This window comes from Sphingomonas sp. BLHR8 (assembly GCF_056821725.1).
In genome coordinates, this window is the sequence record NZ_JBPDIM010000001.1 from 1184478 (window position 1) to 1241384 (window position 56907).

General features: G+C 68.2%; 52 protein-coding genes and 2 tRNA genes (2 of these 54 running past the window's edge). 27 read left to right on the top strand and 27 right to left on the bottom strand.

Translation table 11 applies throughout. The features are described 5' to 3' along the window. From folK to ACRYJK_RS05890, 3 genes are all read left to right on the top strand, one after another. Positions 1-429, top strand: the 3' portion of a protein-coding gene (folK, locus tag ACRYJK_RS05880) for a 2-amino-4-hydroxy-6-hydroxymethyldihydropteridine diphosphokinase (RefSeq protein WP_482666611.1). 78 nt of this gene lie to the left of the window's left edge; the window shows 429 of its 507 coding nt (coding positions 79-507); the start codon falls outside the window, past its left edge; it ends in the stop codon at positions 427-429. Positions 430-468: 39 nt separating this feature from the next. Further along, a tRNA-Lys gene (locus tag ACRYJK_RS05885) sits at positions 469-544 on the top strand. A 114-nt stretch (positions 545-658) separates the two neighbouring features. Then, on the top strand, positions 659-1060 hold the full coding sequence (locus ACRYJK_RS05890; protein WP_482666612.1) for a BLUF domain-containing protein: 402 nt from the start codon (positions 659-661) through the stop codon (positions 1058-1060). 6 nt (positions 1061-1066) lie between these two features. On the opposite strand, the gene ACRYJK_RS05895 is transcribed toward ACRYJK_RS05890, so the two are convergent. The 3 genes from ACRYJK_RS05895 to ACRYJK_RS05905 form a co-directional block, all read right to left on the bottom strand. Next, positions 1067-2200 carry a CaiB/BaiF CoA transferase family protein gene (locus ACRYJK_RS05895; protein WP_482666613.1) on the bottom strand — a complete coding sequence of 378 codons (1134 nt, stop codon included), beginning with the start codon at positions 2198-2200 and terminating at the stop codon, positions 1067-1069. Between the two features lie 61 nt (positions 2201-2261). Next, positions 2262-3464: an exo-beta-N-acetylmuramidase NamZ family protein gene (locus tag ACRYJK_RS05900; protein ID WP_482666614.1), complete on the bottom strand. Its 1203-nt coding sequence runs from the start codon at positions 3462-3464 to the stop codon at positions 2262-2264. After that, a complete protein-coding gene (locus tag ACRYJK_RS05905) occupies positions 3461-3988 on the bottom strand; it encodes a DOMON-like domain-containing protein (protein WP_482666615.1) in 528 nt (175 codons plus the stop codon). The genes ACRYJK_RS05900 and ACRYJK_RS05905 overlap by 4 nt, the downstream gene beginning before the upstream one ends. 53 nt (positions 3989-4041) lie before the next feature. Between ACRYJK_RS05905 and tyrS the strand changes: the two genes are divergently transcribed. Next, on the top strand, positions 4042-5289 hold the full coding sequence (gene tyrS / locus ACRYJK_RS05910) for a tyrosine--tRNA ligase (RefSeq protein WP_482666616.1): 1248 nt from the start codon (positions 4042-4044) through the stop codon (positions 5287-5289). A gap of 189 nt (positions 5290-5478) precedes the next feature. Then, positions 5479-5811: a PilZ domain-containing protein gene (locus ACRYJK_RS05915; protein WP_482666617.1), complete on the top strand. Its 333-nt coding sequence runs from the start codon at positions 5479-5481 to the stop codon at positions 5809-5811. On the opposite strand, the gene recG is transcribed toward ACRYJK_RS05915, so the two are convergent. Then, positions 5808-7871 (bottom strand): ATP-dependent DNA helicase RecG, encoded by a 2064-nt coding sequence (recG, locus tag ACRYJK_RS05920; protein ID WP_482666618.1) that lies wholly within the window; start codon positions 7869-7871, stop codon positions 5808-5810. The genes ACRYJK_RS05915 and recG overlap by 4 nt on opposite strands. A 119-nt stretch (positions 7872-7990) precedes the next feature. Between recG and ACRYJK_RS05925 the strand changes: the two genes are divergently transcribed. Together ACRYJK_RS05925 and mfd are read left to right on the top strand one after the other, a co-directional pair. After that, on the top strand, positions 7991-8281 hold the full coding sequence (locus ACRYJK_RS05925) for an FAD assembly factor SdhE (RefSeq protein ID WP_482666619.1): 291 nt from the start codon (positions 7991-7993) through the stop codon (positions 8279-8281). Next, positions 8278-11745, top strand: coding sequence for a transcription-repair coupling factor (mfd, locus tag ACRYJK_RS05930; protein ID WP_482666620.1), 3468 nt, complete (start codon positions 8278-8280; stop codon positions 11743-11745). The genes ACRYJK_RS05925 and mfd overlap by 4 nt, the downstream gene beginning before the upstream one ends. On the opposite strand, the gene ACRYJK_RS05935 is transcribed toward mfd, so the two are convergent. After that, positions 11742-12977, bottom strand: coding sequence for a GGDEF domain-containing phosphodiesterase (locus ACRYJK_RS05935; RefSeq protein WP_482666621.1), 1236 nt, complete (start codon positions 12975-12977; stop codon positions 11742-11744). The two genes, mfd and ACRYJK_RS05935, sit on opposite strands and share 4 nt — an antisense overlap. Before the next feature lie 100 nt (positions 12978-13077). Between ACRYJK_RS05935 and ACRYJK_RS05940 the strand changes: the two genes are divergently transcribed. The 4 genes from ACRYJK_RS05940 (at position 13078) to purL (ending at position 16667) form a co-directional block, all read left to right on the top strand. Further along, positions 13078-13881 carry an NAD kinase gene (locus ACRYJK_RS05940; protein ID WP_482666622.1) on the top strand — a complete coding sequence of 268 codons (804 nt, stop codon included), beginning with the start codon at positions 13078-13080 and terminating at the stop codon, positions 13879-13881. Positions 13882-13960: 79 nt separating this feature from the next. Beyond that, positions 13961-14035, top strand: a tRNA-Asn gene (locus tag ACRYJK_RS05945). Positions 14036-14104: 69 nt separating this feature from the next. Continuing rightward, positions 14105-14368, top strand: coding sequence for a DksA/TraR family C4-type zinc finger protein (locus ACRYJK_RS05950; RefSeq protein ID WP_482666623.1), 264 nt, complete (start codon positions 14105-14107; stop codon positions 14366-14368). Between the two features lie 49 nt (positions 14369-14417). Continuing rightward, the gene (gene purL, locus ACRYJK_RS05955; protein WP_482666624.1) at positions 14418-16667 is read left to right on the top strand and encodes a phosphoribosylformylglycinamidine synthase subunit PurL; all 2250 of its coding nucleotides are present in this window, start codon (positions 14418-14420) and stop codon (positions 16665-16667) included. A gap of 119 nt (positions 16668-16786) precedes the next feature. Here purL and ACRYJK_RS05960 read toward each other — a convergent pair whose 3' ends face one another. The 3 genes from ACRYJK_RS05960 to ACRYJK_RS05970 form a co-directional block, all read right to left on the bottom strand. Then, a complete protein-coding gene (locus ACRYJK_RS05960) occupies positions 16787-17098 on the bottom strand; it encodes a hypothetical protein (protein WP_482666625.1) in 312 nt (103 codons plus the stop codon). A 100-nt stretch (positions 17099-17198) separates the two neighbouring features. Continuing rightward, complete coding sequence (locus ACRYJK_RS05965) at positions 17199-17432, bottom strand: hypothetical protein (protein WP_482666626.1); 234 nt, start codon at positions 17430-17432, stop codon at positions 17199-17201. A gap of 94 nt (positions 17433-17526) precedes the next feature. Then, positions 17527-17886, bottom strand: coding sequence for a hypothetical protein (locus ACRYJK_RS05970; protein ID WP_482666627.1), 360 nt, complete (start codon positions 17884-17886; stop codon positions 17527-17529). 261 nt (positions 17887-18147) lie between these two features. Here ACRYJK_RS05970 and ACRYJK_RS05975 point away from each other — a divergent pair, with 261 nt between their 5' ends. From ACRYJK_RS05975 to ACRYJK_RS06000, 6 genes are all read left to right on the top strand, one after another. Further along, positions 18148-19140, top strand: a complete 993-nt coding sequence (locus tag ACRYJK_RS05975; protein ID WP_482667408.1) for an ArsR/SmtB family transcription factor — start codon at positions 18148-18150, stop codon at positions 19138-19140. A gap of 8 nt (positions 19141-19148) precedes the next feature. Beyond that, positions 19149-20093: a methylenetetrahydrofolate reductase [NAD(P)H] gene (metF, locus tag ACRYJK_RS05980; protein WP_482667409.1), complete on the top strand. Its 945-nt coding sequence runs from the start codon at positions 19149-19151 to the stop codon at positions 20091-20093. After that, entirely contained in the window at positions 20090-21136 is a 1047-nt protein-coding gene (locus tag ACRYJK_RS05985) for a homocysteine S-methyltransferase family protein (RefSeq protein ID WP_482666628.1), read from the top strand. Before metF ends, ACRYJK_RS05985 begins: the two co-directional genes overlap by 4 nt. Before the next feature lie 156 nt (positions 21137-21292). Beyond that, entirely contained in the window at positions 21293-23992 is a 2700-nt protein-coding gene (gene metH, locus ACRYJK_RS05990) for a methionine synthase (protein ID WP_482666629.1), read from the top strand. 28 nt (positions 23993-24020) lie between these two features. Further along, a complete protein-coding gene (locus tag ACRYJK_RS05995) occupies positions 24021-24938 on the top strand; it encodes a right-handed parallel beta-helix repeat-containing protein (RefSeq protein WP_482666630.1) in 918 nt (305 codons plus the stop codon). Between the two features lie 55 nt (positions 24939-24993). Continuing rightward, on the top strand, positions 24994-25809 hold the full coding sequence (locus tag ACRYJK_RS06000) for a Coq4 family protein (protein WP_482666631.1): 816 nt from the start codon (positions 24994-24996) through the stop codon (positions 25807-25809). 58 nt (positions 25810-25867) lie between these two features. Here the strand turns inward: ACRYJK_RS06000 and ACRYJK_RS06005 are convergent, their stop codons facing one another. From ACRYJK_RS06005 to groES, 4 genes are all read right to left on the bottom strand, one after another. Continuing rightward, positions 25868-27241, bottom strand: a complete 1374-nt coding sequence (locus ACRYJK_RS06005) for a DEAD/DEAH box helicase (RefSeq protein ID WP_482666632.1) — start codon at positions 27239-27241, stop codon at positions 25868-25870. A 220-nt stretch (positions 27242-27461) separates the two neighbouring features. Continuing rightward, positions 27462-28409 (bottom strand): sensor histidine kinase, encoded by a 948-nt coding sequence (locus tag ACRYJK_RS06010; RefSeq protein ID WP_482666633.1) that lies wholly within the window; start codon positions 28407-28409, stop codon positions 27462-27464. A 184-nt stretch (positions 28410-28593) separates the two neighbouring features. Beyond that, positions 28594-30231, bottom strand: a complete 1638-nt coding sequence (groL, locus tag ACRYJK_RS06015) for a chaperonin GroEL (RefSeq protein ID WP_482666634.1) — start codon at positions 30229-30231, stop codon at positions 28594-28596. 42 nt (positions 30232-30273) lie between these two features. Beyond that, entirely contained in the window at positions 30274-30561 is a 288-nt protein-coding gene (gene groES, locus ACRYJK_RS06020; protein WP_482666635.1) for a co-chaperone GroES, read from the bottom strand. 155 nt (positions 30562-30716) lie between these two features. Between groES and sppA the strand changes: the two genes are divergently transcribed. Beyond that, a complete protein-coding gene (gene sppA, locus ACRYJK_RS06025) occupies positions 30717-32690 on the top strand; it encodes a signal peptide peptidase SppA (protein WP_482666636.1) in 1974 nt (657 codons plus the stop codon). A gap of 4 nt (positions 32691-32694) precedes the next feature. Here sppA and ACRYJK_RS06030 read toward each other — a convergent pair whose 3' ends face one another. After that, the gene (locus ACRYJK_RS06030; protein ID WP_482666637.1) at positions 32695-33396 is read right to left on the bottom strand and encodes a trimeric intracellular cation channel family protein; all 702 of its coding nucleotides are present in this window, start codon (positions 33394-33396) and stop codon (positions 32695-32697) included. A 99-nt stretch (positions 33397-33495) separates the two neighbouring features. On the opposite strand from ACRYJK_RS06030, the gene ACRYJK_RS06035 reads away from it, so the two are divergent. Continuing rightward, complete coding sequence (locus ACRYJK_RS06035; RefSeq protein WP_482666638.1) at positions 33496-34125, top strand: YoaK family protein; 630 nt, start codon at positions 33496-33498, stop codon at positions 34123-34125. Here ACRYJK_RS06035 and ACRYJK_RS06040 read toward each other — a convergent pair. From ACRYJK_RS06040 to ACRYJK_RS06070, 7 genes are all read right to left on the bottom strand, one after another. Further along, entirely contained in the window at positions 34091-34435 is a 345-nt protein-coding gene (locus ACRYJK_RS06040; RefSeq protein ID WP_482666639.1) for a Rap1a/Tai family immunity protein, read from the bottom strand. The two genes, ACRYJK_RS06035 and ACRYJK_RS06040, sit on opposite strands and share 35 nt — an antisense overlap. 137 nt (positions 34436-34572) lie before the next feature. Further along, complete coding sequence (gene lpdA, locus ACRYJK_RS06045; protein WP_482666640.1) at positions 34573-35976, bottom strand: dihydrolipoyl dehydrogenase; 1404 nt, start codon at positions 35974-35976, stop codon at positions 34573-34575. Positions 35977-36095: 119 nt separating this feature from the next. Continuing rightward, positions 36096-37571, bottom strand: coding sequence for an Asp-tRNA(Asn)/Glu-tRNA(Gln) amidotransferase subunit GatB (gene gatB, locus ACRYJK_RS06050; RefSeq protein WP_482666641.1), 1476 nt, complete (start codon positions 37569-37571; stop codon positions 36096-36098). After that, complete coding sequence (locus tag ACRYJK_RS06055) at positions 37568-37966, bottom strand: hypothetical protein (protein ID WP_482666642.1); 399 nt, start codon at positions 37964-37966, stop codon at positions 37568-37570. The genes gatB and ACRYJK_RS06055 overlap by 4 nt, the downstream gene beginning before the upstream one ends. 11 nt (positions 37967-37977) lie before the next feature. Next, the gene (gene gatA, locus ACRYJK_RS06060) at positions 37978-39468 is read right to left on the bottom strand and encodes an Asp-tRNA(Asn)/Glu-tRNA(Gln) amidotransferase subunit GatA (protein ID WP_482666643.1); all 1491 of its coding nucleotides are present in this window, start codon (positions 39466-39468) and stop codon (positions 37978-37980) included. Beyond that, complete coding sequence (gene gatC, locus ACRYJK_RS06065; protein ID WP_482666644.1) at positions 39468-39755, bottom strand: Asp-tRNA(Asn)/Glu-tRNA(Gln) amidotransferase subunit GatC; 288 nt, start codon at positions 39753-39755, stop codon at positions 39468-39470. The genes gatA and gatC overlap by 1 nt, the downstream gene beginning before the upstream one ends. 32 nt (positions 39756-39787) lie before the next feature. Then, on the bottom strand, positions 39788-41644 hold the full coding sequence (locus ACRYJK_RS06070) for a hypothetical protein (RefSeq protein ID WP_482666645.1): 1857 nt from the start codon (positions 41642-41644) through the stop codon (positions 39788-39790). A 91-nt stretch (positions 41645-41735) separates the two neighbouring features. Between ACRYJK_RS06070 and ACRYJK_RS06075 the strand changes: the two genes are divergently transcribed. Both ACRYJK_RS06075 and ruvX read left to right on the top strand, forming a co-directional pair. Continuing rightward, a complete protein-coding gene (locus tag ACRYJK_RS06075) occupies positions 41736-42896 on the top strand; it encodes a DUF3089 domain-containing protein (protein ID WP_482666646.1) in 1161 nt (386 codons plus the stop codon). Next, positions 42893-43360, top strand: coding sequence for a Holliday junction resolvase RuvX (gene ruvX / locus ACRYJK_RS06080; RefSeq protein ID WP_482666647.1), 468 nt, complete (start codon positions 42893-42895; stop codon positions 43358-43360). The genes ACRYJK_RS06075 and ruvX overlap by 4 nt, the downstream gene beginning before the upstream one ends. Here the strand turns inward: ruvX and ACRYJK_RS06085 are convergent. After that, positions 43357-45168, bottom strand: coding sequence for a vWA domain-containing protein (locus ACRYJK_RS06085; RefSeq protein ID WP_482666648.1), 1812 nt, complete (start codon positions 45166-45168; stop codon positions 43357-43359). The two genes, ruvX and ACRYJK_RS06085, sit on opposite strands and share 4 nt — an antisense overlap. A gap of 155 nt (positions 45169-45323) precedes the next feature. Here ACRYJK_RS06085 and ACRYJK_RS06090 point away from each other — a divergent pair, with 155 nt between their 5' ends. Both ACRYJK_RS06090 and ACRYJK_RS06095 read left to right on the top strand, forming a co-directional pair. Continuing rightward, positions 45324-46316, top strand: coding sequence for an aspartate carbamoyltransferase catalytic subunit (locus ACRYJK_RS06090; RefSeq protein WP_482666649.1), 993 nt, complete (start codon positions 45324-45326; stop codon positions 46314-46316). After that, entirely contained in the window at positions 46313-47539 is a 1227-nt protein-coding gene (locus tag ACRYJK_RS06095) for a dihydroorotase (protein ID WP_482666650.1), read from the top strand. The genes ACRYJK_RS06090 and ACRYJK_RS06095 overlap by 4 nt, the downstream gene beginning before the upstream one ends. Before the next feature lie 129 nt (positions 47540-47668). On the opposite strand, the gene def is transcribed toward ACRYJK_RS06095, so the two are convergent. Both def and recR read right to left on the bottom strand, forming a co-directional pair. Then, positions 47669-48202: a peptide deformylase gene (gene def, locus ACRYJK_RS06100; RefSeq protein ID WP_482666651.1), complete on the bottom strand. Its 534-nt coding sequence runs from the start codon at positions 48200-48202 to the stop codon at positions 47669-47671. A 32-nt stretch (positions 48203-48234) separates the two neighbouring features. Then, a complete protein-coding gene (gene recR / locus ACRYJK_RS06105) occupies positions 48235-48831 on the bottom strand; it encodes a recombination mediator RecR (protein WP_482666652.1) in 597 nt (198 codons plus the stop codon). A 249-nt stretch (positions 48832-49080) separates the two neighbouring features. On the opposite strand from recR, the gene fmt reads away from it, so the two are divergent. Together fmt and truA are read left to right on the top strand one after the other, a co-directional pair. Continuing rightward, positions 49081-50001 carry a methionyl-tRNA formyltransferase gene (gene fmt / locus ACRYJK_RS06110; RefSeq protein WP_482666653.1) on the top strand — a complete coding sequence of 307 codons (921 nt, stop codon included), beginning with the start codon at positions 49081-49083 and terminating at the stop codon, positions 49999-50001. Beyond that, positions 50001-50738 carry a tRNA pseudouridine(38-40) synthase TruA gene (truA, locus tag ACRYJK_RS06115; RefSeq protein WP_482666654.1) on the top strand — a complete coding sequence of 246 codons (738 nt, stop codon included), beginning with the start codon at positions 50001-50003 and terminating at the stop codon, positions 50736-50738. The genes fmt and truA overlap by 1 nt, the downstream gene beginning before the upstream one ends. Before the next feature lie 12 nt (positions 50739-50750). On the opposite strand, the gene ACRYJK_RS06120 is transcribed toward truA, so the two are convergent. The 4 genes from ACRYJK_RS06120 to ACRYJK_RS06135 are packed head-to-tail and all read right to left on the bottom strand — an operon-like array spanning position 50751 to position 55902. Further along, on the bottom strand, positions 50751-51464 hold the full coding sequence (locus tag ACRYJK_RS06120; protein ID WP_482666655.1) for an NnrU family protein: 714 nt from the start codon (positions 51462-51464) through the stop codon (positions 50751-50753). 27 nt (positions 51465-51491) lie between these two features. After that, positions 51492-52808 carry an amidohydrolase family protein gene (locus ACRYJK_RS06125; protein WP_482666656.1) on the bottom strand — a complete coding sequence of 439 codons (1317 nt, stop codon included), beginning with the start codon at positions 52806-52808 and terminating at the stop codon, positions 51492-51494. Then, on the bottom strand, positions 52805-54205 hold the full coding sequence (locus ACRYJK_RS06130; protein WP_482666657.1) for an amidohydrolase: 1401 nt from the start codon (positions 54203-54205) through the stop codon (positions 52805-52807). The genes ACRYJK_RS06125 and ACRYJK_RS06130 overlap by 4 nt, the downstream gene beginning before the upstream one ends. A gap of 8 nt (positions 54206-54213) precedes the next feature. Continuing rightward, positions 54214-55902, bottom strand: a complete 1689-nt coding sequence (locus ACRYJK_RS06135) for a peptide MFS transporter (protein ID WP_482667410.1) — start codon at positions 55900-55902, stop codon at positions 54214-54216. Positions 55903-56078: 176 nt separating this feature from the next. On the opposite strand from ACRYJK_RS06135, the gene ACRYJK_RS06140 reads away from it, so the two are divergent. Beyond that, entirely contained in the window at positions 56079-56678 is a 600-nt protein-coding gene (locus ACRYJK_RS06140) for a nitroreductase family protein (RefSeq protein ID WP_482666658.1), read from the top strand. Positions 56679-56709: 31 nt separating this feature from the next. After that, positions 56710-56907 carry the 5' portion of a GntR family transcriptional regulator gene (locus ACRYJK_RS06145; protein WP_482666659.1) on the top strand. It continues 150 nt past the right edge of the window, so the window shows 198 of its 348 coding nt (coding positions 1-198); its start codon is at positions 56710-56712; its stop codon lies beyond the right edge, outside the window.

Genomic DNA, 56907 nt, shown 5'->3' on the forward strand with positions numbered 1-56907 from the left:
CCACCCGAGGTGTTGCGCGCGGCCGCGGGGGCGATGGTCTCACGCGGATTAGAGGTCGAGCGCCTGTCGCAGATCATCGCCAGCGCGCCGCTCGGCCCTGCGGAGCGCCGCTTTGCCAATGCCGCCGCGCTCATCCGCTCCCCCCTCGCCCCGCCCGACCTGCTCGCGCTGCTCAAACACATCGAGCACGATTTCGGTCGACGCGCCGGCCGACGCTGGGGCGACCGCGTGCTCGATCTCGACATCTTGTGGTGGAGCGGCGGAACGTGGCGCTCGCGCGCGCTCGCCATCCCGCACCGCGAACTGGCTCGGCGGAGTTTCGCGCTTGCGCCGCTCAACCAAATCGCGCCTCGCGCAAGACTCCACGCAGCCTTCCAGGTCACTCACTTCCACCACCGGCTCGCAACGCGCCGACCGCGCCGCGGTTGACTTGGACCACGATGGCCCTAACGGACGCGGCAGCGGTGCGGGCCCTTAGCTCAGTCGGTAGAGCAACTGACTTTTAATCAGTAGGTCGCTGGTTCGAACCCAGCAGGGCTCACCATCCGTACGCGGCGACGCTTGAGTCTGCGTCACTCGCTTTTCCAATGCATTTGACGGCATGCTCTGCTAGATTGAATCCGCGCCCGCGGGTTGGCGCCTCCGGATGTCTGTTGTCATGAGCCACGAATTGCCATTGCGCGCCCTTGCTTACCGAAGCCGGGCGGTTACTCCGATGACGCCGAGCGATCTCGAAATGATTGCGCTTTCATCCCGCCGCAACAATGCGCTCGATGGCGTCACCGGGCTGCTGCTCTCCGACGGCATCGACATCGTGCAGGTGGTCGAGGGCGTGCCGGAAGCGATCGAAGACCTCTTGGGTCGGCTCCGCTCCGATCCCCGCCATCAGGATCTGGAGGTCGTTTATGACCGCCCCGCCGAACGCCGCGCCTTTCCCGATTGGAACATGCGCCTCGACCTGCGGCCACCGGGCGGCGTCACGCCGCAGCTGTTTGCGGAAATGATCCCGGCGAGCGAACGCAAGGAGCTGCTCGACGCGCTGTTCGCCGTCTTCGCCTGAACGCGCTCAGACGATCACACCGGCGGCTCTAAGCGACGCGACCTCTTCGCCGGCCATACCCATGTCGGCAAGGATCGCGTCCCCGTCGGCGCCCGCACGCGGCGCTGCACGCGGATGATCCGCAGCCGTCACGGAATAGCGCGGGGCCGGGGCGGGCATGACCGTGCCGTCGACCTCGATAAAGGTGTCTCGCGCGACATTGTGCGGGTGCAATGGCGCCTCGGCCAGCGACAGCACCGGCGCGACGCACGCGTCGCTCCCGTCGAACAGCGCCGCCCATTCATCGCGCGGCCGCGTCGCGAACAGTGTGGCGAGCTTTGCCTTCAGATTGGGCCAGCCCGCCGCGTCGTCCTGCGCGTCGAAGTCGGGATCGGCGTCGAGCCCGGTCTTCTCGCGCAGCAAAGCGTAGAATTGCGGCTCGATCGCGCCGACCGCGATGAATTTTCCGTCGGCGCAGGCGTAGGTGTCGTAATAGGGCGCGCCCCCGTCGAGGCGATTGACGCCCGCGCGATCGGACCAGAACCCCATTGCGTGGAAGCCCCAGGTCATCCCTGCGAGCAGCGCCGACCCGTCGGTCATGGCCGCATCGACCACCTGCCCTTCGCCGCCCCGCGCGACGTGCAGCAGCGCGGCGAGCATCCCGTAGGCGAGCATCATCCCGCCCCCGCCGAAATCGCCGAGATAATTGACCGGCGGCACCGGCCGCTCGCCTTCGCGACCGATGGTGTGGAGGACGCCCGACAGCGCGATATAGTTGATGTCGTGGCCCGCCATGTGGTGCCACGGCCCGCTCTGTCCCCAGCCGGTCATCCGCCCGTAAACGAGCTTTTCATTGTCGCCGAGCAGCACCTCTGGCCCAAGCCCCAACCGCTCCATCACCCCTGGGCGATAGCCTTCGATGAGACCGTCGGCGCGGGCCGCGATGCGCCGTGCCAGCGCCACCCCTTCGGGCCGCTTCATATCGACGGCGATCGACCGCCGGTTGCGGGACAGCGGGTCCTTGGGATGAAACATCCCGCCGGACGGACGATCGATGCGGATGATCTCCGCGCCATGGTCTGCGAGCATCATGGCTGCGAACGGGCCGGGGCCGATGCCCGCAAACTCGACGATGCGAAGGCCGTGGAGAGGTCCGGGCATTGCGTGACTCCGTGATGAGGCGGACGGTCTGTGCCGCGGCGCAACCTCGGTCAAGCCGACATCAATAGATCAGATGCGCTCGCCGCTCCTCCGCCCAAGCGGCCTCGTCGGCGGTGGTCAGCGCGTCCAGGTCCGCCGGCGTCGCGCCCGCATCGTCGACCCATTCGCGCAGCAGGGGTGAGCCGTTGATGACGTCGATAGCGAGCTTGTCGAACTCATATTCGTAGGGGAAGTCGCGCCACAGCGGGTAGTCGGGGGCGAACTCGCGGATCGCCTTGAATGCCAGCGCCTGCAGCCGCCACGGCCGGAACGCGGCATGGTCGTACCACGGACCCTCGGCGTGGATCATCACCCCGCGGTTATGCGTCCCCTGATGCTTGTGGAAGGTCGGCTCGAAATGCACCTCGCGCAAGCGGCATCCCGCCAGCCATTCGGGCGCGAGCCGCTCCATCGCCTGCATGATCGCAACCGGATCAATGTCGGGCGCGCCAAACAGTTCGAGCGGCCGCGTCGTGCCGCGCCCTTCGCTGAGCGTCGTGCCTTCGAGCATCACCGTCCCGGCATAGGCGCGCGCCATGTTGAGGTTGGCGGCGTTGGGGCTGGGGTTGATCCACACCCGCTCGGTCGGCCAGCCGAACCCCGGCGCATCGTCGGGCGCCCAGCCGGTCATCGTCACCACCTCATATTCGACGTCGAGGCGGCTGGTGGCGATAAACCAGCGCCCCATCTCCCCCAGCGTCATGCCGTGCCGCATCGGCATCGGCCCCGCGCCGACGAAGCTCTCCCAACCGAGGCGCAGCGTCAGCCCCTCGATCGGGCGACCCGCAGGATTGGGGCGATCGAGCACCACCACCCGCTTGCCATGCTTTGCCGCCGCTTCGAGCACGTAAAGCAGCGTCGTCACGAACGTATAGATGCGGCAGCCGAGGTCCTGGAGGTCGACCAGCAGCACGTCGAACGTGTCCATCGACTGGCCGGTCGGACGGCGATGCTCGCCATAAAGGCTGAACACCGGGATGTTGTGGCGCGGGTCGGTGAAATCGTCCGACTCGACCATATTGTCCTGCTTGTCGCCGCGCAGGCCGTGCTGCGGGCCGAACGCCGCGGTGACTTTGACCCCCGCCGCTACTAGCGCATCGAGTGCGTGGGTGAGGTCGGCGGTGACCGAAGCCGGGTGCGCCAGCAGCGCGACCCGCTGTCCTGCGAGCGATCGGCGCAGCTCCGGCTCCACAAGCAGGCGATCGAGCCCAAACGCAACGCTCATGCGCCCTCCCCTTCGGCCAGCGTCAGCGCGAACCCAGCGCGGTCGTGAAAGTCGGGGCGGCCGCCGACATGTTCGAGCGCGAAATAGTGCAGCCGCCCATCGTTCCGCTCGATCACCGCGGCAAGGCCGACCTGCCAATCATCCGCCATTCCTGGCAGACGCGTCGCGAAGCCATATTCGGCGTGGGTGTTGCCCCGCGCCGCGGAAAAGGCGGTGCCGATCACCGAATACTCGCGCATCCCCGCGCGATAGTCGTCGAACTGGTACGCGGCCCACGCGCCCGAAGGCGAGCGGTTGAGCTCGACATAGCCGCTCGCGTTGACCGGCGCGACAAACGCTTCGAAGCACGTCGTGCGCCACAGCTCGTCGGCACGGCCGCTGGCGGCGGGGGGCCAGACGATCGTGTCGACCGCCCCCTCCACCCGCCAGCGCAGCGCGATCGCGCCCCCGGCGCCGCGTTCGGCAAGGGCGCTGACGATCAGGTCGTCACAAGGGGCGGACGGGTGCGCGGTGAGCCTCAACATCGCGCCGCCCTGCCCAAAGCAGCGCCGCTTTGGCAAGCGCCGCGCGCGCTGTTATGCGCCGCCCCATCATGACCAGTGCCTACACGTCCGACCTCCTCCGCCTGCTCGACGCGCGCGGCTATATTCATCAGGCGACCGATGCGGAGGCGCTCGATGCGCTGGCGGGGCGTGAAGTCGTGACGGGCTATGTCGGCTTTGACGCGACTGCGCCGTCGCTGCACGTCGGCAATCTCGTCTCGATCATGCTGCTGCGCCGGCTTCAGCAGGCAGGGCACAAACCCGTGGTGCTGATGGGCGGCGGCACCACGCGCATCGGCGACCCGACGGGCAAGGACGAAGTGCGCAAGATGCTCGACGTCGACAGCATCAACGTGAACATTGCCTCGATCCGTACGGCGTTCGAGCATTTTCTGACGTTCGGCGATGGCCCGACCGACGCGGTACTGGTCAACAATCAGGACTGGCTGGGCGAGCTCGGCTATATCGAGATGCTGGAGCTTGTCGGGCGGCACTTCACCGTCAACCGCATGCTCAGTTTCGATTCGGTCAAGCTCCGCCTCGAGCGCGAGCAGCCGATGACCTTCCTCGAATTCAACTACATGATCCTGCAGGGTTACGACTTCCGCCACTTGCGGCAGGCGCATGGGGTGCGGCTGCAGATGGGCGGCTCCGATCAATGGGGTAACATCGTCAACGGGGTCGAATTGAACCGCCGGATGGATGGCGCGGAGGTGTTCGGGCTGACGACGCCGCTCATCACCACCGCCGACGGCGCCAAGATGGGCAAGAGCGTATCGGGCGCGGTGTGGCTCAACGAAGCAATGCTGCCCGCCTATGATTACTGGCAGTTCTGGCGCAACGCTGACGACCGTGACGTCGGCCGCTTCCTGCGGCTGTTTACCGACCTGCCGCTCGACGAAATCGCGCGGCTGGAGGCGCTGGAGGGGGCGGAAATCAACGCCGCCAAGATCGTGCTCGCCGATGCCGCCACCGCCTTGTGCCGCGGCGAGGCGGCGGCGCAAGCGGCACGCGCCACGGCGACGAGCGCCTTCGCCGGCGGCGGGGGCGATGCCCTCCCCCGGACCACCGCGCCTGCAGATGGGATCACCCTCGCGGCGGCGCTGCGCGAACTGGGCTTCGTCGCCTCTGGCAATGAGGCTAAGCGCAAGCTCGCCGAGGGAGCAGTCCGGGTGGACGGTGAGGTCGTGCGCGATGCGATGCAGCGGCTGACCCCGGGTGCGGAGCCGCTGCGCATCCAGCTTGGCGCCAAACGCCACGGGCTGGTCGAACGGGAAGGCTGAGGCTGCGTCCTACCTTCGACGGCGAGGTCAGCCGTGAATGCTGAAACGAGTTCAGCATGACGGGGGGCGGGAGGGCCTAAGCCCACACTATCACCAGCTCCGTCACCCTGAACCTGTTTCAGGGTCCACCACCGCCTTTTACGAACAAGTAAGGGTTCGCCCCTCAAACTGATGGGGCGGAGGACCAGTATGATCCCGATCGGGAGCGCGACCTATCTCGGCGTTGACCAGCGTACCTCGCCGCGCACCGACGTCTATGCGCGCGTGGCGGTGTGCCTGCCCTGCGCGCGCATGGTCATGGCGACGATCGTGAATATCTCCGCGGACGGTGTGCTGCTGCGCTACGATGCACCGCTCGAGGTGGGCGGAAGATGCCAGTTGTCGCTGCCGGTGCTCGGTAAGACGCACGCGGTCGTAATCTGGTCGATGGGCGGGCGCAGCGGACTGAACTTCCTCGAACAGGTGCCCGAGCGCGACTATCTGCCGCTGCTGCGCGCCTTGGGCGCGCGGCTCGACGACTAACCCCCGCGCAGCATCGCCACCCCGGCGTCGCGCTCGAAAAGGTAGAGCAGCACTCGCGCCGCCTCACCCCGCGGTCCGTCGAGCCCGCCTTCATGATCTAGCAGCATCCGCGCATCGTCCCGCGCGACCTCGATCAGCCGATCGACTTGCTCGGGCGAGGCGAGCGCGAACGCCGCCTCCCCCGATTGACGCGTGCCGAGCAATTCGCCCGCGCCGCGCAGCTTCAAATCCTCCTCCGCGATGCGGAAGCCGTCGTCGCTGTCGCGCAGCAGCGCGAGCCGCGCCCTGGCGGTGTCGCTGATCGTCCCGGCGCGCAGCAGGATGCATGTCGATGCGCCCGTCCCCCGCCCCACCCGCCCGCGCAGCTGGTGGAGCTGGGCGAGGCCGAAACGCTCGGCGTTCTCGATGACGATCAGCGTCGCCTCGGGGACGTCGACGCCGACCTCGATCACCGTCGTCGCCACCAGCAATGCCACCCGCCCCGCCTGAAAATCCGCCATGACGACGTCGCGCTCAGGCCCCTTCATTCGCCCGTGGACGAGCCCGACCTTTTCCCCGAAGCGCAGCTTCAGCGCCGCCGCGCGCGCTTCGGCGGAGGTGGCGTTCGCCTCCTCATTCTCCTCGACCAGCGGGCACACCCAATAGGCGCGCTGGCCACTGGCGAGATGCCGCCCGACCGCTTCCACCAGCGTCTCCAGTCGGTCGGCGGACATTACCCGCGTATCGATCGGCGTGCGCCCCGGCGGGCGCTCGTCGAGCCGGCTCTGGTCCATTTCGCCATAGGCAGCGAGCGTCAGCGTGCGCGGAATCGGCGTGGCGGTCATCGCCAGGACGTGCGGCGCCACCCTGCCCTTGCGCGCCAGCATCAACCGCTGCGCCACGCCGAACTTGTGCTGTTCATCGACGATCACCACCCCGAGGTCGCGGTAGTCCACGGTCTCCTGAAAGATCGCGTGCGTGCCGACGAGGATGTCGATGCTGCCATCGGCGAGGCCCATCAGCGTCGCGGTGCGCGCGCGGCCCTTGTCCCGCCCGGTCAGGAGCGCGACCTCCACCCCAGTCCCCGCCGCCATGCGTCGCAGCGTCTCATGATGCTGGCGCGCGAGGATCTCGGTCGGCGCGAGGAAGGCGCCCTGCGTCCCTGCCTCCACCGCCGCCAGCAGCGCCATCAGCGCGACCAGCGTCTTGCCCGAGCCGACATCGCCTTGCAGCAGCCGCAGCATGGGTGAGGCCTGCGCCATGTCGCCGTCGATTTCGGCAATGGCGCGGCGCTGCGCTCCGGTCAGCGCGAACGGCAAGTTGAGCCGCCGCCGCAGCCGCCCGTCGCCGACGATCGGCCGGCCCCGCCGCGCGCGGCTTGCCGCCTTCACCAGAAGGATCGCGAGTTGCCCGGCGAACAGCTCGTCATAGGCGAGCCGGTCGCGCGCCGCGCTGTCCTGTGGTTCGGCATGCGCGCGAGTGAGCGCCGCCCTCCATGCCGGCCAGCCGCGCGCGGTGAGCACGCTCGGCGTGATCCATTCGGTGAGTTCTGGCACCTCCGCCAGCGCCTCGCCTACCAGCGCACCCATGCGCGGGTTGGTGATGCCTTCGGTCAGCGGGTAGATGCTCTCACGCAGCCGCGCGGCCATTGTGTCCTTGGGTTCGAGCACCTGATCGGGGCGCACGATCTGCCGCATGTCCCCCCACTGGTCGAGCCGCCCACACACCAGCCGCGGCTCGCCCAACGGCATCGCCTTTTTCGCCATGGCCGTTGCGCGCCCGAACCACACCACCGCAACATGATCGCCCGCGCTGTCGTAGGCGTCGACGCGGAACGGCGCGCGCGGGGAGGAGGGCGGGCGGTACTGGCGCGCAGTCAGCTCGATCACCACCCCCTGCCCGATCGCGGCGTCGTCGAGCCGCGTGATCCGCTGCCGGTCGATCCGCCCGGTCGGCAGATGAAACAGGAGGTCGCGCGTCCGCGTGATATCTAGCCGTTCGAGCGCCTTGGCGAGCTGCGGCCCCACCCCCCGCCGCGACGCGACATCGGCGAACAGCATGTTGAGGATCGACGGGCGCATGACTATGTCGCCGCATAAGGGCGTCCCCGCCCCCACGCCAGCGCCATGCCGAGAGGGCCGGTTTCGCCGTGCCCTCCTCTTGCCGTTGCACCAAGCCGCTGCCGCCCGAGGACGCTTCCGTGATCGAGATCGACCCCAACGACCCCCATTCGCTGCGCCGCCGCCGCATCCACTGGCGCGCGCACCATCGAGGCTTGCGCGAAGCGGATATGCTGGTCGGCGGCTGGTGGGACCGTAACGGCGCGAGCCTAGATGCTGCCGGGCTCGACTGGTTCGAGGAGTTGCTGGAGGAACAGGATGTCGACATCCTCGCCTGGGCGATGCGCCGCGAACCTCTGCCCGATCGCTACGCGGGCCCCTGTGCCGACAGCTTCCTCGCCGCCGATTATGTGAGCCTGCCGCCGCGATGAGCGACGCCATCGCCCGCATCGCTTCGGCCACGCGCCCGCTGACGCTCGCTCGCGCGGCGGCGGGGTTCACGCCGCTGCTCGCCGCCGACCTCGCACGTTCGGCATGGGGCGGACGCGGCGTGCGCGCGGTGTGGATCGCGAGCGACGAGGCGGCGATGCACGCGCTCGCCGACGCCGCGCAATGGTTCGCGCCCGAGCTTGAGATCGTTCGCTTCCCGGCTTGGGACTGCCTGCCCTACGACCGCGCCGGGCCGAGCCTGCGCGCCTCGTCCGACCGCCTCGCCGCGCTGGCGGCGTTGCAGGCGACGCTCACCGGTCCGCAGCTGCTCGTCACCACCGTCAACGCCGCGACGCAGCGCACGCTGACGCCGTTCCGCGTCCGCCAGCTGGCGGCGAAGCTTGCCCCCGGCACGCGCATCGACCGCGATGCGCTGGCGACGATGCTCACCGCCAATGGCTATGTCCGCGTCGATACCGTGGCGGATCACGGCGAATATGCAGTGCGCGGGGGGATCGTCGACCTCTACCCTGCGGGCGAGACCCATGGCTACCGGCTCGACTTCTTCGGCGACGAGATCGAGACGCTGCGCCGCTTCGATCCCGCCGACCAGCGCAGCGCCGGTTCGGCCGAAGCGCTGACCCTGCTGCCCGCCGCAGAGACGCTGCTGGATGAGGAGTCGATCCGCCGCTTCCGGACCCGCTACCGCGACCGCTTCGGCGCCACCGCGACCGGCGACCCGCTCTATCAAGCGGTGTCGGAGGGGCGCCGCCTCGCCGGGGTCGACCATTGGCTGCCGCTGGTCGAGGACCGCCTCGAAACGCTGTTCGACCATCTCGGCGAGAGCGCGCTGATCGTCCGCGATCAGGGCAGCGTCGCCGCCGCCGCGTCGCGCTTCGAGGCGATTGCCGATTACCACCAGAACCGTGTGGAGGCGGAGCGCAGCTCCCCCGGCGCCTACCGCCCGCTGCCGCCCGACGCGCTGTATCTCACCGAGGCGGAGTGGTCGGGCCTGCTCGACACCCGCGTCGCGCATTACGCGACCGCGTTCGACGAGCCGCCCGCCGCCAACGTCATCGACCTCGCCACCCGCCCGGCGCGCGACTTTCTGCCGGAGCGATCGGCGGGGGCGAACGTCTATGACGCACTCGTCACGCACGTGCGCGCGCAGAGCCAGCAACGCCACCTCCTCGCCTGCTACTCCGAAGGTTCGCGTGATCGGCTGCTGACGCTGATCCGCGATCACGGATTGGACGCGGTGGCAAGCGCCGATGGCTGGCAGGACGCCATCGCCACCGCCGCCTCCGCGCTGACCGCTGTGGTGCTGCCGCTCGACCACGGCTTTGCCACCGACGATATCGAGATTCTGTCCGAACAGGATGTGCTCGGCGACCGCCTCGTCCGCCGCCAGCGCCGCAAGAAGAGCGCCGACGCCTTCCTTGCGGAGATGGCGACGCTCTCGGTCGGCGACCTCGTCGTCCACCGCGACCACGGCATTGGCCGCTATGAGGGGCTGACTTCGATCCCCGTCGGCACCAACCCGCACGATTGCGTGTGGCTGACCTATGCCGGCGGCGACAAGCTGTTCGTGCCGGTCGAAAATCTTGACGTGCTGACCCGTTATGGCGGGGAGAGCGACGGGGTGCCGCTCGACCGTCTCGGCGGCGAAGCGTGGCAGCGGCGCAAGTCGCGCATGAAAGAGCGCATCCGCGAGATCGCGGGCGAACTGCTCGCCACCGCCGCCTTGCGTGCGCTGCGCCCGGCGGATGTCGCGGTCGCCGACGGCACGCTCAACGAATTCGTCGACCGCTTCCCCTACACCGAGACCGACGACCAGGACCGCGCCATCGCCGACGTGCTGAGCGACCTCGCCGCGGGTCGGCCGATGGACCGGCTCGTCTGCGGCGACGTCGGGTTCGGCAAGACCGAGGTCGCGCTGCGCGCCGCCTTCGTCGCGGCGATGGCGGGGATGCAGGTCGCGGTCGTCTGTCCGACAACCCTGCTCGCGCGGCAGCATTTCACAAACTTCGCCGAACGTTTCAAAGGCTTCCCGATCGAGATCGGCCGCCTCTCCCGCCTCGTCCCCGCGGCGGAGGCCAAAGCGACCAAGGAGGGGCTCGCCAACGGTAAGATCGACATCGTCGTCGGCACCCACGCCCTTCTCGCCAAGGGGATCGAGTTCAAGCGCCTCGGCCTCGTCATCGTCGATGAGGAGCAGCGTTTCGGCGTCACCCACAAGGAGCGGCTGAAGTCGCTCAAGACCGACGTCCACGTCCTCACGCTCACCGCCACGCCGATTCCGCGCACGCTGCAGATGGCGATGTCGGGCCTGCGTGAGCTGTCGGTCATCAAGACCCCGCCGGTCGATCGCCTCGCGGTGCGCACCTATGTCGCGCCGTGGGACCCGGTGGTCATCCGCGAGGCGTTGATGCGAGAGCATCATCGCGGCGGGCAGAGCTTCCTCGTCACCCCCAAGATCGCCGACCTCCCCGACATCGAGGAATATCTGCGCCGCGAGGTGCCCGAGATCCGCTACGTCATCGCCCACGGCCAAATGGCGGCGGGTGAGGTTGAGGAGCGGATGAGCGCCTTCTACGATCGCCGCTACGACCTGCTCGTGTCGACCACGATCGTCGAAAGCGGGCTCGACATCCCCAACGCCAACACGCTCATCGTCCACCGCGCCGACCGCTTCGGGCTCGCCCAGCTCTACCAGCTGCGCGGCCGGGTGGGGCGCGCCAAGACGCGCGCCTACGCCTATCTCACCACCCCGCCCGAGCGGCTGATGACCGAGACGGCGGAGAAGCGGCTCAAGATCCTGAGCGACCTCGACAGCCTTGGCGCCGGGTTCCAGCTGGCGAGCCACGACCTCGACATTCGCGGTGCAGGCAATCTCGTCGGCGACGAACAGTCGGGCCACATCCGCGAGGTCGGGTTCGAACTCTACCAGTCCATGCTGGAGGAGGCGATCCTCGAGGCGCGGGCGGTCGGGTCGGGCGCGGCCAAGCCGCTCGAAGCCTTTTCTCCTGTGCTGACCATCGATGCACCGATCCTGTTGCCGGAGGACTATATCCCCGACCTCCCCGTGCGCATGGGCCTCTACCGCCGCCTCAACGAGCTCGAGGACCGCGCCGCAATCGACGCCTTTGCGGCGGAGATGATCGACCGTTTCGGCCCCCTCCCCCAGCCGACGCAGAACCTGCTGATGCTGATGGAGATCAAGCTTAACGCCACGCGCGCACGGATCGGCAAGCTCGACGTCGGGCCGAAGGGCGCGCTCGTCGCGTTCCACAACGACGCGCCGCCCAACGTCGAAGGCCTGCTCGCCTACGCCGAGCGGCTGCAGGGCACCGCGAAGCTCCGCCCCGACGGCAAACTCGCCATCGCGCGCGCCTGGCCGACGGCGGAGGCCCGGCTCAACGGCGCGCTGCAACTGTCCAAGGGGCTCGCGAAGATCGCCGGCTAGGCGCCGACCCACTCCGCCGCGAAAGTCGCGAAGGCCGCCGGCGTCAACGGCTCGGCGCGGAGGTAGCCCTGATAGGCATAAGCGCCCATTGCGGCGATGCGCTCCAGCTGCTCCTCGCTCTCGACGCCCTCGACAAGCACCTTCACGTCGAGCGATCCCGCGAGGTCGAGCACGCCCTGAAGCACCGCCCGGTCGCGCGCGCCGCTTTCGGCGTCGGCAGCGAAGTCGCTGTCGATCTTGATCATGTCGACGGGCAACTGTCGCAGCCACGCAAACCCTGAATGCGCGGTGCCGAAATCATCCAGGGCGACATGGACGCCAGCTGCGCGCAAGGTTCCAAGGGTCGTACGAGCCGTCTCCATACTGATCAGCGCTGCGGACTCGACCACCTCCACCCCCAGGCGGGGCGGATCGACCCTTGCGGCCGTCGCGAAGTTGAGCAGCTCGGTCGCCAGACGCGGATCCGCCAGGTCGCGGGAGGTGAGATTGAGGTGCACACGCACCCCATCCAGCGATCGCGGCCAGCGCGCCATCGCGTCCATGGCTGAGCGCCACACTCGCGCGCTCAACTCCCGCTCGACGCCTGCGCGGGCCGCCGCCGCAAACAACGCCGCGCCGCCAATCTCGCCCAGTCGTGGATGATTGAAATATGCGAGCGCCTCCGCGCCGGTGAGCCGGTCCCCGGCAACCCGGAACTGCGGCTGTAGGCGCACCGCCAGACCGTCCCCGCGCAACACCGCGTCGAGGTCGATGGCGCGCATCGACCCCGCGCGGCTCGACAGACGCTGCGCGATGCGGGCGACGTCTTGCTCCACGGAAACCGGACGGACGGTGCCGATCGCCATGCGCAGCAATGGCCGATGCAAGGTATCGACGGTTTCGGGGAGCAAGTCGCTCGCCCCCAGCAGGATCTCCCGCAGCTCCACCCGTAGCCGCGCGAGCGGAACGCTTTGCGGCGGCATCATCGCGAACCGCGCGCCCCCGACCCGGTACAGCGTGGCGCGCGCGCCAAATTCGGCGCGCATCAAACGTTGCAGCCGACGTGCCAGCGTCTTGAGCAGCGCGTCGCCCGCCTGTTCCCCGGCGACGTCATTGTACCGCATGAGCCGGCCGAGCTCGACCAGGCCGAGCGGGCGGCCATCGTCGGGCGCCCTCGCAAGCGCTGCGAGCATCGCGTCGCGTCCCAACAAACGGGTCAGCGCGTCCCGGTTCTGGCCGTTGGGTTCTGCCATGCCCGCCGTCCCTGCCCTTGCAGCCGACGTGGCGCAAGTGCTTGCCAGTCAAGGATCATCGCGGCACAGCGAAGGCCGCGTCCGACCGCTAGCGAGATCGATGTTGAGCAACGAAGCGACCTTCGCATCGACCGGCCTGCCCCGCGTCGCGCTCGTTCATTCCGAAACGGTGGAGGCGCGCAAGGCGGCAGCGGTTCTGCGCGACGAGTATGATTTCGTGGAGCCCGGCGACGCGCAACTGATCATCGCGCTCGGCGGCGACGGCTTCATGCTGCAGACGCTTCACGCCATGCTCGATCAGGCGCGCACCCTGCCCGTGTTCGGCATGAACCGCGGCACCGTCGGGTTTCTGATGAACGAATATCGGGTCGAGGGGCTGATCGAGCGGCTTCAACGCGCGATTTCATTTACCGTCGCCCCGCTCAAGGCGACGATCACCAGTTGCGCCGGAGAGGTGCATCGCCTCCCCGCGATCAACGAACTGTCGCTCCTGCGCGAAACGCGTCAGACGGCGAAGCTGGAATTGCTGGTGGACGGTCGTGTCATGCTCGATGAACTGTCCGGTGACGGTGTGCTCGTCGCAACGCCGGCGGGGTCGACCGCGTATAATCTTTCCGCCAACGGTCCGATCCTGCCGCTCGGATCGCGGATGCTCGCGGTCACGCCGATCAGCCCGTTTCGCCCCCGCCGCTGGCGCGGTGCCATCGTGCCCGACGACGTCTGCATCGTCATTCGCGTGCGCGAGGCGGTAAAGCGCCCGGTGAGCGCGGTTGCCGACCAGCGCGAGGTACGGGACGTGAAGCAGGTCGAGGTCGAGGTCGACCGGACGCGCTCGCTCACACTGCTGTTCGACCCCGAACACGCCCTCGACGAGCGCATCGCTCGGGAGCAGTTCATCGGCTGAAACGGGGTTGCAATATCGGTCCGGCCGCGCCAAGAGCGCTCCCGCGTGCGGGGCACCCCTTGCGCCACAGGTTGGCCGTTCCTCGGTAGCTCAGCGGTAGAGCAATCGACTGTTAATCGATTGGTCGCAGGTTCGAATCCTGCCCGAGGAGCCAGCCTTTCCCCCTCCTCCATGATCGGTAGATCTTCTCGGAGCCGAAGAACGGCCCGCGCGTTCATTCGGCATGGCTGGTGGATGGGCCCGCGACGGCGCGGTGCAGGATCAGATCGACGATACCGTAAGCGACGCCGTGCTGGCTGCGCGCGCTGCCATGCCTTCGGGCGATAGCGCGCAGGAATGCGACCTGTGCGGCGCCGATATCCCCGAGGGTCGCCGTAAGGCGCTGCCCGGTGTCCGCACCTGCGTCGCCTGCCAGTCGGAGCGCGACAAGATCCGCCGTCTCAGCAGCATTAATCGCCGCGGGAGCAAAGACAGTCAGCTGCGCTGACGCGCGCTCACCCTAGCCTCGCCCCGACCGGCTCGCTAAAGCCCGGCGCATGTCCGACCATAGCCCCCGCCAGCCTGCCGTCACCCCACAAATGGTCGCCGACCACGGCCTTTCACCGGAAGAATATGATCGTGTGCCCGCCGCGTTGGGGCGGGAACCCAATCTTACCGAACTCGGCATATTCTCGGTCATGTGGTCAGAGCACTGCTCGTACAAAAGCTCGCGTATCCACCTGAAGAAGCTGCCGACAGAGGCGCCGTGGGTGATTTGCGGGCCGGGCGAAAATGCAGGCGTCATCGACATCGGCGACGGCGACGCGGCGATCTTCAAGATGGAGAGCCACAACCACCCTAGCTACATCGAACCCTATCAGGGTGCGGCGACGGGGGTCGGCGGCATCCTGCGCGACGTTTTCACCATGGGCGCGCGGCCGGTCGCGAACATGAACGCGCTGCGCTTCGGCCGGCCCGATCACCCCAAGATGCGACACCTCATCTCGGGCGTGGTCGCGGGGATCGGCGGCTACGGCAACTGCGTCGGCGTGCCCACGGTCGGCGGAGAGGTGAACTTCCACCCCGCCTATGACGGTAACATCCTCGTCAACGCGATGACGGTCGGCGTCGCGCGGACGGACAAGATTTTCTACTCCGCCGCGACCGGCATCGGCAATCCGATCGTCTATGTCGGCTCCAAGACCGGGCGCGACGGCATTCACGGCGCAACCATGGCCAGCGCCGATTTCGAGGAGGGCGACGAGGACAAGCGCCCCACGGTGCAGGTCGGCGACCCATTCACCGAAAAGCTGCTGATCGAAGCGTGTCTCGAGCTGATGGCGACGGACGCGATCGTCGCTATCCAGGACATGGGCGCGGCCGGGCTCACCAGCTCGTCGGTCGAGATGGCTTCGAAGGGCGGCGCGGGCATCCGGCTCGACATGGACAAGGTGCCCTGCCGCGAAACCGGCATGACGCCCTACGAAATGATGCTCTCCGAAAGCCAGGAGCGCATGCTGATGGTCCTGAAGCCCGGCCGCGAGGGCGAGGCGGAGGCGATCTTCCGCAAATGGGAACTCGACTTCGCGGTCATCGGCGAAGTCACCGACACCGGCCGTATGGAGCTCGTCTGGCGCGGTGAGACGGTCGCCGACATTCCCCTCGGCCCGCTCGCCGACGAAGCGCCGCTGTACGACCGGCCGCACGTTCCGACGCCCAAGCCCGCCCCGCTCAGCAACGTACCGACGAGCGGCGACCCCGCGGCGGACCTGCTGGCGCTGATGGGCTCGCCCGACCTCGCCTCGCGGCGCTGGATTTGGGAGCAGTATGATAACAAGGTCGGCGGCGACACGGTCATGCCGCCTGGTGGCGACGCGGCGCTGGTGCGCGTCGCCAGAGCTGACGGTGCGCCGGGCGACAAGGCGCTCGCCATCACCACCGACTGCAACCCGCGCTATTGCTTCGCCGACCCGGTGGAGGGCGGCAAGCAGGCGGTGGCGGAGGCGTGGCGCAACCTCACCGCGGTCGGCGCGACGCCTCTCGCGATCACCAACTGCCTCAATTTCGCGAACCCGCAGCGCCCCGACGTCATGGGCCAGATCGTCGGCTGCCTCGATGGCATGGGTGAGGCCTGCCGCGCGCTCGACTTCCCCGTCGTCAGCGGCAACGTCAGCCTCTACAACGAAAGCAAGGCGACCGGCGGTGGCTCCGCGATCCTGCCGACGCCCGCGATCGGCGGGGTCGGGCTGATCGACGACTGGCGCAGCGCCGTCGGCCTCGCCCTGGAGGACGGCTGGGACCTGTTTCTGATCGGCGGCGGTGGCGACCACCTCGGTCAGAGCCAGTGGTTGCGCGTGATGCACGGCCGCGAGGAAGGCCCCCCGCCCCCTGTCGATCTCGCCACCGAACGCAAGGTCGGCGATGCCGTGCGCGCGCTGATCCGCGAGAGGCTGGTGCGCGCGGTGCACGACCTCTCCGACGGCGGCCTTGCCGTGGCGGCGGCGGAGATGGCGCTGGCCGGCAACGTCGGTGTGCGGCTGTGGGCTCCCGAAACGCGCGATCTCGGCGAGGCCGGCGAGGCCGGCTGGTGGTTCGGCGAAGACCAGGCGCGCTACCTCGTCGCGGTCGACAATGGCGACCCGCTGGTGCGCCGCCTCGCCGAGCTTCAGGTGCCCCACCGCCTTGTCGGCGCGGCGATGGGCGATGACGTCGTGCTGGGCAGCGCCAGCGTCACGCTCGAGCGGCTGCGCGAGGCGCACGAGGGCTTTCTGCCCGCGCTGATGGGGCGCGATTCCGCTTTGGCCTAGCCGCTGGTTCAGGCAGACTGCCTGTCAGACGGACCGACCGTTTCTCGACAACGAAAAAGGGCGCGCCTCCGATCGAAAGCGCGCCCTTCGTGCGACTTGAACGTCGCTCTGGCGAGCGGTCAGTCCTTCATTTCGGCGCCGGCAGCCTGCATGGCACGGCCCGCCTTCGCAGTCGCTTCGCCGGTAGCGTCGGCCGCGGCGTCGCCGGCGCGGTTGGCAGCAGCGGCGGCGTTTTCGGTGGCGTTTTCAGCGTGACGCCCAGCATCGCGCGCGGCGTCGGCGGTCGCCTCGGCAGCATTCTCGACGTTCGCGGCGGTGTCGGCCGCGGCGCCTTCGACTGCGGTTTCGGCGGCGTTCTCGGTACGCTGCGAGCAAGCCGAAAGCGCGAGCGCGGCGGCGGCTGCAACGGTCAGGGTCAGGGTCGACTTCATTACCATTACTCCAACGATGATCCGAAGCAGTCCACGAACGGCCGCAGCCTTCGGGAGCTTCTCGGCGGGTTGTAACAATCCCGCGAGGGGCTGCAAGCCTTCACCGGCTCATTTGTTCCCGTTGAAGCCGTTCGGCGACCATGGTTTCGTGCGCGCGGGCGGCCTCTGCGCTCGGTGACGGCGGGCGTGCGTCGATCCGGGCCGCCGCACGGTCGAGCTGTTCGGCCTCGGCTGTGTTGAGCCCGCCGCCCGCATTGTCGTCGGGCGCCGGCGCGCAGCCAGCGATCAGCATCGCCAGGCCCGCCGAGAACACGACCGTCACGGTGCGTGACATGACGACCACTCCCAAAACGAATGGGGCCGGCACCCCTACGGATGCCGACCCCATCGCAATCGATCCAGCATCGGACCGACCAAAGATCAGAAGATTACTTCTTTTCTTCGGTGGTGACGGTGGTGCTGGTGCCGGTCGCCGGGTTGGTCGCGCTCGTGGTCGAGGTCGAACCGGTGGCGCCAGTCGTCGTCGACGTGGTCGCCGGCGTGGTCATGGTGCCGGTGGTCGCCGTGCCGGTGGTGTCGGTGGTCGCCGTGCCGGTGGTGTCGGTGCCGGTCGTCGCCGGAGCGTTCATGTCGGTCGAACCGGTGGTCGAGGTCATCGTACCATCGGTCGCGGCCGGCGTGCTGGTGGTGGTGGTGTCAGTGGTCGTCGTGGTTTCGGCGGCCGGCTGCGAGCAAGCAGCAAGCGCGAGACCCGAGGCGGCGACGATCGAGAATGCAATTTTCTTCATGAGGAAACCCCTCTAGCAAAACTTGGCTGGTCTCTCCCCGGCAATCCGGTTCGCGCCGCCAACGGGTGAGCCAATATTCTTTACCTGAACCTCACGCAACGGATTTTGTCGTCGTTTCGTGCGCTGCTAGCGACGCCCAAGTGTGACCAGTCGAAAACTCAAGCGATTTGGTGGACTTTTCTCGTCGGCTGGACGTTTGACAGCATATAAAGCAATCTTTATATCCGTCGCGTGCCTGAGCCCACCCGCCCCGTCGAACAAATTCGTGCGGACGCGCTTGCCGTCTCAGACGATTCGCCGGATCGAGCGCGCCTTTGGGCCGACCTATTCGGGGCCCTGCACGACGCCAGTCGCCTGCGCATCCTGACCCTTGTCGGCCGCGGGGAGCTGGCGGTGGGTGAACTCGCGGTGCTGCTCGAACAGAGCCAGCCCCGCATCTCCCGGCACGTGCGCATTCTTGAAGAGGCCGGGCTCGTCGAACGGCGGCGTGAGGGGAGCTGGGTGTTTGTTCGCCCGACCCAGACCCGCGCCAGCGATGCGCTGCGGCGGTTGTTCGCCGATCTGCCGGTGCATCCCGACGACGCTGCCGTCCTTGCCGCCGATCGAGCTCGGCTCGGGGCGATCCAGGCAGAACGTGCCGCCGCGGCAGCCCGCTACTTCGCCAACCACGCGGAGACCTGGGACGCCATCCGCTCGCTACAGGTTGCAGAGGCCGAGGTGGAAGCCGCAGTGCTCGGCATGTTGCGCAACCGGCGGCTTGGTCAGCTTGTCGATCTCGGCACCGGAACCGGCCGCATGGCGGCGATCCTGCGCGGTCAGGCGAGCAGCGTCATCGCCATCGACCGCAGCCCCGAGATGTTGCGGGTCGCACGATCGCGACTTTCGGGTGACGGAGATGCCGAGGTCGAGTTCGTGCTCGGCGATCTGCGCGCGTTGCCGCTGGCCGATGGCAGCGTCGACAGCATCGTCATGCACCAGGTGCTGCACTTCCTCGATGAACCTGGCGCCGCCATCACAGAGGCCGCGCGGGTGCTGCGCGGGCGCGGGCACCTGTTGATCGTCGATTTCGCACCGCATGACCGTGAGGAATTGCGACGCGATGCGGCGCATGTCCGCCTCGGCTTTTCGGACGGCCAGATCCGCGGCTGGTTCGCGAGCGCGGGGCTGGTGATGGAAAAGATCGAGGAGCTCGGTGGCGGCGTCCTGACCGTCAAACTCTGGCTCGCGCGTCGGCGCAGCGAGGATAATCTGTGATGAGTGATATGATCGTGCCCACCCCGATCAGCGAAGCGCGCCGCGCGGCGGCATCGCCGATGTTCGCCGGGCTATCCGGCGACGTAAGGGTCAGCTTCGAATTCTTTCCGCCAAAGACCGAGGCGATGCAGGCGACGCTGTGGAAGTCGATCGAGACGCTGACCCCGCTCGACCCGGCGTTCGTGTCGGTCACCTACGGGGCGGGCGGCACCACGCGCGAGCGGACCCACGCCACGGTCGCGCGGATCGCGCGCGAAACGCGCATTCCCGTCGCGGCACATCTCACCTGCGTCGAGGCGAGCCGGGACGAGATCGCGGACGTGGCGCGCGCTTATTGGGACGCGGGCGTGCGCCACATCGTCGCGTTGCGGGGCGATCCGAGCGAAGCGGGGTCGCGCTTCGCGCCACATAGCGACGGCTATGCCAGCGCGGCGGAGCTGGTCGCAGGACTGCGCACCATCGCGCCGTTCGAGATTTCGGTTGCGGCCTATCCCGAATGTCACCCTGAGGCCGCGTCGCTGGCGGACGATATCGACAATCTGAAACGCAAGATCGACGCCGGCGCCACCCGCGCGATCACGCAATTCTTTCATGAGCCCGACACCTTCTTCCGCTTTCGCGACGCCGCGGCGGCGGCTGGGATCGACGCGCCCATCGTACCGGGGATCATGCCGGTGATGAGCTTCGCCGCGATCAAGCGGATGTCGACGATGTGCGGCACGCATCTCCCTGACTGGATGGAGACGCTGTTCGCCGGTCTCGACGACAAACCCGACGCGCGTCAGCTGGTCGCGGGCACCATCGCCGCGGAGCTGTGCCGGCGACTTTATGCGGGCGGCGTGCGCGAGTTTCACTTCTACACGCTCAACCGCGCCGAACTGGCCTATGCCATCTGCCACTTGCTGGGGGTGCGCCCCAAGGGCGAGGCGCAAGCCGTGGAGGCTGCGGCGTGAGCGCGCGGGCGGCGCTCGAGGCCGCAGCACGCGAGCGTATCCTCATCACTGATGGCGCGTTCGGCACGGAGATTCAGCGGCTCGGGCTTGTCGAAGCCGACTATCGCGGCGCGCTGACGCTCGGGCATGACCAGCAGGGCAACAATGATATGCTCGCGGTGACCAAACCCGAGGTGCCGCGGAGCATCACCCGCGCCTATCTCGACGCCGGGTCGGATATCGTTTCGACCAATACTTTCAGCGCCAACCGCATCAGCCAGGCCGACTACGGCGCCGAGGCGCTGGTGGCGGAGATCAACATCGCCTCCGCTCGCATCGCGCGGGAGGAGGCGGACGCGGCGCAGGCGCGCGACGGGCGCCGTCGCTTCGTCGCGGGCGCGGTCGGGCCGACCAACAAAACGCTGTCGCTGTCCCCGGACGTCAACGACCCCGGCTACCGCGAGATCGATTTTGACGAGCTCGTTTCGGTCTATCGCAAACAGTGCGATGCCCTGATCGCGGGCGGCGTCGACTTCATCCTCATCGAGACGGTGTTCGATACATTGAACGCCAAGGCGGGCGTCGTCGCCGCGCAGCAGGCGGAGGCAGCTTCGGGGCGCGAGGTGCCGCTGATGCTGTCGATGACCATCACCGACCTCGCCGGGCGCAACCTCTCGGGCCACACGGTCGAGGCGTTCTGGTACGCCGTGCGCCACGCGCGGCCGGTCACGGTGGGCCTCAACTGCTCGTTCGGTGCGGCGCAGCTGCGCCCGCACGTGCGCACGCTGTCGCAGATCGCCGACACGCTGCTGATGGTCTACCCGAACGCGGGCCTCCCAAACGAACTTGGCCAGTATGACGAGACGCCGGCGGAGACCGCCGGCCTCGTCGCCGAGTGGGCGCAGGGCGGGCAGGTTAACATCCTCGGCGGCTGCTGCGGCTCAACGCCCGCGCACATCGCGGCGATCGCTCGCGCGGTGACGGGCGTCGCGCCGAGAGTCGTGCCCGAGTTGCCCGTCGCGACGCGGCTCGCCGGGTTGGAGGCGTTCACGATGGCGGCCTGATCGATCCTCCCCGATCGCGAGGAGGGGGACTAGCCGCAGGCTGGTGGAGGGGGCTCTCCGCCAGACGCGACGATAGTGTTCAACGGAGAGCCCCCTCCACCACCCCGTTTTCGCGGGGCGGTCCCCCTCCCCGAAGCGGGGAGGATCAGGAAAAGCATGACCACCACCGCCTCCACCGCCCGCTTCGTCAACGTCGGCGAGCGCACCAACGTCACCGGATCGGCGGCGTTCAAGAAGCTGATCCTCGCTGGCGACTATGCGAAGGCGGTCGATGTCGCGCGCAGCCAGGTGGAGAACGGCGCGCAGATCATCGACGTCAACATGGATGAAGGGCTGCTCGACGCCGAACTCGCCATGACGACCTTCCTCAAGCTGATCGCTGCAGAACCCGACATCGCGCGAGTGCCGGTGATGATCGACAGCTCGAAATGGAGCGTAATCGAAGCGGGGCTCAAATGCGTGCCCGGCAAGCCGATCGTCAATTCGATCAGCATGAAGGAGGGCGAAGAGCAGTTCCTCGAACAGGCGCGGCTTGCGCGGCGCTACGGTGCGGCGGTCGTCGTCATGGCGTTCGACGAGGTCGGGCAGGCCGACACCGCGCAGCGCAAGGTCGAAATCTGCGAACGCGCCTACAAGCTGCTCGCCGCCGACGGATTTCCGCCCGAAGACATCATCTTCGACCCCAATGTGTTTGCGGTGGCGACGGGGATCGAAGAGCACAACCGCTACGCATTGGACTTCATTGAGGCGACGCGCGAGATCAAGGCGCGCTGTCCGCACGTGCACATCTCGGGCGGGCTCTCCAACCTGTCGTTCAGCTTTCGCGGCAACGAGCCGGTGCGCCGCGCGATGCACAGCGTGTTCCTCTACCACGCCATCCCCGCGGGCATGGACATGGCCATCGTCAACGCTGGGCAGCTCGACGTCTACGACACCATCGACCCTGAGCTCAGGCAAGCGTGCGAGGACGTCATCCTCGACGCGCACCCCGACGCGACCGAGCGGCTGATCACCCTTGCCGAACGCTTCCGCGGCACCGACGTCGCGGCGGAAAAGGCGGCGGAGGAATGGCGCGGCTGGCCGGTCGCACGCCGGCTCGAACATGCGCTGGTCAAGGGCATCGACGCCCACATCGTCGACGATACCGAGGAGGCGCGGCAGATCGCCCCGCGCCCGATCGAGGTCATCGAAGGTCCGCTGATGGACGGGATGAACATCGTCGGCGACCTGTTCGGGTCGGGCAAGATGTTCCTGCCGCAGGTCGTCAAGTCTGCGCGCGTGATGAAGAAGGCGGTTGCGCACCTCATCCCCTTCATCGAAGCCGAGAAGGAGGAAGGCGCGCGCGCCAAGGGCCGCATCGTCATGGCGACGGTGAAGGGCGACGTGCACGACATCGGCAAGAACATCGTCGGCGTGGTGCTGCAGTGTAACGGTTACGAGGTGATCGATTTGGGCGTGATGGTGCCCTGGTCGAAGATCCTCGACACCGCGCGCGAGGTGGATGCCGACATCATCGGCCTCTCCGGCCTCATCACTCCCAGCCTCGATGAGATGGTGACGGTGGCGGAGGAGATGCAGCGTGCGGGGCTGTCGATCCCGCTGCTCATCGGCGGCGCCACCACCAGCCGGGTTCACACCGCACTGCGCATCGACCCCGCCTATAAAGGGCCGGTCATCCACGTGCTAGACGCGAGCCGCGCGGTCGGGGTCGCCACCAGCCTCGTCAGCGAAACCGGCGTAGCGGAATATGTGGGGGAGATCGCGCGCGACTACGCCCACGTCCGCGAAGTGCGCGAGGGCAAGGGCCAGTCGATGCTCGCCAGCCTCGCCGACGCGCGCGCCAATGCCTTCGTCGCGGACATGCGCCTGAAGCCCCCGCCGCCGGAGCAGCCGGGGTTGCATATATTCGACGACTGGGACCTCACCGACCTCGCCGAGACGATCGACTGGACGCCGTTCTTCCGTTCGTGGGAGCTGGCGGGCGTCTTCCCCGCGATCCTCGACGATCAGGTCGTCGGCGACAGCGCGCGCGGACTCTGGGCCGACGCGCAGGTAATGCTGAAGCGTATCATCGACGAGAAATGGCTGACTGCGAAGGGCGTCGTCGGCCTGTGGCCCTGCGCGCGCGAGGGCGATGACGTGGTCCTGCTGCTTCCCCCCTCCCCTTCAGGGGATGGGTCGGGGGTGGGGGCTCTCCGGCGGGCGCCGCGTGAAGACGATAGCCCCCACCCCAACCCCTCCCCTAAAGGGGAGGGGCTAAGTGCCGTGCGCCTCCCCTTTCTCCGCCAGCAGATCGTCAAGCGCGATGGGCGGGCCAACATGTGCCTCGCCGACTTCATCGACCCGGAAGGGGACTGGATCGGCGGTTTCACGGTCGCGATTCACGGCATCGAGCCACACCTCGAACGCTTCCGCGCGGCGCACGATGATTACTCCGACATTCTGCTGAAAGCCCTCGCCGACCGCTTCGCCGAGGCCTTTGCCGAGCGGCTGCACGCGCATGTCCGCCGCGAACTGTGGGGCTATGCCCCGGGCGAGCAGCTCGACAACAGCGCGCTGATCCGCGAGGAATATCGCGGCATTCGCCCCGCCCCCGGCTACCCCGCCTGCCCCGATCATAGCCTCAAACCGATCCTGTTCGACCTGCTCGACGCGGAACATAGCGTGGGCGCGAGCCTCACCGAAAATTTCGCGATGCTGCCGACCTCGGCGGTGAGCGGCTTCTACTTCGGCCATCCGCAGGCGAGCTACTTCGGCGTCGCCCGCGTGGGCGAGGAGCAGCTGGTCGATTACGCCACGCGGCGCGGCGTGGACATCGACACCGCCCGGCGCTGGCTGCGGCCCAATCTCGACTAGGGACAGGCGAGGGAGCTAGGGTGGCGCCATGCGCACCACCCTTCCTCTCATCGCCGCCCTCACGCTCTCGACCAGCGCCGCCGCACAGGCGCCGCGGATCAACGTGCCCGAACTCGGCCGCAGCTTCGCAAGCGTGCAAGCGGCCGTCGACGCGATCGGCGAAGGCCGCGGCACAGTCCGCCTCGCCCCCGGCATCTATCGCGAATGCGCGGTACAGAACGAGGGCGAGGTTCGCTTCGAAGCCGCGCCGGGCAGCGTTACCTTCGACGGCGTCACCTGCGAGGGCAAAGCCGCGCTGGTACTCCGCGGGCGCAGCGCGAGCGTCGTCGGCATCGCCTTTCGCGGCATGCGCGTCCCCGACCGCAACGGATCGGGCATCCGGCATGAGGCGGGCCGGCTCGACGTGGAGCGAAGCCGCTTTCTCGAAAGCGAACAGGGCATATTGACCGCCAACGAACCGAATCTGACGCTGACCGTCACGCGCAGCGACTTCTCCGGCCTCGGCGACAACGACGGCGGGCCGAGCCACGGTCTCTACGCCGGCGCGATCGCCCGGCTCGAGGTGCACGAGTGCCGCTTCGACCGCGGCACGGGTGGGCATTATGTGAAAAGCCGCGCGTCTGAAAATGTCGTCGTCGACTCCACCTTCGACGACAGCCGTGGGCGCGCGACCAACTATATGATCGACGTCGCCGGCGGCGGACGCGGCACGATCAGCGGCAATCTGTTCATCCAGGGCGAGAACAAGGAAAATTACAGCGCCTTCATCGCCATCGCGGCGGAGGTGCGCGAGCACGCGGGCAACCTCATCATCGAGAATAATGTCGCTCGGATCGCCCCCGGCGTGGCGCGGAACACCGTCTTTGTCGCCGGCTGGCGCGGGGTGCGACCAACGTTGCGCGGCAATGCGCTCGGGTCCGGCCTCACCGCTTGGGAGGCGCGCTGACGCTTGCGCGCCAGGATATTGACATGAGTGTCAGCATCCCGGCAATCTCCCGAGCATGAACGCGCCTGCTCACTTCGACGCCGCTGCTGCGGTCGCGTCGCCGGTCGCCGACCGCCCCTTCATGGACCCGGCGCGTCAGCGGCTGCGGCTGCGGCCCCTCAAGGCATGGCGGCATTTTCAGGCGCTGGTCGCGGATAAGGAAGACACTCGGCAAGTGTTCGGCATTTTCGAGGCGCTGCCGCGCGCCGGTTTCGTCGACGACGCGCGCGCCTTTTGCGAAAGCGCGACCGGCCGCGCGCGAATGGCGAGCGAGCCCTACCTTCCCGACCTGCTCGACGATCATGGCCCGATCGCCAGGCTGCCGGAGGGAACCGTGGGACGCGCCTACCTCGACTTCATGACCAGCCAGGGGTTGAGCGCGGCAGGATTGGTCGAGGAATCGGCCAAGCAGTTCCGGCAGACCTATGACGATCAGATGCAGTGGTATCGCGACCGGCTGCGCGATACGCACGACATGCTGCATATTCTGACCGGGCATAGCCGCGATGCATTGGGGGAGGCGTGCGTGCTCGCCTTTACCTTTGGCCAGACCGGCAACTACGGCAACGCCTTCATCGCGGCGTTGGCAGGGCGGGAGATCCGGCGCGGCACGCGCGCCGGGGCGCCGGTGTTCAAGGCGCTGTGGCAGGCCTATCGCAACGGCAAACGCTCACCCAACATCATCAACGAAGACATCCGCGCGCTGCTGGCCGAGCCGCTCGTGACGGCGCGGCGTCGGCTCAACATCGGTGAGCCCGTCCACTATCGCGCCTGCCACGCGGCGTTTCGCGGGCGAGGGATCGACCCGTTCTCCGCAATGGCCACGGCCTGACGCGACAAGGGGGACGCCGCGCGCCCCCCCTCCCCGGCTCCGATCTCACGTTGGGCGATCAGCCCATCCGGCGCACGCCTTCGGGCGGACCGCGACGCGGGCCACGGTTGTCAAAGCGGCGCGGCCGCGGTTGGTCGCCACCCGGACGGTCGCCCCCCGAGCGCTCGCCGCGATAGCCGCCGCCACCGCCGGGTCCGCGCCCGCCACGCGCCTGTTCGCGCTGGCGCTGAGGATCGCGGCCCTGGCTGCCGGTGTCGCGCGGCGGGGCCACCGGCTTGGGGAGCTTCGCCACCATTTCGACGAAGTTCGCCGGCAGCGATACGACGTTGGGCTTGACCCCGGTCAGCCGCTCGACCGCCCGCATGCGCTGGCGCTCATCTTCGGCGACGAGGCTGATGGCGATGCCCTCCGCCCCGGCGCGAGCGGTGCGGCCGATGCGGTGAACATATTGCTCGGCGACGTCCGGGATCTCGAAGTTGATGACGTGGCTCACCCCGCTCACGTCGATCCCGCGCGCGGCGATGTCGGTCGCGACGAGGATCGGGGTCGAGCCATCCTTGAACCCGCCAAGCGCATGCGTGCGCTGCGCCTGGCTCTTGTTGCCATGGATCGCCGCCGCGCGGATGCCTGCGCCCATCAGATGCCGCACGACACGGTCCGCGCCATGTTTGGTGCGCGTGAAGACCAGCGCGCGCTCGATCGGCTCGCTCTTGAGGATGTGGTTGAGCAGCGCCTGCTTCTCACGCTGGTCGACGAACGTCATCGACTGCGCGATCCGCTCCGCGGTGGTCGAGGGCGGGGTCACCGACACCTTGACCGGATCGGTCAGAAATTCCTTCGCAAGGTCCGCGATCTCCTTGGGCATCGTGGCCGAGAAGAACAGCGTCTGCCGCTGCCTGGGGAGCAGCTTCGCTACGCGCCGCAGCGGGTGGATGAAGCCGAGGTCCATCATCTGATCCGCCTCGTCGAGCACGAAAATCTCGACGGCGTTCAATGTCAGCGCACGCTGGTCGATGAGGTCGAGCAGCCGCCCGGGCGTCGCGACGAGCACGTCGACGCCCTGCGCCAGCCGCTTGATCTGCCGGCCGATCGGCACGCCGCCGAATGCGGTGTCTGACGTGATCGGCGTGTAGCGGGCGTACGCAAAGATGCTCTGCTGGATTTGCGCGGCGAGCTCGCGCGTCGGCGCGAGGATCAGCATGCGGCAGCTGCGCGGCGTGCGGCGGTTGCCGCTCTCCATCAGCCGGTCGATCGACGGCAGCGAAAAGGCGGCGGTCTTGCCGGTGCCGGTCTGCGCGATGCCGAGCAGGTCGTGCCCTTCGAGGAGCGGCGGGATCGCCTGCGCCTGGATCGGCGTCGGCGTGTCATAATCCTTGGCGGCGAGCGCCTTCAGCGTCGGCTGGGCGAGGCCAAGGTCACGGAAATTGGTCATGGAAAACTCTCATGCAAAGGCATCGGCGCGCAACGACGAAGCGTCGTGCACGCGTCAGCGGATCGAAACGACCCGCGTGAATGGGAAGCCTCTGAAAACAACGTTGGCGCTGCGACCGGACCGCAAACCGCGGATCGTCACGCTATCGCATCGGGACGGGCAATGCCGTCCGCGCCGGGGGCTTACATAGGGAGCGCCGTAGCGTCTGTCGAGGGCAACGTCAGGCGGCGGCGCGCAGTGTCACCCGATAGCCGGTCGACCGATCGTCGATCGACAGCACGCCCTTGGCCTGCTTGGCGAGCCCCTGCATCAGGCGCGAGCCGGTGCCGAGCCGCTCCCCGGCGCCGGGCGGGGGCGCGCTTTCCGCCCCGCGGCCGTCGTCGGCAATGCTCAGACTCCAGTCGTCTTCGCCCCCTTCGAGCGCGACTTCGACGGCGCCGTCGCGCCCGTCGACGAAGGCATATTTCGCCGCGTTCGTGAGCGCTTCGTTCACGATCAGCCCCATCGCCACCGCCCGCGCATTGGGCAGCGTCAGCGGCGACAGGCGATGCGTCACCTGAACGTTCGTCGGAAACAGCGACGGCGATACGGTGTCCACCAGGCGCGACAGATACTGCGACATGTCGAGCGCGCTGTCAGTGTGCTCTTCCTCGAGCAACTGCTGATAGGCGCTGGCGAAGCTGTGTACGCGGCCGATCGCCTGGTCGAAAGCCTGTCGCACGTCAGGGTCGTTGGTCTCCCGCTTCTGCGCGCCGAGCAGGCTGGCGACCACGGTGAAGTTGTTCTTGGTGCGATGGAGCAGCTCGTCGAACATCATGCTGCGGCGCTCGATCTCCGCATCGCGCTGCGCGGTGGCTTCGTTGACCGCGCGGCGAAAACCCTCGGCGAACACGATCAGGACCAGCGCCGACAGGGCGTTGACGATCAGTCGGCTGACCTCGGTCGGCCCATGCGTGCTCACGCCGGCGAGCGGCACCAGAACGAACCAGGCATAGGCGAACCAGATTGCGAAGGTGAGCAAACCCGCCCGCAACCGCCCGTAAAGGGTCGCCAGCATCACCGCCGGATATGCCAGCGCATAGGGCCCGGCACCCGGGGCGATCGGGTCGATGAGCTTGCGAACGAGCACCATCAGCGCCGCGCAAGCAAGCCCGAAGCCGAACCGCAACGCCATCTTTTGTGCGCGCGGCCGCCCCCGCGCCACTTCGAAAGATGCCAGACGATGCAGGACCCATCCCCTTCATGCTGAGCCGATGCTCAAGCCGCGCTGTCTTGCACAACCCACGCCAACTGAAAAGGGCCGGAGGATCGCTCCCCCGGCCCTTCTCGATTTTCGTCGTCAGGCGATCGACTTAGAAGTCCATCCCGCCCATGCCGCCGCCAGGCATCGCCGGCATCGCGGGCTTGTCTTCCGGCAGCTCGGCGATCGTCGCTTCGGTGGTGATCAGCAAACCCGCCACCGACGCCGCGTTCTGGAGCGCGGTGCGGACGACCTTGGTCGGGTCGATCACGCCAGCGCTGACCAGGTTCTCGTACGTGTCGGTCGACGCGTTGAAACCGAACGAGCTGTCGTTCTGGTCGAGCAGCTTGCCCGACACGACGGCGCCGTCATGGCCGGCGTTCGACGCGATCTGACGCACCAGCGCGGTGAGCGAGCGACGCACGATGTCGACGCCACGGGTCTGGTCCTCGTTCGCGCCGGTCACGCCCTCAAGCGCCTTCGACGCGTAGAGGAGCGCGGTGCCGCCGCCGGGGACAATGCCTTCTTCAACCGCGGCGCGGGTCGCGTGAAGCGCGTCGTCGACGCGGTCCTTACGCTCCTTCACCTCGACCTCCGAGGCGCCGCCGACCTTGATCACCGCCACGCCGCCAGCGAGCTTCGCCAGACGCTCCTGCAGCTTCTCGCGGTCATAGTCGCTGGTGGTGGTGTCGATCTGCGCGCGGATCTGTTCGACCCGGCCCTTGATCGCATCGCCTTCACCCGCACCGTCGACGATGGTGGTGTTGTCCTTGTCGATGGTGACGCGCTTGGCCTGACCGAGCATGTCGAGCGTCACGCTCTCGAGCTTGATGCCCAGATCCTCGCTGATCATCTCACCGTTGGTGAGGATCGCGATGTCCTGCAGCATTGCCTTGCGACGATCGCCAAAGCCCGGCGCCTTGACCGCCGCGACCTTGAGGCCACCGCGCAGGCGATTGACCACCAGCGTCGCCAGCGCTTCGCCCTCGATGTCCTCGGCGATGATCAGCAGCGGACGACCCGACTGCACCACCGCTTCGAGGATCGGCAGCATCGACTGGAGGTTCGACAGCTTCTTCTCGTGGATCAGGATGTACGGATCGGCGAGCTCGACCGTCATCTTTTCCGCGTTGGTGATGAAGTAGGGCGACAGGTAGCCGCGGTCGAACTGCATCCCTTCGACGACGTCGAGCTCGAAATCGAGACCCTTCGCCTCTTCGACGGTGATGACGCCTTCCTTGCCGACCTTTTCCATCGCTTCGGCGATCTTCTCACCGACTTCGCGGTCGCCGTTGGCGGAGATGATGCCGACCTGGGCGATCTCGCTCGAACCCGAAACCGGCTTCGAACGGCCCTTGATGTCCTCGACCACCTTGCCGACCGCGAGGTCGATGCCGCGCTTGAGGTCCATCGGATTCATGCCCGCAGCGACCGACTTCATGCCCTCGCGCACGATCGCCTGGGCGAGCACGGTCGCGGTAGTGGTGCCGTCGCCGGCGACGTCGTTGGTCTTCGACGCCACTTCACGCAGCATCTGCGCGCCCATGTTCTCGAACTTGTCCTTGAGCTCGATTTCCTTGGCGACCGTCACACCGTCCTTGGTGATGCGGGGCGCGCCGAAGCTCTTGTCGATGACGACGTTGCGGCCCTTGGGCCCGAGCGTCACCTTCACCGCATCGGCGAGGATGTCGACGCCCTTGAGAATGCGTTCACGCGCATCGCGCGAGAAGCGTACGTCCTTGGCAGCCATGTGCTGTGTCCTTCAGTCTGATTGGGGGAGTTGAACCGGTCCTCAGGCGAGAATGCCGAGGATGTCCGATTCCTTCATGATGATCAGGTCTTCGCCGTTGACCTTCACTTCGGTGCCCGACCACTTGCCGAAGAGGATGCGGTCGCCGGCCTTCACCTCGAGCGGGTGGACCGTGCCATCATCACCGCGCGCGCCAGTGCCGGCGGCGACGACTTCGCCTTCCTGCGGCTTTTCCTTCGCGGTGTCGGGGATGATGATCCCGCCGGCGGTCTTTTCATCGGCCTCGACGCGGCGCACGAGCACGCGGTCGTGCAGCGGACGGAAGTTCATGGGGTGCTTCCCTCTCATGATTGTGGAACCTGTTGGCACTCCGCCTAAGCGAGTGCCAGACGGCGCGCATATGTTGTCTGCTCGATCGACCGTCAAGGTGATCGGGCATCCAACGGATACTGTTCACCGCGCCAATCGACAGGTAAGGCGTCCGTATGACCGACGCCACCGCCCCCGCCCCGTCCGCGCTCGATCCAAGCCCTGCTCCGAACGACCGCAATGCGCCACGTCGGCCTGCGCGACGCTATACGACGCGAGAGGTGCTGCGCGGCGCATGGAAGCTCCTCGTCGCCATCAAGGATGGCCTGTCGCTGCTGTTCCTGCTGCTGTTCTTCCTGCTGCTGGCGGCGATGCTCGCAGGCCGGCCTAACCCGTCGGTGCTGCCGGGCAGCGCGCTGTTGCTCGACCTCGACGGGTCGATCGTCGAGCAGAAAACGTCCGTGTCGCCGTTGGCGGCTCTGAGCGGCTCGGCACCGGTCAAGGAGTTTCGGCGATCTGACCTCGTGCGCGCGCTCGACGCTGCTGCCACCGACGATCGCATCCCCGCGGTCGTGCTCGACCTCGACACCTTCACTGGCGGGGGCCAGGTCGCGCTCGGCGATGTCGCGGACGCGCTTGCGCGCGTGCGGCGCGCGGGCAAGCCGGTCTATGCCTACGCGACCGCCTACACCCGCCCCTCCTACCTCCTCGCCGCGGCGGCGAGCGAAGTGTGGACCAGTCCCCAGGGCGGGGTTCTCATCGCCGGTCAGGGCGGCAACCAGCTTTATTTCCGCGGACTGCTCGATCGGCTGGGGGTGACCCCCAACGTCTATCGCGTCGGCACGTTCAAGAGCGCGGTGGAGCCGTTCACGCGCTCCGACCAGAGCCCGGAAGCGGAGGCGGCCGCGCAGCAATATACCAACGCCTTGTGGACGCGCTGGCAGGAACGCGTTCGCGCGCTGCGGCCCCGCGCCAACTTTGCACCCCTGGTCGAGGACCCGGCCGCCGCCGCCCGCGCCAACGGCAACAGCTTTTCCGAAGCCGCCCGCGTCGGCGGGCTCATCGACCGCATCGGCAGCCGCTACGCGTTCGAAACGGCGATCGCGAACAAGGTTGGTCGGCTCGATCGCCAGCGTCCATGGGATTTTCGTCGCACCAAGCTCGACGACTGGGTCGCGGCCAACCCGATCGAAACGGTCGGCGACAGCATCGCGGTCGTTCCGCTGGTCGGCAATATCGTCGATGGCGAGGCGCCTTCGGGAACGGCGGGCGGTGAGACCATCTCCGAACATATTCTCGATGCGGTCGCCGATCCGAAGATCAAGGCGCTGGTGCTGCGCGTGGATTCAGGCGGTGGCTCGGCGGAAGCGTCGGAGCGCATCCGCCTTGCCCTCCGGCTGGCCCGCGAAGGGCGCAAGATCCCGGTGGTCGTGTCGATGGGCAATGTCGCGGCGTCGGGCGGTTATTGGGTCGCCACCTCCTCCGACCGCATCGTCGCCGAACCCGATACCATCACCGGCTCCATCGGGGTGTTCGGCCTGCTTCCGAGTTTCGAAGGCTCGCTCGCGAAGTTGGGGATTGGCGCGGACGGTGTCGCGACCACGCCGCTGTCCGGCCAGCCCGATCTGCTGACCGGCCCCAACGAAACCTCCAGCGCGATGAGTCAGGCTGCGGTCGAGCAGATCTACGCCCGCTTCACCGGGCTCGTGGCGCAGAACCGCCGCCTCCCAATCGAACGCGTGCGCGAGATCGCCGAGGGCCGGGTATGGGCTGGCGGTGACGCACGTCAGCTGGGTCTCGTCGATCGCTTCGGCGGGCTGGACGTGGCGATCGAAGAGGCGGCGCGCCTCGCCAAGCTCGATCCCAAGAAAGTGCACCCCGTCTATTTCGAGGAGAGCGATTCGCCGCTGGGTGCGCTCCTGAGCGGACTCTCGGGCAGCGAAGCGCGGCACGCCGTTAGCGTCGATTTGCTCGCCCGGCTGTCGGCCGAACGCGAAGGGCTGTTGTCGAGCGCGATTGCGCAAGCGCGGCGGCTCATGACCACGTCGGGCGTGCAGGCCGAGTGCCTCGAATGCGCCGCCATGTCAGCGCCAGCCGCGCCGATGACGCAAGCCAATTCGAGTTGGCTCGCCTGGCTCTTCGCGCGTTGACGAGTCAGCGGCCGCGGTAGGCCGGGAGCGACACCCCGCGCGAAATTGCGGCGGCACGCAGCCCAAATCCGCTCGCCGCGGCGACCAGCGCGGCGAGCGGCCACCACAGCCCCACTGCGTGCAGCGCGACGAACAGCCCCGCGCTCAGCGCCGCGGCGGTGACGTAAAGCTCCGGTCGCAGGATGATCGACGGCCGCCCCGCCAGCACGTCGCGCAGGATGCCACCGACACACGCGGTGATGACCCCCATCAGCGCCGCCACGAACGGATGCACCCCGGCGTTGACCGCCTTGAAGCTGCCGAACACGGCGTAGGCGGCGAGCCCCGCGGCGTCGAACCAGTCGAGCGCGCCATAGCCGCCCTGCGCGTCGGTCCACCAACGCTCGGGCGTCAGCCACACCAGCAATGCCATCGCAAAGCAGGTGAGGCTGACCCAGGGCGACTGCACCCAGAACACCGGCGCGTCGATCAGCAGGTCGCGCACGGTGCCTCCGCCGACGCCGGTGATCAGCGCGAAGAACGCAAAGGTCACCAGCGTCTGCCGCTCGCGCGCGGCCGCTAGAGCGCCCGAGAGCGCAAACAGCGCGATGCCGAATACGTCGAGCAGCGGCAGCACGTCGAGCGTGGCCTCCGCCACGCGCTCGGTTGCGGTGCCAGGCTCGGGCGCCAGCGCAGGGACAGCAGCGTAGATTTCATGCAGCCACATCGCCGCCGCCTTGCGCCAAGCAACGCGCACTGTGAAGGACGCTGTGCGCTGCCGCTCACCCCCTTCCCCACCCCGGCTCGACGCTGCTAGGCGGCGGCGATGCGCCTCGACGATCGCCTGCTGATGCCTGCCGTGCTGGCGAGTGCCGCCGCCGGGCTGGTCGATGTTACCGCCTTCATCGGCTTTGGCGGCTTCTTCGCGAGCTTCATGTCGGGCAACACGACGCGCCTCGCGATCGGTGTCGCGAGTGCACCGGTCGAGGCGCTGGTTGCCGCCGCACTGCTGGCGGCCTTCGTCGCCGGGGTGGCGATCGCGACGATGCTCGAACGTCGCGCCGCTCTGCCCGCGCCTGCTCGCCTGATGCCGCCGGCGCTGCTGATAGCGTTGTCGGCGCTGCTCGGGTCGGGCGGCGGGAGCGCCGCGTTGCTGCTGCTGGCGGCGGGGATGGGCATGCTGAATGTCGCACTCGGCGACCGCGGCATCGGCCTCACCTACATGACCGGCACGCTCGTGCGGCTGGGCAAGGCGCTCGGTCGGCGGCTGTCGGGTGAGCCGGCCGGCGAACTCGCCGCGCAGGATCTGTTGCTGTGGACGAGCTTCGTTGCCGGCGGGCTGATCGGTGCAGGCCTGTTCGCACGGTTCGGCATGGACGGCCTGTGGATTGCGGTCGCCATGCTCGGCGGCGCCGCCGCGCTCAAGGCGCGCCCGGTACCGGGATCCGACAGTTGAACCGCTCGACCATGGCCAGCACCACCAGTCCGGCCGCGGGTCCGTCAAGGTCGCGCGGGTTCGCGCGCATATAGGCGACTGCGACCTCCTGGATGCGGCTGGTGTTGAGACCCTGCGGAATACAGCGCGGCAGGCGGTTGAGCTCCTGCACGAACATCATCGAGTCCACCGCACCGATAATGAAGCCGAGGCAATTATAGCGCTCGAGTTCCGCCGCGGCCCCGCTGCCGGGCCGCTCGCACCGTTCGAGCAGCCAGCGGCCGGTCACGAATTCAGCGCGCGCCGGCGCCGCCGGGGACGCTGCCGCCAACGCCAACGCCAATCCTAACCCCAGAAACCGACACCGCATCCCGCCCCACTCCCTGTCCGCTGTTCAGGGCATGGAGACGGACGGTGCGAACCGGCACCCCCGTTTGGGGAGAGCGCTCGGTTACGGCGAACCTTCGGTCAGGCGTGGATCGGCTTGCCGCGCACCGCCATCGCCGCTTCCTTGAGCGCTTCCGCATGCGTCGGGTGCGCGTGGCAGGTGTAGGCGATGTCCTCGCTGGTGGCGCCGAATTCCATCGCCACCGCGGCTTCGGCGATCATCGTGCCCGCCACGTTGGCGATCATCCACACGCCGAGCACGCGGTCGGTTTCCGCATCGGCGATCACCTTCACAAAGCCATCGGGCTCGCGATTGGTCTTCGCGCGGCTGTTGGCCAGCATCGGGAATTTGCCGACCTTGACCGCACCGCGCTCCTCGGCCTGCTCCTCGGTCATGCCAACCCCGGCAAATTCGGGGAGCGTATAGACGACGGTCGGGATAACCGCGTGGTTCACGATGCCCGTCTGGCCGGCGATATTTTCGGCGACGGCAATGCCCTCGTCCTCCGCCTTGTGCGCGAGCATCGGCCCCGGGACCACGTCCCCGATCGCCCAGACGCCCGGAACTCCGGTGCGGAATTCGTGATCGACCTCGATCTGACCGCGCTGGTTGAGCCGCAGGCCCGCCTTGTCGAGCGCGAGCCCATCGACGTTGGGCCGTCGACCGATCGCCACCAGCACGACGTCGGCGTCGAGCGTCGACGCCTCGCCCCCCGCCGCCGGCTCGACGGTGACGGTTGCGCGACCGCCTTCGACCCCGACGCCGGTGACCTTCGTCGACGTACGGATTTCGACGCCCTGCTTCTTGAAGATCTTGGCGGCTTCCTTGCGCACGTCGCCGTCCATGCCGGGGAAGATCTGGTCGAGATATTCAACTACGGTGACCTGCGCACCGAGCCGCCGCCACACGCTGCCGAGCTCGAGGCCGATCACCCCGCCGCCGATGACGACCATCTTCTCCGGCACCTTGGCGAGCGCCAGCGCGCCGGTCGAATCGAGCACCACGCCGCCTTCGTTGTCGATTTCCACCCCCGGGAGCGGGGTGACCGACGAACCGGTGGCGATGACGATGTTCTTCGCGCGATAGCTCGTCCCGGCGACGTCGATCGTGTCCGCCGCGGTAAAGGCGGCGCGGCCCTTCAGCCAGTCGACCTTGTTCTTCTTGAACAGGAATTCGATGCCGCCGGTGAGTTCGCCGACCGCCTTCGCCTTTTCAGCCTGCATCTGGCCGACATCCATGCGCGGGTTGTCGCAGGAGAAGCCGAACTTCGCGAGGTGCCCCCCGACCGCTTCCTCATACAGCTCCGAGGCGTGGAGCAGCGCCTTCGACGGGATGCAGCCGACGTTGAGACAGGTACCGCCAAGCGTTTCGCGGCTTTCGACGCACGCGGTCTTCAGCCCGAGCTGCGCGGCACGGATGGCGGCGACATATCCGCCGGGGCCGGCGCCGATGATGATCACGTCATACTGATAGTCGTCGGCCATGTCGCATCCCTCTGCCCGTCTGGGCGGTCGATTGAGCGCCGGTGCTGACCGGCAGCGCGTCCGTAACTGCGCGAGTAAAGCGGCGGGGCGCGCCTGTCACCCGCCGCATCGCCGACCCGTTACCCCTCGAGCCGCGCGCGCAGCACGTCGTTGACGAGTTTGGGGTTCGCCTTGCCGCCCATCGCCTTCATCGTCTGTCCGACGAAAAATCCGAACAGCGCCGCCTTGCCGCCGCGATATTCCTCGACCTTGGCGGCGTTGGCGGCGAGCACCTTGTCCACCTCCGCCTCGATCGCGCCGGTGTCGCTGGTCTGCTTGAGGCCTTCGCGCTCGACGATCGCGGCAGCGCTGTCGCCGGTTTCGAGCATCTTCTCGAACACCTGCTTGCCGATGCTGCCCGAGATCGTGCCGTCGGCGATCAGCGCCAGCAGCTCCGCCGCCTGGGTCGGCGACACGGGCGAGGCGTCGATGCCGAGGCCCAGGCGATTGAGCGCCCCGAACAGATCGCCCGTCACCCAATTCGCCGCCGCCACCGGCGCCGCGCCCGCATCGAGCAGCGCATCGAACCAGCGCGCCGCCTCGGCCTCCGCGGTGAGCACATTCGCCGCGTAGCGGCTGATCCCCAGCCCTTCATAGCGAGCGCGCTTCGCGTCGGGGAGTTCGGGAAGGCTCGCGCGGCACTCGTCGATGAACGCCTCGTCCAGCTCCAGCGGCAGTAGATCCGGGTCGGGGAAGTAGCGATAGTCGTGCGCATCCTCCTTCGACCGCATGGTCCGCGTCGTGCCGGTGCCCGGGTCGAACAGACGCGTCTCCTGCACGACCGTGCCGCCCTCCTCGATCAGCGCGACCTGGCGCCTGGCCTCATGCTCGATCGCGGCCATGACGAAGCGAACGGAGTTGACGTTCTTCGTCTCGGTGCGCGTGCCGAACGGCTCACCCGGACGCCGCACGCTGACGTTGACGTCGGCGCGCATCGACCCTTCCTCCATATTGCCGTCGCACGAGCCGACGTAGCGCAGGATCGAGCGCAGCTTCTTGACGTAGGCGCCGGCTTCTGCGGGCGAGCGCAGATCGGGGCGGCTGACGATTTCCATCAGCGCGACGCCCGCGCGGTTGAGGTCGACGTAGCTCAGCGTCGGGTGCTGATCGTGCATCAGCTTGCCCGCGTCCTGTTCGACGTGGATGCGTTCGATACCGATGCGGCGCCCTTCCGCGACGCCCACCTTCTCGTCCGCGTCGAGCGTCAGCGACCCCTCACCCACCAGCGGGTGGTATAGCTGGCTGATCTGGTAGCCCTGCGGCAGGTCCGCGTAGAAATAATTCTTGCGGTCGAAGCGGCTCCAGCGGTGGATTTCCGCATCGAGCGCGAGGCCGGTGCGCACTGCCTGACGGATGCACTCGCGGTTCGGCACGGGCAGCATCCCCGGCATCGCCGCGTCGATCAGGCTCACCTGCGTGTTCGGCTCCGCCCCGAACGCGGTCGCCGCGCCGGAGAACAGCTTCGCCGCGCTGGTCACCTGCGCATGCACTTCGAGGCCGATCACGACCTCCCATTCGCCGGTGCGGCCGGTGATGCGATACTCCTGCTGGCTCATTCCGCGGTCCCCGTCGGGTGGCGTTTCTCGACGCGCGTCCATTTCTGCCCGTTCCAGACTTCAACGTGGGTCGCACTCTCGACCTGTTCATAGACCGGTCGCTGGTCGCCGACGCTGGGCGTGTGCTGCGCGCTGTCGGTTGCCGGGCGACCGAGGCGCTCCGCCCAGCTCCGCTCGGTGTGCGGGACGAGCTGATCAATCAGCCCGACCAATCGCTCGTGCTGGCCGGCGGGGAACTGCTCCGGCTTGATCCGATCGACCATGTCACGCAGCCCCTTGACCGCGATGCGCATGTCCGCCGGGGCGGTGAGGCCGCTACGGGCGTTGAGGTTGAGCGCGTGCAGCCCCGCCAAAAGCCCCGTCAGCGCGATGTTGCGCGCATGATCGTCGTCCAAGCTGAACAGCCTCACCACCAGCACTCCGGCCGGGCGGTGAAGCCCGCGCGCTGTTCGAGGGCGAGGCCGGCGTTGAGGACGGCCTGTTCGTCGAATGCGGGGCCGATGATCTGCAGGCCGAGCGGGAGACTGCTGTCTCGGGTGAGGCCGCCAGGGACCGACATGGCGGGCAGTCCGGCAAGGCTCGCGGGTACCGCGAACACGTCGTTGAGATACATCGCCAGCGGGTCGGCGCTCTTGTCGCCCAGCGCGAAGGCGGCGCTGGGGGCGGTGGGAGTGAGGATGACGTCGCAGGCCTCGAACGCCGCCGCGAAATCGCGCGCGATCAGCGCCCGCACCTTTTGCGCCTGTGTGTAATAGGCGTCGTAGAAGCCTGCTGAGAGCACGTAGGTGCCAATCATGATGCGGCGGCGCACTTCCGGCCCGAAGCCGGCGGCGCGGGTCGCGGCATACATCTCCTGAAGGTTCGCACCCTCGGGCAGCTCGCGCTGACCGTAGCGCACGCCGTCATATCGGGCGAGGTTCGACGAGGCCTCGGCCGGCGCGATGATGTAGTAGGCGGGCAGCGCGTATTTGGTATGCGGCAGGCTGATCTCGACGATCTCTGCCCCGGCATCGCGCATCCAGGCGATGCCATCGTCCCACACCCGCGCCACGTCCGCGTCGATCCCGTCGACGCGATACTCCTTTGGCACGCCGACGCGCTTGCCGCGCATGTCGGGGTTGAGACCCCACTCCCACGCCGGCACCGGCAGGTCGAGGCTGGTCGAATCCTTGGGGTCGAACCCGGCCATCGCCTCGAGCATGATGGCGCAATCCTGCACGGTGCGCGCCATCGGCCCGGCTTGATCGAGCGAGCTCGCGAACGCCACCACGCCCCAGCGCGAGCAGCGACCGTAGGTCGGCTTGATGCCGCTGATGCCGACGAACGCCGCGGGCTGGCGGATCGAGCCGCCGGTGTCGGTGCCCGTCGCGGCGGGCGCGATGCGCGCGGCGATCGCGGCGGAGCTACCTCCCGACGACCCGCCCGGCGCGAGGCTGGCGTTACCCCCGTCGCTCCGCCGCCACGGCGAGACGACATTGCCGAAATAGCTGGTTTCGTTCGACGACCCCATCGCGAACTGGTCGAGGTTCAGCTTCCCCAGCATCCCCGCGCCGGCGTCCCACAGCCGCTGCGACACGCTGCTTTCATATTGCGGCACAAAGCCTTCGAGGATGTGGCTCGCGGCGGTGGTCTGCACGCCTTTGGTCGCGAACAGATCCTTCATGCCGATCGGCACACCGGCAAGCGGCTTGAGCGTCTCGCCCTTGGCGCGCGCCTCGTCGGCGGCGCGGGCGGCGGCAAGCGCGTGCTCCGGCGTCGTCACGATGAAGGCGTTGAGCGCGCTCGCACCCGCAACCGCGGCGTTGAATGCCTCGGCCACCTCGACGGCGGAGAAGCTCCCGCCGCGCACGCCGTCGCGCAGCTCGGCGACGGTCAGATCGGTGATGACGTTCGACATTATTCGATCACCTTGGGCACGGTGAAGAATCCGTGAGCGCCACCCGGCGCATTAGCGAGCACCGCGTCGCGGCAGTCGCCATCGGTCACGGCGTCATCGCGCAGGCGCAGCTGGTTGGGGATGACCGCCGCCATCGGCTCGACGCCGGTCACGTCGACCTCCCCCAGCTGCTCGACCCAGCCGAGGATGTTGTTGAGCTCACCGACCATCGTCTCGACCTCGGCGTCGCTGAGCGCGATACGGGCAAGGCTGGCGATTTTGGCTACTGTTGCATGATCGACCGACATGGCCGCGCCGCTAGCAGCGCCACCCGCCTAGCTCAAGGCGTGGCCTTCGCTTGCGGCGGCGGCGGGGGCGGTGGTGGTGCGCTCGGGGCAGGCTCGGGGCTGCGCAGACCCTCCTCCACACAGGGCGGCGGCAGCGGCACGGGGAGGACGGACCCCACCGGCAGACCGTCAATGACGATGCGCTGCATCGGCTGCGGCGCGAGACGAATTTCGGCCGAGTTCACGTTGACGCGGCGTTGCGTCTCGCGCGGGATCGGCCAGCTTTCCTCCCAGCGCCCGGTCGGGCAGCGCCGATAGAGCGAAGCCATCGGCGCGTCAGCACGCGCGGACTGGCTCACCAGCACGACCGCGTCGTCGCTGAGGAAATGCGCGCGGCAAGCGTTGCCCCGGCACTGATAATTGAGTGTCAGCGCGTCGATCAGCGCTGACGGCACCGCAGTGCCGGTCGGCGTCACGCGAATATTCGCGCGCGCATCCGCCGATGCGCTCGTGTCGCGCACCTCGTACCGATTCTTGGCGGCAAGCGCTTCGCGGGCGCGCCGGCGTTTATCCTCCGGCCCGCTTGCCGCCATGGCTTCGAGCGCCCGACGACCCGACGGTCCGAAATCGAACGCCAGCGCCGCCCAGTCGAACTTTTCCGTCGTCGTGCGCCCGTCGCGCAGTCGAGCGAGCTGGTCGCGCGTCGACATCGCGCCGAAATCGATCCACGGCAGCGCAAGGATCAGGGCGAGCACGCACACCGCGACCGACGCCCGCGTCTCCGCCGCGAGAATGCGTTTCGGGAAATGCCCGCGCGGCCACACCGATATGACCGCCGACACCAGCCCATAGGTGAGCGCAACGATCGCACACACTGCGGCCCACATCCGTCCCGGCGTCCAGCCATAATCGCCGACGCGCTGCAGGATCGCAGCCGCGGCGATGGCGCCAAGCGGGAGCATCGCGACCCCCAGCGCGCGCGCCGACCAGTGGAGCAGGCGGTGGAGACCTTCGCCCTGCACCCCTTCGCCTTTGAGGCCGATCGCCGCGTTCAGCAGCAGCAGGCAGAATGCGCTCGCCAGCATCGTCAGCGCGGCGGCCGACCCCCAACCGTTCCACAATCCGTCCAGCCCCGTGAACGGCAGCGTCAGCAGAAACAGCCAGATCGCCACCGCAAAAATCGGCGCGAGCACGCTCATCACCGCGAAAACGAGGCGCAGCATGGTGGCGACGATCGCGTCGCGTTCGCGCAGAACGCCGACGCCCGCGCCCCAGGTCGCCGCGAGCAACGGCAACGCAACCCAGCTGTGACCGAGCGCGCGGCTCAACACTTTGATCCCGATCAGGTCGAACAGCCCCGCGATGAGCCAGGTAAGGCCCCAGGTGATGACCGCAAAGGCAAGACCCGCAGCCGCGATCGCGGCATCGCTCCACAGGTGAAGGTGCACCCGCCCGGGGTCGAGCGAACGACGCCCTCCGTCGCGCCATGCCTGAAACAGCGGCGCTGCCAGCAGCGCCGCGAACAGGCTGGCGAATACGGGAAATTCGAACACCGTCGCTTGCTGGCTGTAGCTTCGCGCGGTCCAGGTGATGAAACCGATCACCAGCCCCCAGACAACGGCAAACACCGCCGACCAGACCCACCAGCGCCGCTCGACCGTCAGCACGAACGCGGTCGAGCCGACTCCGATTAGCGCGATGAGGAACACGCTTGCTCGGCTCACCTCGCCTTCGGTGAGCAGCGCGATCGCCAGCCCCGCGACGGCGCCGATGATTGCCATGATCCATGGCCGCAGCGGCCATGCGTCTGCGCCGGCGTCGGTTTCCAGCCAGCGCATTCGATCGCGACGATGCGCCACGCTCTCGTCGGCGGGATGGTCTCGGGCGGCGAGTGCGGGCGTTTCGGTCATCACCGACAGCTAGCATTGCCCGCGCATCGTGCCACGCCTATTTCGCGCCACGGCGGGCGACACTTTCCGCTGGACCTGCCTGGGAAGCAACGTGGCCCGCAAATTCCTGTATTTCGTCGCTTTCGTGATCGTAATCGTGGTGGCGTCGGCCTTCGCCTATCGCCTGTTTCCGGGCGACATCATGCGGGTCGCGCTGGAACCGCGCGTCGCCTTCGCGCCGCCGGCGACACGGCCATCCGGGTACGACGCGCCCAATCTGTGGATCGCCCGCCCAGGCCTTCCCGACGACCCGACCCTGTGGCGCCCTTTGCTCACCCAGGCGAGCGCGGATGGCGCCCCGCTCCGCTATCCGCCGGAGGCCGAACGCGGCGGTGCTGCGATTTTCTTTGTGCATCCGACCAGCTATCTCGGGCGCGAGCAGTGGAACGCTGCGCTCGATAACAGCGAGGCCAACTGGCGCGCTCGGCTGTTCGTTCGAGGCATGGCGAGCGCCTTTGCCGGCGCGGGCGAAGTCTGGGCGCCGCGCTATCGCCAAGCAGCGATGGGCGCATTCCTGACGCGCGATGTCGACACCGCCAACCGCGCGCTCGATGCCGCTTATGACGATGTGCTTTCCGCGTGGACGAGCTTTCTGTCCTCAATCCCCCCCGATCAGCCCATCATCCTCGCCGGGCATAGTCAGGGCGCGCTCCACCTCGCGCGACTGATGAAGGAGCAGGTCGCCGGGCGGCCGATCGCCGAACGGGTAGCCGCGGCCTATGTCGTCGGCTGGCCTTTGTCGGTCGAACATGACGTCCCCGCCCTCGGCCTCAACCCCTGCACTCGCGCCGACGAAGCGAACTGCCTGCTGGGCTGGAACAGCTTTGCTGAGCCGGCGGATCCCCGCATGGTGCTCGACGTCTTCGACGCATCGCTGGGTTTCGACCGGCAGAGCCGCCGCGGCAGTCGCGTCCTGTGCGTCAATCCGCTCACGGGAACGCTCGACGGCTCAGCGGCGGCCGCCGCCAACCTCGGCACGGTGCGAGCCAACGCCAATCTGGACGATGGAACGCTGATCGCAGCGGCCGTCCCTGCGCGGTGCGACGATCCGGCGCGTGGCGGGCGGGGGCTGCTGCTGATCGGCGATCCCCCGCAGGTTGGACCGTTTGTGCTGCCGGGCAACAATTATCACGTGTACGACATCCCGCTGTTCTGGGCGAATGTCCGCGCCGACGCCAACGGGCGGCTCGCAGCCTGGCGCGCGGCGCGATGATCACGACCGACGTCGCTGACTTTCGTGCGACGCTGCCGGAGGGGGGCCGCCTGCTCGGGCTCGATGTCGGCACCCGCACGATCGGGACCGCGCTGTGCGATGCCGAATGGCACTTCGCCAGCCCCGCACACCTCATAAAGCGAGCGAAGTTCAGCGCCGACCTCGCGGCCCTTAAAACGATGGTCGAGCGCGAACGGGTGGCGGCGCTGGTCATCGGCTTGCCGCTTAACATGGACGGCAGCGACTCCCCCCGCACGCAGTCGGTGCGCGCCTTTGCCCGCAACCTCTCCGGGCTCAGCCGACCCATCCTGCTGTGGGACGAACGCTGGTCGACCGCCGCCGTGACGCGCGAGCTGATCGCTGCCGACACCAGCCGCGCGAAGCGCGCGGAGCGCGTCGACAACGCCGCCGCAGCCTATATCCTCCAAGGCGCGATCGACGCACTTGTGCGCGTCAGCCCCTAGCGCGCGCCCTCCCGCCCCGCCGGCGTGAGTGTGGCGGCGCGGTCGACGATCGTCAGGAATTGCCGGCGATAGCGGTTGTCGCCCACCGCTGGCGCCGCGAGCGCGCGCACATCGCTCCAGCCGTAGCGACCGAGCTGCGTATCGCCGCGCAGCAGCTGGCCATAGGCTGCCACCGCCGTCACGAACGCATCATCACCGCGCGGCGCAGTCGCTTGCGACAGCATCCGCGCGGGCACCCGCCGCTCGATGAGGCGCGAGGCCTGTCTGCCCGGCAGCTTGTAGCGCAGCGCCACCACCGCAGCATCGCCGCTCCGCGCCGACGAAGGCTCCGGCGGCCTGCGATTGCCCTCGAACCGGCGATCGGGCAGCCAGCCCTCAGAGCCGGCGGGCACGATTTCGTAAAGCGCGATGACCTGATGCCCGGCTCCGATCTCGCCCGCGTCGACCGCGTCGTTGTTAAAGTCCTCTTCGCGCAGCGCCCGGTTCTCGTAACCCAGAAGGCGATACTGGCTGACGTGCGCGGGGTTGAATTCGACCTGGACCTTCACGTCGTGCGCGATGGTGAACAGCGTCGAAGCAAGCTCCTCGTCCATCACCTTGCGCGCTTCTTCGCTGCTGTCGATGTAGGCGTAGGCGCCATTCCCCTTGTCCGCGAGCTGCTCCATCATCGCATCGTTGAGGTTGCCGCGTCCGTAGCCGAGCGTCGTCATCTGCACGCCCGACGCGCGCTCGCGCTCGACCATGTCGACCAGCGCGGCATTGTCGCTGATACCGACGTTGAAGTCGCCGTCGGTGGCAAGGATGATGCGATTGACGCCGCCTGGGATGAAGGCCTGCCGCGCCGTGGCATAGGCGAGCTGGATGCCCGATGCGCCCGCGGTCGATCCACCCGCCGACAGCCGCGCAAGCACGTTGAGCGCGCTTTGACGGTCGGATGTCGGCGGCAGCAGCAACTCGGTCCGCCCCGCATACACGACGATGCTCATGCGGTCCTGCGGCCGCAGCCGCTCCGCCGCGAGCGCGAGCGTGCAGGCGGCGAGCGGCAGTTTGTCGGGGCTCGTCATCGAACCCGAGACGTCGACTAGGAACACGATGTTCGCCGGTGGCGGCGCACTGCGAGCGAGGTCGTGGCCGGTCAACGCAATGCGCAGCAGCCGAGTCCCCTGATTCCAGGGCGTGGCGCTCGCGGCGAGCGACACGTCGAACGGCTGGCGCGCGTCTGGCGCACGCCCCCAGTCGTAGCGGAAATAGTTGATTAGCTCCTCGGTCCGCACCGCATCCTGCGGCGGCAGACGATTGTCGCCGAGGATGAAGCGTCGCGCATTGGCGTAGGCGCCGGTGTCGACGTCCACGGAGAAGGTCGAAACCGGTGCGTCGCTTACCCGGACGACGCCGGCGACCGCGTTGCGCTCGTAACGGTCGCGGTCCGGATTCACCGGGGATCCACCGGGCACTGTCGGCGCGTACGCGCCGCTGCCGGTCACCACGATGTTTCCGCTCGCATCGGCCGACGGTACCGGCACCGGTGGTGGCGGCGGCGGGGGCGGCGGCGGCGGCGGGGGCGCCGGGGGGGAGACCATGACTGGAGCTGACACCACCGGCGGAGGCGGCGCCGGACGACGCGCACCCCACCCGCCCTGCATGCCGCGGCCTTCGAACATCGCCAGTTCGCCGCGATCGGCACGCGCGCAAATCTCGTCCGCGCTCGTCGGCCAGCGCGGTGCCGGCGTCGGCTGCGCAATGCCCGGCGGCGGCGTGCACAGCCCCGCAAGCGCGGTCCCCAACATCAATGTCCGGACGATACGCATTTCGTCATCCCCCCAGAAATGTCCGGAGAGGCTAACGCGCGGAAGTCACGACGCAATGACCTTAATCCGAGACCGCGCGAGAACATGTCCGCAAAAGAGACGGCGACCCTCACAGCTTGCCGGGACGAGCCTGAAACCTTAAGCGTCGCGGCTTGATGACATCGCCGCTACCCACCCGCGATCCGCGTACCCCGGCCGGGCGCGCGGCGTTTCCGCACGCCCACCTGCTCGCGCTCGCCGGACTGCAGCCGTGGGAGCTCAGCTTTCTCCTCGACGAGGCGGAACGCTACGTCGACGGGGGCGGCGCGGAGAGCGCTCCGCTCAAAGGCCGCACGCTGATCAACGCCTTTTTCGAAAACAGCACGCGCACGCTCCTGTCGTTCGAGATCGCCGGCAAGCGGCTCGGCGCCGACGTCGTCAACATGCACGCCGCGACTTCGAGCGTGAAGAAGGGCGAAACGCTGATTGACACCGCGCTGACATTGGATGCGATGCGCGCCGACGCGATCGTCATCCGTCACGCAAGCTCGGGCGCGGTGGCGATGATCGCGGACAAGGTCGCCTGCCCGGTGATAAACGCGGGCGATGGCTGGCACGAACATCCGACGCAGGGGCTGCTCGACGCGCTGACCATCCGACAGGCGTTCGGGCGGATCGAGGGGCTGACGATCGCCATCTGCGGCGACATTCGCCACAGCCGCGTCGCGCGGTCGAACATGATCGCACTGGCGACGCTAGGCGCCGAGGTGCGCGTGGCAGGGCCGCCGACGCTGGTGCCGGTGGAGGTCGAAGCGCTCGGCGCGCGGCGCTACAATCGCATCGAGGAGGCGATCGACGGGGCGGACGTGATCATGATGCTGCGGCTGCAGAACGAGCGGATGGACGGCGGCTTCATCCCCTCCCCGCGCGAATTCCACGCGCTGTGGGGGCTGACTACGGAGCGGCTGCGGCTTGCCAAGGCGGAGGCGCGGGTGATGCATCCCGGGCCGATGAACCGCGGCGTCGAGATCGCCAGCGCGGTCGCCGACGATCCCGAACGCAGCCTGATCACACGACAGGTCGCAAATGGCGTTGCGGTGCGCATGGCCTGCCTCGAAGTGCTGACCCGCGTGCGGCGGGCGGTCGCCGGATGGGAGGCGAAAGCGTGAGCCGGCTGCTGATCACCAACGCGCGGCTGGTGAATCCGGACCGCGACGAGGTCGAGACGGGCGCGCTGCTGGTCGAGCATGGTCGCATCGTCGCGCATGGCGCGCAGGTCGATGCCGACGATGCGGAGGTGGTGGACGCGAGGGGCGCACTGCTGGCGCCGGGGATCGTCGATTTCGGCGTCTTCTCCACCGACGCGAGCGCGTTTCATTTCGGCGGTATCACCCGCGCGGTGCTTATGCCCGACGGGCCGCCCGCGCTCGACAATCCGGGGCTGATCGAGCGCGCGGCGAAGGCGGGGAAGCCCGACCTGTGGCTGCATCCGATGGCCGCGGCGACGCGGGGCCTCGTGGGGACCGAGCTCGCCGAGATGGGGTTGATGCAGGCCGCCGGCGCGCGCGCGGTGGCGACCGGGCGGCACCGCATTGCCGATGCCGGCGTGATGGCGCGCGTGCTCGCCTATGCCGGCGGACTAGGGCTCGTCACCGTCACCCACGCCGAGGACGAGGGGCTGACGCGCGGTGCGGTTGCAACCGAGGGCGAAGCGGCGATGCGGCTCGGCCTCCCCGCCGCCCCCGCCGCTGCCGAAGCAATGGCGATCGCGCGTGATCTTGCGCTGGTCGAGGTGACGGGTGCGCCGCTGCATTTCCGCCAGGTGACGACCGCGGCGGGCTTCGACCTCATCCGCGCGGCGAAGGCCAAGGGGCTGCCGGTGACCTGCGGCATCACGCCCGCGCACCTGCTGCTGTCGGACACTGCGCTCGGACCGTGGCGCACCTTTGCGCGGCTGTCGCCGCCACTGCGCAGCGAGGACGACCGTCACGCCGCGCGCGCCGCGGTCGTCGACGGGACGATCGACGTGCTGGCGAGTGGCCACGACCCGCGCGGCCCCGAAGACAAGCGCCTCCCCTTCGCCGACGCCGCGCCGGGCATGGCGGGGGCGGAGACGCTGCTCGCGCTGGGGCTCGGCTTGGTGCGCGACGGGCTGGTCACCCTCCCCCGCCTGTTTGCCTTGCTGAGCGAAAAACCGGCGGAGCTGATCGGGGTGGCGGCCGGAACGCTCGACGCGGGAGCGGAAGCGGACCTCATCCTGATCGATCCCGACGCGCCGTGGGTGGTCGACGCCAAGCGCATGTCCGCGCGCGCGGGGAATACGCCCTTCGACGGCCTCCCCGTGCAAGGCCGCGTCCGCGCCGTGTGGAAAGGCGGACGGCGGGTCGGGTGAGGCCAAGTGCTTTCGGTTGACCCACAGCGTCACCCTGAACTTGTTTCAGGGTCCATGACGCAGCGCCGCGATGGATGCTGAAACGAGTTCAGCATGACGGGCGGAGGACCCCCAGCCGCGGTGCGTCAGCTACGCCGCGCGGCGCATCTTGTTGAGCTTCTTCAATAACATATCGCGCTTCATGCGCGACAGGTGGTCGAAGAACAGCACCCCGTTCAGATGATCCATCTCATGCTGAATGCAGGTGGCCATCAGCCCGCTCATGCGTTCGCGGTGGGTCTGGCCGTCGAGGTCCTGCCATTCGCAGGTGATTTCCGCCGGGCGCGTCACTTCGGCATATTGTTCGGGCACCGACAGGCAGCCTTCGCTGTAGCAGTTGAGCTCCGGCGAGGGATCCGAGAACACCGGGTTCACGAACACGCGCGGGTCCTTGATCACCGACTCGCCGCTTTCGTCGGCGGGGTCGCGTTCTTGCAGGTCGATCACCAGCAAGCGCAGCGGCACCGCGACCTGGATTGCGGCGAGGCCGATGCCGGGAGCGTCGTACATCGTCTCGAGCATGTCGCTCGCGAGCTGTTTCAGCTCGTCGTCGAACCGCTCGACCGGCTGCGACATCTCGCGCAGCCGCGGGTCCGGAGTTTCGATAATCTCGAGAATGGCCATGCCGCGGGAGCTAGGGTTGCGAGGGGGGCGGGTCAAGCGACCGGGCGGCGCGCGCGCAGCGCCTGCGCCAGCGTGCCTTCGTCGAGATAATCGAGCTCGCCGCCGACGGGCAGGCCGTGCGCGAGCTGGGTGATGCGCACCGGCAAGCCTTCGAGCCGGTCGGTGATGTAGTGGGCAGTGGTCTGCCCTTCGAGCGTGGCGTTCATCGCGAGCACCACCTCGTCGACGCCGCCTGCGCCGACGCGGCGGACGAGCGCGTCGATCGAAAGGTCATCGGGCGTCACCCCGTCGAGCGCCGACAGCCGCCCGCCGAGCACATGGTAACGCCCCGCGAACAGCCGCGAACGATCGAGCGCCCACAGGTCGGCGACCTCCTCCACCACGCACAGGCTGCGCGGATCGCGGCGTTCGTCGGCGCAGATCGCGCACGGATCGCGCGTGTCGACATTGCCGCAGGTCGAGCAGGTGAGCAGCCGCTCCTCGACCGTGCGCAGCGCGGCGATCAGCGGCGCAAGCGCGGTCTCACGCCGTTTGACGAGGTGCAGCACCGCCCGCCGCGCACTGCGCGGGCCGAGCCCGGGGAGCCGGCTCAACTGCTGCACCAGCGCGTCGATTTCGGGGGATGCCATGCGCGCCGGAGGTAAGCGGCAGCGCCCGGCGGTGCAAGACGGGTGCGCCGTCTCTCCCCTCCCCCTTGTGGGGAGGGGCTCGGGGGGTGGGGGCCGAGCCGCGTCTGCGGCTCGTACAGACACTAGCGCAACGTGACACCCGGCTAATCCGCTCGCGGACGCGAGCGCACCCCCACCCCTACCCCTCCCCACAAGGGGGAAGGGAAGTACACTTGCCCCGCCCCGCCCCGCTCCCCTATCGCGGGCGACATGCGTGTGGTGATGATGGGAACCCCGGCCTTTGCCGTGCCGACGCTCGACGCGCTGGTGGCGGCTGGGCATGAGGTGGCGGCGGTCTACAGCCAGCCGCCGCGCCCCGCGCATCGCGGCAAGCGTGACACGCCCTCCCCCGTCCACGCGCGCGCGGTCGAACTTGGTATCGCGGTGCGTCACCCCCGCTCCCTCAAGCACGCCGACGAGCAGGCGGCATTTGCGGCTTTGGGCGCGGACGTGGCGGTGGTGGCGGCGTACGGGCTGATCCTGCCGCAGCCCATCCTCGATGCGCCGCGGCGCGGATGCCTCAATGTCCACGCATCGCTGCTGCCGCGTTGGCGCGGCGCGGCGCCGATCGTGCGCGCGATCCTCGCCGGCGATGCGGAGACCGGCGTCGGTATCATGCAGATGGAGGCGGGGCTCGATACGGGTCCAGTGCTGGCCGAGGCGCGCACCGAGATCGCGCGCAAGAACGCTGGCGAGCTGACCGCCGAGCTAGCGGCAATGGGCGCAGCGCTGATGGTCGAGGTGCTTGCCGACCTTCCCGGTCATCGCGCGGTGCCGCAGTCAACCGATGGCGTCACCTACGCGCACAAGATCGACAAGGCCGAAGCGGCGATCGACTGGCACGCGAGCGACGTTCAGGTCGAACGCCACATCCGGGCCTTTGCTCCTAACCCCGGCGCGTGGGCGAGCTACCGCGGCGAACGGCTCAAGATTCTCGCCGCCGACGTGCTGCATCCGGGCGAGACGCAGCCCGGGGCGATGCCGGGGACGCTGATCGACGATGGCTTCACCGTCGCCTGCAACCCCGGCGCGATCCGCGTGACCAGCGTGCAACGCGCCGGACGCGGGGCGATGAGCGCGAGTGAGCTGCTGCGCGGCTTCCCCCTCCCCGCGGGCACGCGGTTCAACTGATGCCGCGCTATCGCCTGCTGCTTGAATGGGACGGGCGCCCGTTCATGGGCTGGCAGCGGCAGGCGCACGGGCCGAGCGTGCAGGGCGCGATCGAGGAGGCGGCGGCGCGCTTCCTCGGGCCGGATGTGGCGGCGGTCGCGGCGGGGCGCACCGATACAGGCGTCCATGCGCTGGCGATGGCGGCGCACCTCGACGCGGCGCGCGAGATGGAGCCGTTTCGGGTGATGGAAGCGCTCAACGCCCAGCTCCGCCCGCTGCCGGTCGCGGTGCTTGAGGCGAGCCTCGCCGAAGACGATTGGCACGCGCGCTTCTCGTGCATCGGCCGCGCTTACCGCTATCGCATCGTCAATCGCCGCGCGCCGCTGACGCTGCAGCTGGGGCGGGCGTGGCAGGTGGCGATCCCGCTCGACGCCGATGCGATGAACGAGGCGGCGCAGCTGCTCGTCGGGCGGCACGACTTCACGACCTTTCGTTCCGCTCACTGCCAGAGCGCGAGTCCGGTCAAGACGCTCGACCGGCTGGTGGTGTGGCGCGAGGGCGAGTGGATCAATGTCGAAGCGTCCGCGCGCAGTTTTCTCCACCATCAGGTGCGATCGATGGTCGGCTGCCTGGTGCTGGTCGGGCGAGGGCGGTGGAGTGCCGACGACCTCGCCGACGCGCGCGACGAAGCGGACCGCGCCGCGCTGGGGCTCAACGCGCCCCCGGACGGGCTCTACTTCACCCGCGCGAGATATTGAACTCGCAGAGGATCAAACGACCCAGCGCCAGATGCCGGCCGCCACCCGCGCACCGAGCGGGGTATGGGCCCAGGTCGCGATCAGCCACAGCAACGTCCCGGCCAGCAGCACCGCCATCGACGGGATCGCTGCGCGCCACGGCAAACGACGCGCCATCTGGGCACCGAAGGGCCAGTAGGCCGTGCGCGATCGCCACAGCCGCCAGCCGTCGCTCATGGCGCCGTGCAGCCGCGCCTTCTTGCTGTCCTGGCCGGCCGAACCGAGCAAGGCGAGCAGCAGGATTGCGGTCGTCAGAATATGGTTCTCCGGCGTTGGCCAGATCGCGAGATGGACCAGCGCCCAGATCGCGAAGCTCCACATCATCGGATGCCGCGTGATCGCATAAACTCCCGCCGGATTCCTCCGCGACGCTTCGAGCGCGCCCGGCGCGGGCATGGCGGGGTTGCGGCGCAACGAGCCGATCAGCAGCACGGACGCCACCCACATCGCCGCGCTGGCGATCGCCCAGGCCGTATCGCCGGGCACGAACGCAGGCGGGGTGGCCGGGACCGCGCGGTAGGACGACACGGTCCAGAACAAGGTCGCGAGCGCGATGACGCTGTAGATCAGGCGAAAACTGCCCTCCCCCACCGCTCTCACGAGCGGCCGACGAAAGGGATGCGACAGGAGGAGGTGCGAGGCGACGAAGCTGGCGGCGGCGGTGGAGAGGGTCGCTAGCGGAGCCATGTCGGCGCGTCCCCCTCCGTCCCTGCGTCAGCGATCGTAGGCGTTGGGAAGGTCGCCCTCCACCGGGTTCATATATCGGTCGCGCAGCCGTCGCTGGCGATCGTCGCCGCGCTGTTCGACGCCGTCGATATAGACCGCCGTCGGCATGGAGGTGACCTCCAGCGGATCACCGTCCCAGATCACGACATCGCCGGCCCGCCCCGCGCGGAGCGATCCCACGACATCGCTGACCCCAGCGGCATCGGCGACGCGCGACGTGATCGCCGCGAAGGCATCGTCCCAGGATAGCGATGATGCACCAGTCACCCGCGCCAGTCCGACGAGGTTCCCGGCATATTGCCGACCATAGTTGAGCTTGTGCACCTCGTTATCATCGACCAGCCCCAGCGCGACCGAGACACCGGCGGCGCGCATTCGCCCGACGTTGCTCTGCGTCGCGGCGACATCCTCGAAGCTTGACGGGAGGTCGTTCACGCCGCCCGCGATCACGGGCACGTTGGCGGCGGCAATTTCACGCGCGACGGTCCAGCCTTCGCTGGCACCGACCAGTGTCAGCTTGATCTGCGGGTACTCGCGCAGCAGGCTCAGCACCGACAGGATGTCCGCGCCGCGATTGACCTTGACGAACAGCCGGTCGCGACCGTCGAGCACGCGCAGCAGCGCCTGCGCGTCAGCCCGGCTCAGCAGCGAATCCTTGCTGCGTCCGTCATAGCCGCGCGGATCGGCGGCATAATCGCGCGCTTCCTGCAGCAGGTTGCGAAAGTGGAGGAACGTTGCCGCGCGGCTGCCGCCAGCACGCTGCGCGCCCGTTTCGCCGAACTCCACATATTGAAACACGCCGGCGCGGGTGATCATGTTGCGGTCCGAGCCGAGGTCGACGAGCGCACCGCGCCCGTTAAACAGCCCGCCGCTGCGCCCCGGATAGACCAGCGCGCGGGTGACGCCGGCGGTGCGGTTGACCGCCACCGGGACCCCCATCGGGTTGAGCGCGGGCGCAATGTCGATCGCCGCGCTGTAGGGGCTCTGCGCCGCGCTGCTGTCGTTGCTGCCTTCAACGGCATCGACCTCGACCAGCCCGACGCGCGAAAAGCCGGCGACGAGCCCCGGCGTGACCCATTTCCCGCCGGCATCGACTGCGTTGACGCCCGCGGGCACCGCGACGCCGGCGCCGGCCGCAACCACGCGGCCGCCCCGGATGACCACGGTGCCGCGCTCGATCGGCGCGCTGCCGTCGCCGATCACGAGCCGGGCGTTGGTGATGGCGACGTCCTGCGCCGCCGCACCCGTCGACACGAGACCGGCAAGCGCCGCTCCGGCGAACAGGATCGAACGAAGCGCGCTCATTTGACGTCTCCCTCGCCCGGCTGGCCGAGCTCGAAATCGGTCACCGGTCGCCGCCGCGGATCGTTCATATCGTACACCAGCGCGCCGTCGATCCACACCCGCTCGGGCCGCGAATAAACGCTGAAGGGGTTGGCGTTCCACAGCACGACGTCCGCCATCTTCCCCGCCTTGAGCGAGCCGGTCATCGCGTCGATGCCCATCGCCCGCGCCGGGTTAATGGTCAGCCAGCGCATCGCCTGCGCCTCGCTGATTTCGATCCCGGCGCGGCGGCCCGAGGCCATCGCCTTGGCCGCCTCCTGGTTGAGCCGCTGGATGCCGTTGGCATCGTCCGAATGAACAATGGCGCAGCCCCCCGCGCGCTCCACCAGCGCCACATTCTCGGGGATGCCGTCGTAGGCTTCCATCTTGAAGCCCCACCAGTCCGCCCACATCGCCGAACAGACGTTGGCATCGCGCAGCATGTCCGCGATCTTGTAGCTTTCCACGGCGTGGTGGAACGCCGTCACGCGGTAACCGAACTCGCGCGCCATATCGAGGACGATGGCCATCTCATCGGCGCGGTAGCAGTGGTTTTGAACGAGAATGTTACCGCGCAGCACGTCCGCCAGCGTCTCCATCTCGAGGTCGCGGGTCTGATTATCGCCACGATCGGCGCGACGACGATACTCCGCGGCGCGCGCCCAGGTCTGGCGGTCCACCGCGATATTCCCCATCCGCGTCGACGGCATCCGACCACGCGAGCCATAGACGCGCTTGGGATTCTCGCCGCACGCCATCTTGAGGCCGTAGGGCGCGCCCGGGAACTTCATCGACTGGACCGTCCGGCCGGGCACATTCTTCAGCGTAACCGAGCGGCCGCCCATCAGGTTCGCCGAACCGGGCAAGATATGCAGCGACGTGATCCCGCCATTCATCAGCGCGCGGGTGAAGCCGGGATCCTGCGGCCAGATGCTGTGTTCGATCGACACGTCAGCGGTGACCGGATCGGTCGCTTCGTTGCCGTCGCTGTGCGCCTGCACGCCGGGCGAGGGGTAGGCGCCGAGGTGGCTGTGAATGTCGATGATGCCCGGCGTGACGAAGCGACCCGCACCATCGACGCGCGCATATCCGTCAGGCACGGCGAGATCGGCGCCGCCGATCGCGACCACCTTGCCATCGCGCAGCAGCACGGTCCCATTCTCGATCCGGCCGCCTTCCCCGTCGAACACGGTCGCGCCGACGATGGCGGTCGCAACGCTCGGATAGGCGCGATAGGTCGAGGGATATGGGTTGGTGACCGGCGCCGGCGCCCGTTCCGCCGGTGCTGCGGAGGTGCGCGGACTAGGCGCAGCAGTAGCGCATCCCGCCACAGCAAGCGCGATCGAAGACGCGGCGATCAGACGAAGAAATGAGCGCATGAGGGGGGTCAGCTCCGAGGCGTGCGGTCTGTTGGATAATGGGTGCCGGCCGGCGTCTCGCCACGACCGAGCTCCGTTGCCGGATGCACCCCAGCCGCCTGCGGTTCGCCGACCAAGCTGTCGCGGCCTGCTAGGTCACGTCCCGCATCGTCATTGCCGAGCGTGTCGAGATGCATCCAGCGCTTCACGATCGGCGAGAGGAGCAGCACCGCAACCGCGGCACCGATCGAGATCCAGCCGAACAGCTCGTAGATTTCGAGCAGCCGCTCCTTCGACATTTCCCCGCCATGCCCGCCGGTCGCTTCGCCGATCTTGCCGGCGACGAAGTTGCCGACCGCGGTCATGTAGAACCACGCACCCATGATCAGCGAGGCGAGATATTTCGGCGCCAGCCGGTTCATCGCGCTGAGGCCGACCGGCGACAGGCACAGCTCACCGGTGGTGGCGAGCAGATAGTAGAGGAACACGAACAGCACCGGCGTCATCGCCGCGATGCCATAGGCCTGCGCCCCCCACACGAGGACGAGGTTGGCCAGCCCCATCTGCGCCAGCGCGAGGCCAAACTTCGCGGGTGCCGAAGGTTCAAGCCCGCGCCGCCCCAGCCACTGCCACAGCGCGGCGAACAGCGGCGCGAGGAGGATGATGTAGATCGGGTTGATCGACTGGAACAGGGAGGCTTCCACGCCCGCGCGGTCGACGAAGCGATCGGTGAACAGGTTCATCGACCCGCCAGCCTGCTCGAACAGCCCCCAGAACAGCGGGTTCAGCGCGATCAGGAACAGCACCGCGAACATGCGCTCGCGCGGCTCCTTGGGGAGCTTGAAGGTTTCGAAGAGGACGTAGCCGAGCAGCGCGACACCGCTGATGATCAGCAGCGTCTGGATGATGCTGACATACTGGATGAGGCCCCAGATCACCGCCACCGACGCGACGCCGATCGCATAGAGCATCATCTCGCGGGGGCGGGGCAGCATCGCCGGCGGGTCGCCCGCGCCGTTGAGCACCTTCTTCCCCAGCACGAACACGATCAGGCCCGCGAGCATGCCGATCCCGGCAAGTCCGAAGCCATAGGCCCAGCCCAGCCGCTCTCCGAGATAGCCGACAAGGATCGTGCCCAGCGCAGCGCCGACGTTAATGCCCATGTAGAAGATCGTGTAGGCCGCATCGCGGCGGGTGTCGGTGAGGCCGTAGAGCTGGCCGACCATCACCGAGATATTGGCCTTGAGAAAGCCCGAGCCGACGATGATCAGCGCCAGCGCCAGCCAGAACACGTTGATCGCCGGGTCTGCCTGACCGCCATTCCCCTCGACCGCCATGGCGAGGTGGCCGAGCGCCAGCAGGATGCCGCCGAACAGCACCGCCTTGCGCTGCCCCAAGTAACGGTCGGCGAGATAACCGCCCAGCACCGGGGTGATGTACACAAGGCTGGTATAGGCGCCGTAGACGAGATTGGCGCTGCCGTCCGAGAACAGCCAATGCTTGGTCAGGTAGAATATCAGCAGCGCGCGCATGCCGTAGTAGGAGAAACGCTCCCACATTTCGGCGAAGAACAGCATGTAGAGGCCCTTGGGGTGGCCTGCGAATTCGGGTTTGCGGCTGGCCGCGATCATCCCGCCCAGTGCAAGGAAGATACCCAGAACAACCACCGCCACGGCTGCCGTCCAGTCGGCAAAGCCCCAGCGATCCATCGGCAACATCTGCATGAAAACTCTCGCCCAGCGATTGACGCAAGGGGAGATTGCGCGCGTCTTCGCGCCGCTGATCCCCCATTCGGGCGCGACCGTAACGACAAAAGCGCGCATGCCAAGACGCTTTTGTGACAATCGCAACGAAAGCATTGGCGCCCGGCGGCGGCAAACGGCATGAACGTTCCATGTTCGATCCCGCCCCGCCCCGCTTCAACGACCTGTCCACCCCCGCCACTCTGATCGCGACGCGGCGGTCGGGCCGCGCGCGTGAGATGGTGGCGCCCGGGCCGGATGCGGCGACGCTGCAATCGATCGTCGCTTCGGCGCTCCGCGTGCCCGATCATGGCAAGCTGGCGCCGTGGCGCTGGCTCGAAATCGCGGACCGCGACGCCTTTGCCGCGCTGCTGCAGCGGGCTCACCGCGCCGCGCAGGGCCGCACCGCCGAGGGCGAAGATCGCGCGGCGATCGACCGCTTCGCGTGCTCCGCCCCATGCGCGCTCGCGCTGATCGCCAGCCCGCAACGCTCGTCCAAAATCCCAGAATGGGAGCAGACGCTGTCGGTCGGCGCGGCGGCAATGCAGCTACTGAACGCAGCGCATGCACGGGGCTTCGTCGGCAGCTGGCTGACCGGTTGGGCGAGCTACGACCCGACCGTCGCCGCCGAACTCGGGCTCAGCGACAGCGAACGCATCGCGGGCTTCTTCTTTCTCGGCACGCCCTCGCTGCCGCTCGAGGAGCGTGTGCGCCCCGCCCTTGCCGACAAGCTGACCATTTGGCCGGCTTGACGCTGCACTGTGTCACTGTCATACATCAGTGATGCTCGACGCGACGAAGCCGGTCTATCAGCGCCTGCGCGAAACGATTGCGGCTGAAATCCTGCAAGGAACGCGCAAGGAAGGCGAGCAATTGCCTTCGGTCCGCGCACTCGCCGCGACCCACGGCGCCAATCCGCTGACCGTCGCCAAGGCGTATCAAAGCTTTCAGGACGATGGCCTGGTCATCGTCAAACGCGGG

Coding starts and splice junctions, on each gene's coding strand:
- ACRYJK_RS05890 (WP_482666612.1), top strand. CDS start 659: ATGAGCCACGAATTGCCATTGCGCGCCCTTGCTTACCGAAGCCGGGCG.
- ACRYJK_RS05895 (WP_482666613.1), bottom strand. CDS start 2,200: ATGCCCGGACCTCTCCACGGCCTTCGCATCGTCGAGTTTGCGGGCATC.
- ACRYJK_RS05900 (WP_482666614.1), bottom strand. CDS start 3,464: ATGAGCGTTGCGTTTGGGCTCGATCGCCTGCTTGTGGAGCCGGAGCTG.
- ACRYJK_RS05905 (WP_482666615.1), bottom strand. CDS start 3,988: ATGTTGAGGCTCACCGCGCACCCGTCCGCCCCTTGTGACGACCTGATC.
- tyrS (WP_482666616.1), top strand. CDS start 4,042: ATGCGCCGCCCCATCATGACCAGTGCCTACACGTCCGACCTCCTCCGC.
- ACRYJK_RS05915 (WP_482666617.1), top strand. CDS start 5,479: ATGATCCCGATCGGGAGCGCGACCTATCTCGGCGTTGACCAGCGTACC.
- recG (WP_482666618.1), bottom strand. CDS start 7,871: ATGCGCCCGTCGATCCTCAACATGCTGTTCGCCGATGTCGCGTCGCGG.
- mfd (WP_482666620.1), top strand. CDS start 8,278: ATGAGCGACGCCATCGCCCGCATCGCTTCGGCCACGCGCCCGCTGACG.
- ACRYJK_RS05935 (WP_482666621.1), bottom strand. CDS start 12,977: ATGGCAGAACCCAACGGCCAGAACCGGGACGCGCTGACCCGTTTGTTG.
- ACRYJK_RS05940 (WP_482666622.1), top strand. CDS start 13,078: ATGTTGAGCAACGAAGCGACCTTCGCATCGACCGGCCTGCCCCGCGTC.
- ACRYJK_RS05950 (WP_482666623.1), top strand. CDS start 14,105: ATGGCTGGTGGATGGGCCCGCGACGGCGCGGTGCAGGATCAGATCGAC.
- purL (WP_482666624.1), top strand. CDS start 14,418: ATGTCCGACCATAGCCCCCGCCAGCCTGCCGTCACCCCACAAATGGTC.
- ACRYJK_RS05960 (WP_482666625.1), bottom strand. CDS start 17,098: ATGAAGTCGACCCTGACCCTGACCGTTGCAGCCGCCGCCGCGCTCGCG.
- ACRYJK_RS05965 (WP_482666626.1), bottom strand. CDS start 17,432: ATGTCACGCACCGTGACGGTCGTGTTCTCGGCGGGCCTGGCGATGCTG.
- ACRYJK_RS05970 (WP_482666627.1), bottom strand. CDS start 17,886: ATGAAGAAAATTGCATTCTCGATCGTCGCCGCCTCGGGTCTCGCGCTT.
- metF (WP_482667409.1), top strand. CDS start 19,149: ATGATCGTGCCCACCCCGATCAGCGAAGCGCGCCGCGCGGCGGCATCG.
- metH (WP_482666629.1), top strand. CDS start 21,293: ATGACCACCACCGCCTCCACCGCCCGCTTCGTCAACGTCGGCGAGCGC.
- ACRYJK_RS05995 (WP_482666630.1), top strand. CDS start 24,021: ATGCGCACCACCCTTCCTCTCATCGCCGCCCTCACGCTCTCGACCAGC.
- ACRYJK_RS06000 (WP_482666631.1), top strand. CDS start 24,994: ATGAACGCGCCTGCTCACTTCGACGCCGCTGCTGCGGTCGCGTCGCCG.
- ACRYJK_RS06005 (WP_482666632.1), bottom strand. CDS start 27,241: ATGACCAATTTCCGTGACCTTGGCCTCGCCCAGCCGACGCTGAAGGCG.
- groL (WP_482666634.1), bottom strand. CDS start 30,231: ATGGCTGCCAAGGACGTACGCTTCTCGCGCGATGCGCGTGAACGCATT.
- groES (WP_482666635.1), bottom strand. CDS start 30,561: ATGAACTTCCGTCCGCTGCACGACCGCGTGCTCGTGCGCCGCGTCGAG.
- sppA (WP_482666636.1), top strand. CDS start 30,717: ATGACCGACGCCACCGCCCCCGCCCCGTCCGCGCTCGATCCAAGCCCT.
- ACRYJK_RS06030 (WP_482666637.1), bottom strand. CDS start 33,396: ATGTGGCTGCATGAAATCTACGCTGCTGTCCCTGCGCTGGCGCCCGAG.
- ACRYJK_RS06035 (WP_482666638.1), top strand. CDS start 33,496: ATGCGCCTCGACGATCGCCTGCTGATGCCTGCCGTGCTGGCGAGTGCC.
- lpdA (WP_482666640.1), bottom strand. CDS start 35,976: ATGGCCGACGACTATCAGTATGACGTGATCATCATCGGCGCCGGCCCC.
- gatB (WP_482666641.1), bottom strand. CDS start 37,571: ATGAGCCAGCAGGAGTATCGCATCACCGGCCGCACCGGCGAATGGGAG.
- gatA (WP_482666643.1), bottom strand. CDS start 39,468: ATGTCGAACGTCATCACCGATCTGACCGTCGCCGAGCTGCGCGACGGC.
- gatC (WP_482666644.1), bottom strand. CDS start 39,755: ATGTCGGTCGATCATGCAACAGTAGCCAAAATCGCCAGCCTTGCCCGT.
- ACRYJK_RS06070 (WP_482666645.1), bottom strand. CDS start 41,644: ATGACCGAAACGCCCGCACTCGCCGCCCGAGACCATCCCGCCGACGAG.
- ruvX (WP_482666647.1), top strand. CDS start 42,893: ATGATCACGACCGACGTCGCTGACTTTCGTGCGACGCTGCCGGAGGGG.
- ACRYJK_RS06085 (WP_482666648.1), bottom strand. CDS start 45,168: ATGCGTATCGTCCGGACATTGATGTTGGGGACCGCGCTTGCGGGGCTG.
- ACRYJK_RS06090 (WP_482666649.1), top strand. CDS start 45,324: ATGACATCGCCGCTACCCACCCGCGATCCGCGTACCCCGGCCGGGCGC.
- def (WP_482666651.1), bottom strand. CDS start 48,202: ATGGCCATTCTCGAGATTATCGAAACTCCGGACCCGCGGCTGCGCGAG.
- recR (WP_482666652.1), bottom strand. CDS start 48,831: ATGGCATCCCCCGAAATCGACGCGCTGGTGCAGCAGTTGAGCCGGCTC.
- fmt (WP_482666653.1), top strand. CDS start 49,081: ATGCGTGTGGTGATGATGGGAACCCCGGCCTTTGCCGTGCCGACGCTC.
- truA (WP_482666654.1), top strand. CDS start 50,001: ATGCCGCGCTATCGCCTGCTGCTTGAATGGGACGGGCGCCCGTTCATG.
- ACRYJK_RS06120 (WP_482666655.1), bottom strand. CDS start 51,464: ATGGCTCCGCTAGCGACCCTCTCCACCGCCGCCGCCAGCTTCGTCGCC.
- ACRYJK_RS06125 (WP_482666656.1), bottom strand. CDS start 52,808: ATGAGCGCGCTTCGTTCGATCCTGTTCGCCGGAGCGGCGCTTGCCGGT.
- ACRYJK_RS06130 (WP_482666657.1), bottom strand. CDS start 54,205: ATGCGCTCATTTCTTCGTCTGATCGCCGCGTCTTCGATCGCGCTTGCT.
- ACRYJK_RS06135 (WP_482667410.1), bottom strand. CDS start 55,902: ATGTTGCCGATGGATCGCTGGGGCTTTGCCGACTGGACGGCAGCCGTG.
- ACRYJK_RS06140 (WP_482666658.1), top strand. CDS start 56,079: ATGTTCGATCCCGCCCCGCCCCGCTTCAACGACCTGTCCACCCCCGCC.